This window comes from Virgibacillus subterraneus, from assembly GCF_900110695.1.
Lineage (GTDB): Bacteria > Bacillota > Bacilli > Bacillales > Amphibacillaceae > Lentibacillus > Lentibacillus subterraneus.
Genome location: NZ_FOEH01000005.1, coordinates 173,015 through 230,685 on the forward strand (window position 1 = coordinate 173,015; position 57,671 = coordinate 230,685).

The 57,671-nt window shown below is 37.9% G+C and carries 61 protein-coding genes, 1 pseudogene and 1 other annotated feature (2 of these 63 running past the window's edge); of the genes and pseudogenes, 38 read left to right on the top strand and 24 right to left on the bottom strand.

The features are described 5' to 3' along the window. The 3 genes in view from BMY13_RS14785 to BMY13_RS14795 are tightly spaced (at most 11 nt apart) and all read right to left on the bottom strand, a layout consistent with a single transcriptional unit that may run on beyond the window. A protein-coding gene (locus BMY13_RS14785) for a PTS fructose transporter subunit IIABC (protein WP_092505507.1) crosses the window boundary here: on the bottom strand, positions 1 to 1,182 show its 5' portion. 702 nt of this gene lie to the left of the window's left edge; only the first 1,182 of its 1,884 coding nucleotides appear in the window; its start codon is at positions 1,180 to 1,182; its stop codon lies beyond the left edge, outside the window. 11 nt (positions 1,183 to 1,193) lie between these two features. Beyond that, complete coding sequence (gene pfkB / locus BMY13_RS14790) at positions 1,194 to 2,111, bottom strand: 1-phosphofructokinase (RefSeq protein WP_092505509.1); 918 nt, start codon at positions 2,109 to 2,111, stop codon at positions 1,194 to 1,196. Next, the gene (locus tag BMY13_RS14795) at positions 2,108 to 2,860 is read right to left on the bottom strand and encodes a DeoR/GlpR family DNA-binding transcription regulator (RefSeq protein WP_092505511.1); all 753 of its coding nucleotides are present in this window, start codon (positions 2,858 to 2,860) and stop codon (positions 2,108 to 2,110) included. Before BMY13_RS14795 ends, pfkB begins: the two co-directional genes overlap by 4 nt. 187 nt (positions 2,861 to 3,047) lie before the next feature. On the opposite strand from BMY13_RS14795, the gene BMY13_RS14800 reads away from it, so the two are divergent. Both BMY13_RS14800 and BMY13_RS14805 read left to right on the top strand, forming a co-directional pair. Further along, positions 3,048 to 3,578, top strand: coding sequence for an HD domain-containing protein (locus BMY13_RS14800; protein WP_092505513.1), 531 nt, complete (start codon positions 3,048 to 3,050; stop codon positions 3,576 to 3,578). Between the two features lie 102 nt (positions 3,579 to 3,680). Then, the gene (locus BMY13_RS14805) at positions 3,681 to 4,139 is read left to right on the top strand and encodes an SRPBCC family protein (protein WP_092505515.1); all 459 of its coding nucleotides are present in this window, start codon (positions 3,681 to 3,683) and stop codon (positions 4,137 to 4,139) included. 239 nt (positions 4,140 to 4,378) lie between these two features. Here BMY13_RS14805 and BMY13_RS14810 read toward each other — a convergent pair whose 3' ends face one another. Next, entirely contained in the window at positions 4,379 to 5,395 is a 1,017-nt protein-coding gene (locus tag BMY13_RS14810) for a D-alanyl-D-alanine carboxypeptidase family protein (RefSeq protein WP_092505517.1), read from the bottom strand. Positions 5,396 to 5,776: 381 nt separating this feature from the next. On the opposite strand from BMY13_RS14810, the gene BMY13_RS14815 reads away from it, so the two are divergent. Beyond that, entirely contained in the window at positions 5,777 to 6,952 is a 1,176-nt protein-coding gene (locus BMY13_RS14815) for an MFS transporter (RefSeq protein ID WP_092505519.1), read from the top strand. A 79-nt stretch (positions 6,953 to 7,031) separates the two neighbouring features. Here BMY13_RS14815 and pepT read toward each other — a convergent pair whose 3' ends face one another. Next, entirely contained in the window at positions 7,032 to 8,261 is a 1,230-nt protein-coding gene (pepT, locus tag BMY13_RS14820) for a peptidase T (RefSeq protein ID WP_092505521.1), read from the bottom strand. A gap of 106 nt (positions 8,262 to 8,367) precedes the next feature. Between pepT and BMY13_RS14825 the strand changes: the two genes are divergently transcribed. From BMY13_RS14825 to BMY13_RS14840, 4 genes and pseudogenes are all read left to right on the top strand, one after another. Continuing rightward, positions 8,368 to 9,210: a sulfurtransferase gene (locus BMY13_RS14825; protein WP_092505523.1), complete on the top strand. Its 843-nt coding sequence runs from the start codon at positions 8,368 to 8,370 to the stop codon at positions 9,208 to 9,210. 3 nt (positions 9,211 to 9,213) lie between these two features. Next, entirely contained in the window at positions 9,214 to 9,786 is a 573-nt protein-coding gene (locus BMY13_RS14830; RefSeq protein WP_092494129.1) for a DNA-3-methyladenine glycosylase I, read from the top strand. 192 nt (positions 9,787 to 9,978) lie between these two features. After that, on the top strand, positions 9,979 to 10,551 hold the full coding sequence (locus BMY13_RS14835; RefSeq protein ID WP_092494130.1) for a TetR/AcrR family transcriptional regulator: 573 nt from the start codon (positions 9,979 to 9,981) through the stop codon (positions 10,549 to 10,551). Between the two features lie 65 nt (positions 10,552 to 10,616). Continuing rightward, a pseudogene (locus BMY13_RS14840) lies at positions 10,617 to 11,546 on the top strand (SDR family NAD(P)-dependent oxidoreductase). A gap of 47 nt (positions 11,547 to 11,593) precedes the next feature. On the opposite strand, the gene BMY13_RS14845 reads toward BMY13_RS14840, so the two are convergent. Then, positions 11,594 to 13,024 (bottom strand): amidase family protein, encoded by a 1,431-nt coding sequence (locus BMY13_RS14845; protein ID WP_281243722.1) that lies wholly within the window; start codon positions 13,022 to 13,024, stop codon positions 11,594 to 11,596. A gap of 783 nt (positions 13,025 to 13,807) precedes the next feature. Between BMY13_RS14845 and BMY13_RS19965 the strand changes: the two genes are divergently transcribed. The 5 genes from BMY13_RS19965 to rsgA all read left to right on the top strand — a co-directional run bounded on the left by BMY13_RS19965 (position 13,808) and on the right by rsgA (position 19,466). Continuing rightward, positions 13,808 to 13,921 (top strand): RAxF-45 family protein, encoded by a 114-nt coding sequence (locus tag BMY13_RS19965; RefSeq protein ID WP_281243723.1) that lies wholly within the window; start codon positions 13,808 to 13,810, stop codon positions 13,919 to 13,921. Between the two features lie 222 nt (positions 13,922 to 14,143). Beyond that, the gene (gene abc-f / locus BMY13_RS14850; protein ID WP_092505527.1) at positions 14,144 to 15,769 is read left to right on the top strand and encodes a ribosomal protection-like ABC-F family protein; all 1,626 of its coding nucleotides are present in this window, start codon (positions 14,144 to 14,146) and stop codon (positions 15,767 to 15,769) included. 65 nt (positions 15,770 to 15,834) lie between these two features. After that, positions 15,835 to 16,659, top strand: coding sequence for an aldo/keto reductase (locus BMY13_RS14855; protein ID WP_092505529.1), 825 nt, complete (start codon positions 15,835 to 15,837; stop codon positions 16,657 to 16,659). Positions 16,660 to 16,904: 245 nt separating this feature from the next. Beyond that, positions 16,905 to 17,801, top strand: coding sequence for an ectoine hydroxylase (gene thpD / locus BMY13_RS14860; RefSeq protein ID WP_092494135.1), 897 nt, complete (start codon positions 16,905 to 16,907; stop codon positions 17,799 to 17,801). A 600-nt stretch (positions 17,802 to 18,401) separates the two neighbouring features. Beyond that, positions 18,402 to 19,466, top strand: coding sequence for a ribosome small subunit-dependent GTPase A (gene rsgA / locus BMY13_RS14865; protein WP_092494136.1), 1,065 nt, complete (start codon positions 18,402 to 18,404; stop codon positions 19,464 to 19,466). 291 nt (positions 19,467 to 19,757) lie between these two features. Here rsgA and BMY13_RS14870 read toward each other — a convergent pair whose 3' ends face one another. Continuing rightward, the gene (locus BMY13_RS14870; protein ID WP_092494137.1) at positions 19,758 to 20,297 is read right to left on the bottom strand and encodes an HD domain-containing protein; all 540 of its coding nucleotides are present in this window, start codon (positions 20,295 to 20,297) and stop codon (positions 19,758 to 19,760) included. A 263-nt stretch (positions 20,298 to 20,560) separates the two neighbouring features. Between BMY13_RS14870 and BMY13_RS14875 the strand changes: the two genes are divergently transcribed. The 6 genes from BMY13_RS14875 (at position 20,561) to BMY13_RS14900 (ending at position 25,864) form a co-directional block, all read left to right on the top strand. Next, complete coding sequence (locus BMY13_RS14875) at positions 20,561 to 21,514, top strand: DMT family transporter (RefSeq protein WP_092505531.1); 954 nt, start codon at positions 20,561 to 20,563, stop codon at positions 21,512 to 21,514. 17 nt (positions 21,515 to 21,531) lie between these two features. Then, on the top strand, positions 21,532 to 22,581 hold the full coding sequence (gene fni, locus BMY13_RS14880) for a type 2 isopentenyl-diphosphate Delta-isomerase (protein WP_092494139.1): 1,050 nt from the start codon (positions 21,532 to 21,534) through the stop codon (positions 22,579 to 22,581). Positions 22,582 to 22,676: 95 nt separating this feature from the next. Further along, positions 22,677 to 23,126, top strand: coding sequence for a DUF2188 domain-containing protein (locus BMY13_RS14885; RefSeq protein WP_092505533.1), 450 nt, complete (start codon positions 22,677 to 22,679; stop codon positions 23,124 to 23,126). Between the two features lie 94 nt (positions 23,127 to 23,220). Continuing rightward, complete coding sequence (locus BMY13_RS14890) at positions 23,221 to 24,081, top strand: MBL fold metallo-hydrolase (protein ID WP_092505535.1); 861 nt, start codon at positions 23,221 to 23,223, stop codon at positions 24,079 to 24,081. A gap of 73 nt (positions 24,082 to 24,154) precedes the next feature. Then, positions 24,155 to 24,880: a DsbA family oxidoreductase gene (locus BMY13_RS14895; protein WP_092505537.1), complete on the top strand. Its 726-nt coding sequence runs from the start codon at positions 24,155 to 24,157 to the stop codon at positions 24,878 to 24,880. Positions 24,881 to 25,093: 213 nt separating this feature from the next. Further along, the gene (locus tag BMY13_RS14900; protein ID WP_175476825.1) at positions 25,094 to 25,864 is read left to right on the top strand and encodes a SurA N-terminal domain-containing protein; all 771 of its coding nucleotides are present in this window, start codon (positions 25,094 to 25,096) and stop codon (positions 25,862 to 25,864) included. Between the two features lie 36 nt (positions 25,865 to 25,900). Here BMY13_RS14900 and hisC read toward each other — a convergent pair whose 3' ends face one another. From hisC to hisZ, 9 genes are read right to left on the bottom strand one after another with little or no spacing between them, the layout of a single operon-like run. Continuing rightward, positions 25,901 to 26,968 carry a histidinol-phosphate transaminase gene (gene hisC, locus BMY13_RS14905; RefSeq protein ID WP_092505541.1) on the bottom strand — a complete coding sequence of 356 codons (1,068 nt, stop codon included), beginning with the start codon at positions 26,966 to 26,968 and terminating at the stop codon, positions 25,901 to 25,903. After that, the gene (gene hisIE, locus BMY13_RS14910) at positions 26,961 to 27,602 is read right to left on the bottom strand and encodes a bifunctional phosphoribosyl-AMP cyclohydrolase/phosphoribosyl-ATP diphosphatase HisIE (protein WP_092505543.1); all 642 of its coding nucleotides are present in this window, start codon (positions 27,600 to 27,602) and stop codon (positions 26,961 to 26,963) included. The genes hisC and hisIE overlap by 8 nt, the downstream gene beginning before the upstream one ends. After that, on the bottom strand, positions 27,602 to 28,366 hold the full coding sequence (gene hisF, locus BMY13_RS14915) for an imidazole glycerol phosphate synthase subunit HisF (RefSeq protein ID WP_092505545.1): 765 nt from the start codon (positions 28,364 to 28,366) through the stop codon (positions 27,602 to 27,604). The genes hisIE and hisF overlap by 1 nt, the downstream gene beginning before the upstream one ends. Further along, positions 28,356 to 29,078 carry a 1-(5-phosphoribosyl)-5-[(5-phosphoribosylamino)methylideneamino]imidazole-4-carboxamide isomerase gene (gene hisA, locus BMY13_RS14920; RefSeq protein ID WP_092494147.1) on the bottom strand — a complete coding sequence of 241 codons (723 nt, stop codon included), beginning with the start codon at positions 29,076 to 29,078 and terminating at the stop codon, positions 28,356 to 28,358. The genes hisF and hisA overlap by 11 nt, the downstream gene beginning before the upstream one ends. Further along, the gene (gene hisH, locus BMY13_RS14925; protein ID WP_092494148.1) at positions 29,075 to 29,680 is read right to left on the bottom strand and encodes an imidazole glycerol phosphate synthase subunit HisH; all 606 of its coding nucleotides are present in this window, start codon (positions 29,678 to 29,680) and stop codon (positions 29,075 to 29,077) included. The genes hisA and hisH overlap by 4 nt, the downstream gene beginning before the upstream one ends. Positions 29,681 to 29,695: 15 nt before the next feature. Continuing rightward, entirely contained in the window at positions 29,696 to 30,280 is a 585-nt protein-coding gene (gene hisB / locus BMY13_RS14930) for an imidazoleglycerol-phosphate dehydratase HisB (protein ID WP_092494149.1), read from the bottom strand. Beyond that, positions 30,273 to 31,559 carry a histidinol dehydrogenase gene (hisD, locus tag BMY13_RS14935; RefSeq protein ID WP_092505547.1) on the bottom strand — a complete coding sequence of 429 codons (1,287 nt, stop codon included), beginning with the start codon at positions 31,557 to 31,559 and terminating at the stop codon, positions 30,273 to 30,275. The genes hisB and hisD overlap by 8 nt, the downstream gene beginning before the upstream one ends. Before the next feature lie 6 nt (positions 31,560 to 31,565). Continuing rightward, complete coding sequence (gene hisG, locus BMY13_RS14940; protein ID WP_092494151.1) at positions 31,566 to 32,192, bottom strand: ATP phosphoribosyltransferase; 627 nt, start codon at positions 32,190 to 32,192, stop codon at positions 31,566 to 31,568. After that, complete coding sequence (gene hisZ / locus BMY13_RS14945; RefSeq protein WP_092505549.1) at positions 32,193 to 33,446, bottom strand: ATP phosphoribosyltransferase regulatory subunit; 1,254 nt, start codon at positions 33,444 to 33,446, stop codon at positions 32,193 to 32,195. It abuts the gene before it with no gap. A gap of 114 nt (positions 33,447 to 33,560) precedes the next feature. Between hisZ and BMY13_RS14950 the strand changes: the two genes are divergently transcribed. From BMY13_RS14950 to murB, 4 genes are all read left to right on the top strand, one after another. Then, positions 33,561 to 34,355, top strand: coding sequence for a histidinol-phosphatase HisJ family protein (locus BMY13_RS14950; RefSeq protein WP_092505551.1), 795 nt, complete (start codon positions 33,561 to 33,563; stop codon positions 34,353 to 34,355). A 112-nt stretch (positions 34,356 to 34,467) separates the two neighbouring features. Beyond that, positions 34,468 to 34,851, top strand: coding sequence for a YbaN family protein (locus tag BMY13_RS14955; protein WP_092494154.1), 384 nt, complete (start codon positions 34,468 to 34,470; stop codon positions 34,849 to 34,851). A gap of 25 nt (positions 34,852 to 34,876) precedes the next feature. Beyond that, positions 34,877 to 35,701, top strand: a complete 825-nt coding sequence (locus BMY13_RS14960) for an alpha/beta fold hydrolase (protein WP_092494155.1) — start codon at positions 34,877 to 34,879, stop codon at positions 35,699 to 35,701. A 24-nt stretch (positions 35,702 to 35,725) separates the two neighbouring features. Further along, positions 35,726 to 36,640, top strand: coding sequence for a UDP-N-acetylmuramate dehydrogenase (gene murB, locus BMY13_RS14965; protein WP_092505553.1), 915 nt, complete (start codon positions 35,726 to 35,728; stop codon positions 36,638 to 36,640). Positions 36,641 to 37,023: 383 nt separating this feature from the next. On the opposite strand, the gene ehuA is transcribed toward murB, so the two are convergent. From ehuA to ehuB, 4 genes are all read right to left on the bottom strand, one after another. Continuing rightward, entirely contained in the window at positions 37,024 to 37,794 is a 771-nt protein-coding gene (gene ehuA / locus BMY13_RS14970) for an ectoine/hydroxyectoine ABC transporter ATP-binding protein EhuA (protein ID WP_092505555.1), read from the bottom strand. 21 nt (positions 37,795 to 37,815) lie between these two features. Then, entirely contained in the window at positions 37,816 to 38,517 is a 702-nt protein-coding gene (gene ehuD / locus BMY13_RS14975) for an ectoine/hydroxyectoine ABC transporter permease subunit EhuD (protein WP_092505557.1), read from the bottom strand. Continuing rightward, positions 38,514 to 39,143 (bottom strand): amino acid ABC transporter permease, encoded by a 630-nt coding sequence (locus BMY13_RS14980; protein ID WP_092505681.1) that lies wholly within the window; start codon positions 39,141 to 39,143, stop codon positions 38,514 to 38,516. Before BMY13_RS14980 ends, ehuD begins: the two co-directional genes overlap by 4 nt. Positions 39,144 to 39,280: 137 nt before the next feature. Beyond that, positions 39,281 to 40,189: an ectoine/hydroxyectoine ABC transporter substrate-binding protein EhuB gene (ehuB, locus tag BMY13_RS14985; RefSeq protein ID WP_092505559.1), complete on the bottom strand. Its 909-nt coding sequence runs from the start codon at positions 40,187 to 40,189 to the stop codon at positions 39,281 to 39,283. A 434-nt stretch (positions 40,190 to 40,623) separates the two neighbouring features. Between ehuB and BMY13_RS14990 the strand changes: the two genes are divergently transcribed. The 3 genes from BMY13_RS14990 to ytzI are packed head-to-tail and all read left to right on the top strand — an operon-like array spanning position 40,624 to position 42,145. Continuing rightward, positions 40,624 to 41,538 carry a ketopantoate reductase family protein gene (locus BMY13_RS14990; RefSeq protein WP_092505561.1) on the top strand — a complete coding sequence of 305 codons (915 nt, stop codon included), beginning with the start codon at positions 40,624 to 40,626 and terminating at the stop codon, positions 41,536 to 41,538. 4 nt (positions 41,539 to 41,542) lie between these two features. Further along, positions 41,543 to 41,977, top strand: a complete 435-nt coding sequence (locus tag BMY13_RS14995; protein ID WP_092505563.1) for a GNAT family N-acetyltransferase — start codon at positions 41,543 to 41,545, stop codon at positions 41,975 to 41,977. A 12-nt stretch (positions 41,978 to 41,989) separates the two neighbouring features. Continuing rightward, complete coding sequence (ytzI, locus tag BMY13_RS15000) at positions 41,990 to 42,145, top strand: YtzI protein (RefSeq protein ID WP_092494162.1); 156 nt, start codon at positions 41,990 to 41,992, stop codon at positions 42,143 to 42,145. A gap of 95 nt (positions 42,146 to 42,240) precedes the next feature. Here the strand turns inward: ytzI and BMY13_RS15005 are convergent, their stop codons facing one another. Next, a complete protein-coding gene (locus BMY13_RS15005) occupies positions 42,241 to 43,206 on the bottom strand; it encodes a ring-cleaving dioxygenase (RefSeq protein WP_092505565.1) in 966 nt (321 codons plus the stop codon). Between the two features lie 92 nt (positions 43,207 to 43,298). Next, positions 43,299 to 43,868, bottom strand: coding sequence for a M15 family metallopeptidase (locus tag BMY13_RS15010; protein ID WP_092505567.1), 570 nt, complete (start codon positions 43,866 to 43,868; stop codon positions 43,299 to 43,301). Positions 43,869 to 44,009: 141 nt separating this feature from the next. On the opposite strand from BMY13_RS15010, the gene BMY13_RS15015 reads away from it, so the two are divergent. From BMY13_RS15015 to BMY13_RS15060, 9 genes are all read left to right on the top strand, one after another. Beyond that, entirely contained in the window at positions 44,010 to 44,627 is a 618-nt protein-coding gene (locus tag BMY13_RS15015; RefSeq protein ID WP_092505569.1) for a glycerol-3-phosphate acyltransferase, read from the top strand. Between the two features lie 13 nt (positions 44,628 to 44,640). Continuing rightward, complete coding sequence (locus tag BMY13_RS15020; RefSeq protein WP_092505572.1) at positions 44,641 to 45,126, top strand: DUF456 domain-containing protein; 486 nt, start codon at positions 44,641 to 44,643, stop codon at positions 45,124 to 45,126. A 20-nt stretch (positions 45,127 to 45,146) separates the two neighbouring features. After that, a complete protein-coding gene (gene thiD, locus BMY13_RS15025; protein ID WP_092505574.1) occupies positions 45,147 to 45,971 on the top strand; it encodes a bifunctional hydroxymethylpyrimidine kinase/phosphomethylpyrimidine kinase in 825 nt (274 codons plus the stop codon). 22 nt (positions 45,972 to 45,993) lie between these two features. Continuing rightward, the gene (locus tag BMY13_RS15030) at positions 45,994 to 46,545 is read left to right on the top strand and encodes a cysteine hydrolase family protein (RefSeq protein WP_092505576.1); all 552 of its coding nucleotides are present in this window, start codon (positions 45,994 to 45,996) and stop codon (positions 46,543 to 46,545) included. Between the two features lie 105 nt (positions 46,546 to 46,650). Continuing rightward, positions 46,651 to 46,871: a binding site (T-box leader), on the top strand. A gap of 147 nt (positions 46,872 to 47,018) precedes the next feature. Next, complete coding sequence (gene proS / locus BMY13_RS15040; protein WP_092505580.1) at positions 47,019 to 48,461, top strand: proline--tRNA ligase; 1,443 nt, start codon at positions 47,019 to 47,021, stop codon at positions 48,459 to 48,461. A gap of 181 nt (positions 48,462 to 48,642) precedes the next feature. Then, complete coding sequence (locus BMY13_RS15045; RefSeq protein WP_092505582.1) at positions 48,643 to 49,803, top strand: M20 family metallopeptidase; 1,161 nt, start codon at positions 48,643 to 48,645, stop codon at positions 49,801 to 49,803. Between the two features lie 52 nt (positions 49,804 to 49,855). Next, a complete protein-coding gene (locus tag BMY13_RS15050) occupies positions 49,856 to 50,632 on the top strand; it encodes a transporter substrate-binding domain-containing protein (protein WP_092505584.1) in 777 nt (258 codons plus the stop codon). 31 nt (positions 50,633 to 50,663) lie between these two features. Beyond that, positions 50,664 to 51,323, top strand: coding sequence for an amino acid ABC transporter permease (locus BMY13_RS15055; protein ID WP_092494173.1), 660 nt, complete (start codon positions 50,664 to 50,666; stop codon positions 51,321 to 51,323). After that, positions 51,316 to 52,035 carry an amino acid ABC transporter ATP-binding protein gene (locus tag BMY13_RS15060; protein WP_092505586.1) on the top strand — a complete coding sequence of 240 codons (720 nt, stop codon included), beginning with the start codon at positions 51,316 to 51,318 and terminating at the stop codon, positions 52,033 to 52,035. The genes BMY13_RS15055 and BMY13_RS15060 overlap by 8 nt, the downstream gene beginning before the upstream one ends. A 40-nt stretch (positions 52,036 to 52,075) precedes the next feature. Here BMY13_RS15060 and BMY13_RS15065 read toward each other — a convergent pair whose 3' ends face one another. Next, positions 52,076 to 52,555: a glutathione peroxidase gene (locus tag BMY13_RS15065; protein WP_092494250.1), complete on the bottom strand. Its 480-nt coding sequence runs from the start codon at positions 52,553 to 52,555 to the stop codon at positions 52,076 to 52,078. Positions 52,556 to 52,892: 337 nt separating this feature from the next. On the opposite strand from BMY13_RS15065, the gene BMY13_RS15070 reads away from it, so the two are divergent. Beyond that, entirely contained in the window at positions 52,893 to 53,891 is a 999-nt protein-coding gene (locus BMY13_RS15070) for a TAXI family TRAP transporter solute-binding subunit (RefSeq protein WP_092494175.1), read from the top strand. A 73-nt stretch (positions 53,892 to 53,964) separates the two neighbouring features. Further along, positions 53,965 to 55,914: a TRAP transporter permease gene (locus BMY13_RS15075; protein WP_092494176.1), complete on the top strand. Its 1,950-nt coding sequence runs from the start codon at positions 53,965 to 53,967 to the stop codon at positions 55,912 to 55,914. An 81-nt stretch (positions 55,915 to 55,995) separates the two neighbouring features. Here the strand turns inward: BMY13_RS15075 and trhO are convergent, their stop codons facing one another. After that, on the bottom strand, positions 55,996 to 56,967 hold the full coding sequence (trhO, locus tag BMY13_RS15080; protein WP_092505588.1) for an oxygen-dependent tRNA uridine(34) hydroxylase TrhO: 972 nt from the start codon (positions 56,965 to 56,967) through the stop codon (positions 55,996 to 55,998). Between the two features lie 306 nt (positions 56,968 to 57,273). On the opposite strand from trhO, the gene BMY13_RS15085 reads away from it, so the two are divergent. Both BMY13_RS15085 and BMY13_RS15090 read left to right on the top strand, forming a co-directional pair. Further along, positions 57,274 to 57,471, top strand: coding sequence for a cold shock domain-containing protein (locus BMY13_RS15085; RefSeq protein ID WP_090867773.1), 198 nt, complete (start codon positions 57,274 to 57,276; stop codon positions 57,469 to 57,471). Positions 57,472 to 57,555: 84 nt separating this feature from the next. Further along, positions 57,556 to 57,671, top strand: the start of a protein-coding gene (locus BMY13_RS15090; protein WP_092505590.1) for a class I SAM-dependent methyltransferase. 574 nt of this gene lie beyond the right edge of the window; 116 of the gene's 690 nt are visible here — the first part of the coding sequence; the start codon lies at positions 57,556 to 57,558; its stop codon lies beyond the right edge, outside the window.

A 57,671-nucleotide genomic window follows, 5' to 3' on the forward strand; every position in this document is an offset into this window, starting at 1 on the left:
ACCTGCTAAGAAACCTGCAATCAAACCACCAAGAAATCCAGAGCCACCACCAGCACCTTCAGCACCTGTGACAGTCATCGCTATCAGACCACCAACCATACCTGGAGCAAATCCTGGCCGGTCAGCAATGCTGGATGCAATAAAACCAGCTAACACAGGAACCATTAGGTAGAATGCTTTATCACCACCGATGGTACTTAGCATATTAGCAAACTCGTTATCCGATTCGATACCCCAGAAAAACGAAATAGCTATTAGAATACCACCACCAACAACAAATGGAAGCATGTTGGAAACACCATTCATCAAGTGTTTGTAGAAACCGCTACGTCCTTCTTTTTCACTACTGCCTGAATCTGACTTTTCAGCATGATATATAGGTGCATCGTTATTTACTGCACGCTGTAGTAGGTCAGTTGCTTCATGAATTGCCTTTCCAACACCGGTCTCAATAACTCGCTTTCCATTGAAACGCTCCATTTCAACTTTTGTGTCGGCAGCAACAATAATGGTGTCGGCTTCTTCAATTTCTTTATTTGTCAGGCGATTTTTTACGCCACCCGATCCATTTGTTTCTACTTTGATTGAAATACCCATTTCCTTGGCTGTTTCTGACAGTTTCTCAGCTGCCATATACGTGTGCGCAATACCTGTTGGACAGGCTGTTACAGCGAGAACTTTTTGTGATGCTTCTGCGTGTTTTGCTGGCTCTTCTTCAGCATCTACCTCTGCTTCTTTATCGGTTACGGCTTGTAGAACTTCTTCTTTTGTAGCTGCATCAAGAATCTTCTTCCGGAACTTTTCGTCCATTAAAAAGGTTGATAAGCGGGATAGGGCTTCCAAATGATCGTTATTCGCTCCTTCACTTGCAGCAATCATAAAAAACAAATGTGCTGGCTGGCCATCAAGTGAATCATAATCAATACCACCTGGAGATCGACCAAATGCAATTGCAGGATTTTTGACTGCACTGGATTTGGCATGTGGAATGGCAATACCTTCACCAATTCCTGTAGTGCTTTGTGATTCCCGTTCCAGAATTCCTTTTGTAAAAGCATCTTTGTCATTTAGATTACCTGCTTGATCAAGCTGCCCAATTAGTTCAGTGAGCACTTCCTGTTTTGAACTTGCCTCTAAATCAAGAATAATCGTTTCTTTTTTCAACAGTTCCGTAATTTTCATATTTTCACATCCTATTCATTGAATGAGTTGATTTTCACTTGGTTTACCAGTGATTCGACATCTTCTTTCCTGCATAAATCTGTTTTAAATGCTGTCGCACTTCCGCTTGCTACCCCATAACGAAATGCTTCTTGGGGATCGTTGGTTTCTATAAAAGATGAAATAAAACCAGATACTAATGAGTCGCCGGAACCTACCGTATTAACGATACTTCCCTTAGGGGCTATGGCTTCAAGTGCGAGTTCTTTTGTGACAAATATTGCTCCATCACCACCTAACGAGACTATGACATTTTGTACGCCTCTATCTACAAGTTTTTTTGCATAATAGAAGGCATCCTGCTTGCTTGAGATACTTGTATTAAATAGGCCTCCAAGTTCTTGCTGATTTGGTTTGATTAGAAAAGGCTTTGTCTGTATTAAATTTTTTAAAGCTGGACCAGATGTGTCGAGAACAAAACGGGCACCTTTTTCATCACATATTTTTGAGGTTACTTGGTAAAATGATTGCGGTATGGAATCAGGAAGACTCCCCGCTAATATAAACCAATCGTTTTGCCGTAACATTTGTATTTTGTTTAGTAATTCTTGCTGCTGATCCTGGTTAATGTTTGGTCCAGGTCCGTTTAACTCTGTTTCTTGCTCGGACTTCACCTTGACATTAATACGGGTAACTTCATGTGTATCGACAAACGCTGTCTCGATACCTTCCTGCTGTAAAAATTGTTTGATATAATCTCCGGTAAATCCACCTGCGAATCCCAATGCTACACTTTTCACCTGAAGTCTCTGTAAAACCCTGGATACATTAATTCCTTTTCCACCCGGATAGTAATAAACCTCGTTTGAACGATTTAATTTCCCTGGTTTAAACGCTGGGAGGTATGTTGTGTAATCTATTGATGGTGTAATTGTGCATGTGTAGATCATGTTGAAAGCCCCTTTACGGTGGTGATTTTTGACAGTTTATCTAAATCTTCTTCATTGATGTCACTTGTGATGATTTCTGCATCCTGCAGTTCGCATATTTTAGCAAAACTTACTTTGTTAAGCTTCGAGTGGTCTGCTAACACATACGCGTTTTTTGCGAGAGTAAAAGCAGTATGTTTAATACTTGCTTCTTCTGGATCAGGTGTTGTATATCCATAATCCTCGTGGAAGCCATTTACGCCTAAAAAGCATTTATCAAATCGGTAACTTTTAAGTGATTGAATAGTTTGTGGTCCAATCAATGCACTGGTTTTTACTTTTATAAATCCTCCAGTTAAATACGTTTGGATACCATGTTCAATTAATGAATCCAGGTGTGTAAGTCCATTTGTAACAACGACTACTTCTTTATCTTGTAAAAAAGGAATTAATTGCAGTGTAGTTGTCCCTGCATCAAGAAAAATACAATCTCCCTTTTTCACAATTGAAGCAGCATATTTGGCAATATTTATTTTTTCCTGAAGGTTTTTGGCTGATTTTTCCGATATACTGTATTCCTGCAATTTCCGTTCACTTAAAGTAGCTCCACCATGGATGCGTTCCAGTTTATCTAATTTTTCCAGGTCAGTTAGATCGCGGCGTATTGTCGATTGAGAAGCAGAAGTTGCGACAGAAATGTCCTGGATTGTGATTGTTTGTTTCTCTTTTAATAAATTTAAAATAATTTCATGGCGTTCGGTAGTCAGCATCTTGTCACCACCTAATATTTTGATAATCTCAGTATAAGGGAAACGTTTTCATAATTCAATCATAAAAAATCAAAAACAATCAAAAGTAATCATTTTTTTAATAGTATGCTGTCATATGTTTAAAAATGCCATAAATCGGTTATTATCATTTAAAGTATAATATTATTAAAAGAAAGGAGGACTTCAAATGCGCAATGTATCCTTAGAAGGTATTTTTGTACACCCGATTACTCAAAAAAGCCTTAAGCGTTCAGGTACTGCACATGCGATTGCTGCTGCAGAATATGCTTATATGTTTGCCAAAAGATATGATGTTAACCCAGACCATGCAACAAAGGCAGCACTCTTACATGATATTGGACATTATACGTGGTATCGCGATGGGGAATGGGATTATGAGCTATACAAGGAAAGTGATATTCATGCAATAAAAGGGGCAAGTCGTGCACATAAACTGCTCGTCCGTATTGGAGAAGATCGTCATGTGGCAAAAGAAATTGCCGTCGCTATTCTGTTGCATACAGATTCGTATTTACCCAATGGCGAACTGGAATTAAAGCCATTGCAAAAAGTTGTTGCACTTGCCGACGAGGCTGATGAAGAAATTAATGGAAATCATCATTATAAAACCATTGAAGATCATGTTGCCTTGGAACGTATTCGAGCGCTTGACACGCGAATTGACAGTGGCGAAAAATCCGCGCATGAAATAGTATAACCTCTTAGAAATCTTCTCTTTTTTTTATCCCCTAATAAATTCTTTTAAATTATTTTCAAACCGCTTTCACTGGTATAATGAAGATGAAAGGGGTTTTTTGAAATGAAAAAATGGTCAGAGGAAATTGAAATTGACGCACCTATTGAACAAGTTTGGAAACTTTTAGATGGCACGTTGGAGAATATGCAAAAAGTAATGCCAAATGTTATTGCAAATGAACCAGTCAAGGTCACGGACGAGTTAGTGGGCAGTATCCATCGTCAAAAATATAAGGAAGGTAAACGTGTAGAAGAGTACGATGTGGAGACATTACTTTACCAAAATCAGCCTGATTATAAAGAAATGAAGGTTGGTTTTACATTGGCTAATATGTTTGATATTACAGCACACTATGAACTGAACAAGTTAGATGAAAGCAAAACTTATTTCCGTTATGAAACAACAAACCAGCCACTAAAATGGTTCATGAAACTATTGATAAAGCTAGCCATTAGCAACAAAGTAGTTGTGAAGTTTGTAAACCGTGTGAAACAGGTTGCTGAAGATGAGAGTAACCGCTAATACATAAGAATGGTAAGTATCTGGGGCAAATATTAAGAATTGAATTATCAAAAGTTAATCGTTTACATTGGTGTCGGACATACGTTCCGCTATCTCTGATGAAAAGTGGCTTTTGAGGTGATATGCGGACATAGGAGCCCTTATTTAACATTTATCAGCATATAAAAAGACTGTTTCCATCAAATAAGGTCCCTGGTGTCCGCTAAAGTAACTTTGGCATTCATCGTGCTAAATTAACTCTATTTTACCCCAAGGTATTCTTCCAAGGTTAGCCCTTTTTGCATAATCTCCTTAGCGGCATCTTGTCCAACATAGCGTAAATGCCATGGTTCATACTGATATTTGGTGATTTTTTTCTTACCTTTAGGGTATCGAATGATAAATCCATACTCTGCAGCATGCTGTTGTACCCATTTTCCTTCATCAGTTTCACCAAATTCGACTGTTAGTTCATATCCAATATCAGGACTAGTTACATCCATTGTTAAACCAGATTGGTGCTCACTTTCTCCAGGCCTTGCACTAAATGTATTTGCAACTTTTTCACCGTGCTGTGCAACGTTAGAGGCAAATATAGCATCCTGTCTATCATAGGAGCGATACCCTGATTGGGCGAATAAATCAATCCCGGCATTGTCTCCTGCCTGAAACATTTCTTCTAGTGCATCTGCTGCAACTTGACGCATTTGCATTTTAGGTACCGAACCAGTAAAAGGGAATCGTACATCTGGTTTTACTAGATTACGAGGAACAAAGTCTGCTGGTAATGCATGTTCCTTATTTACTAGTGCTAAAATTTCATGTGGGTTACTGACAGTACTCTTATCATTATCCGGTTTTGCCAGTCCTGATGCTGGCTCTATCGATGATTCGTTTTCTAGTGATTTTCTGAGAGCTTCTTTTGTAGCTTTATTATATATCCCTGAGACATCCATGCCTTCCTGTTGCATTTGAAAATCTGTGATTGCCCAGGTTGTCATAGCATTGAACTCACCATCCACGGTAAGTGAATACCCTACTTTGTTAAGAATTTCCTGCAGGGACTGAACAGATTCACCCTGGTCCGTTTTATGCAAAGTTGTTTCTGGCAGTGTTACATCTTCCTCCTCTGGTTCTTCTTTCATATCCTGACCATTTTTTTCACTAGTTGGTGCTGAATTGGTATTTCTATCTTTAGGTTCTTGATTATTGCATGCGACTACTAGGAATAGTAGTGTCATCAATGCAAAAGCGACTGATAATCCTTTTTTGAGCATTCATGTTCTCTCCCTGTTATCCTCTATCTACTATTCGTATATGAAGGTAAAAAAGTGTCATTGATAGAGGGAAAATATTTTTTTATTTCAAAAATGCCACTTTTTGAGCTTCTGGTTCGATTATAGTATTAGAATCATAGTTTTCTTTTAATCCATTAAATATCATAACACTTGATGTTTTTAGTCGTCTACACGAATTGGTATTTACATCATTGCATGAATATTGCTTTATAATTAGAGTGAGTCTATTTTCTAAGGATATTGAAGCAATGTTTATTTCTGTCCGAAGCTTTAAATGCTCTGGGGGAAAAACACAATTATTTCGCCTCTCTCATAGTTATATTGAAGTGAATATGACTGGAGTGAACAGGTGTGACTGCTATGACAAGCATGCCAAAGCATGTTGAACCCAATTATAATTTGATAACATTTTTACTTTTTTGGTGTGCGTTGATTGTTGTCTCAAGTGTGTATGTAACGACTCCTCTTATTGGTGTGTTTGTAAAGGAGTTTCAAGTAACTCAAACAACCGCTGCGTGGACGGGAAGTATATTTTCTCTGTTTTATGCGGTGGGATTTTTAGTTTTGGGTCCGTTAGCTGATCGTTATGGCCGAAAACAAATGATTGTATTTGGTCTGGGTGTTCTTTCACTGGTTACCTTTGCGATTGGGTTCGTGAATCATCTCATATGGCTAATAATACTTAGAGCATTACAAGGATTTATCTCAGCAGCATTTGCTCCAGCAGCTTTAGCTTACGTGTTTGATGTTTTTCCAAAGCGTAAGCTGGTTACAACAATTGGCTTTACTAGCTTTGGATTTTTAACAGCGGGAATCTTCGGTCAGGTAGTAGCAGGATTTATTGATCAAACGTTTGATTGGCATTTTGTTTTTATATTATTTGGAGGATTATACCTAGTTAGTTTGCTTGCAGTTGCTAAAATATTGCCAACAACCAAAAGCGAAAATACTCCTATTAGTATGGCTTATCACATCAAACAAGTGAAAAAAATCTTTGCTCAAAAAAACTTCCGTTTATGCTATGTAATTACGATCATGTTACTGCTAACCTTTATTGGTATGTATACCGCGCTTGGTGATTATTTAAAAAACGCGCCTTTTTACCTTAGGGATAAGGAAATTCTCTACGTTCGGACTGCAGGATTAGCTGGAATGATTCTTTCACCATTCACCGGATTTTTGGCAAAGAAGTTAGGATTGTTAGTGGTTTTACGAGTGGGTTTAGCGGTTTCGGTAGGCGGATTAGTAATGTTAGGGGTAGATACTAATTTACCAGTAATCATTTGTATGAGTGTAGTTTATGTAGCCGGTATTTCACTAACATTTCCAGCAATTATGACGTTAATTGGTGAATGGAGTGGAAACATCAGGGCAATTGCTGCATCAATATATACGTTTATATTATTTATTGGAGCATCACTTGGGCCAATTGTTACCAGTGGTTTAATGCAAACAGGAAGTTTTTTTATAACCTTTGTCGTTTTGGCCTTATTGTTATCGGGTGGACTAGTAGCTTCGTTTTTTATTCGTAGTTAGTGTGAAATTTCTCGATAAGTAAGGTGATATAAAATAATAATGCTGGATTCATTGTGCCTGAATCCAGCATTGTTGTGTCTTATTTTGATTCGAATAATCTAGTGATTTCAACAATTACATTTGTTGCTTTCTCCATGTTATCGACTGAAATATATTCAAATTTTCCGTGGTAGTTTTCACCGCCTGTGAATATGTTCGGTGTCGGTAAACCCATATAGGAAAGCTGTGAACCGTCTGTGCCGCCGCGAGCTGGTTTTACAAGGGGGTCAATGTTCAAATTTGTCATAGCTTCATAGGCGATATCAACAATTTCTTTTACAGGCTCGATTTTCTCGCGCATGTTGTAATATTGATCAGCCATTTCCAGTTCTGCACAATTTTCGCCATAGGCTTCGTTAATGTCATTCGTAAATTTACGCATTGTTTCTTTTCTGGATTTAAAATTATCTTTATCAAAATCACGAATGATATAAGTTACAACAGTTTTCTCGACATCACCATTAACGGAAATCAAGTGGTAAAAGCCTTCGTACTTTTCTGTATGCTCAGGTGATTCGTGTTGGGGGAATTTGTTGATGAATTCCGCTGCCAATTTTCCTGCATTAATCATTTTATTCTTAGAAGTTCCAGGGTGCACACTGTTGCCTTTAAAGGTGACTCTGGCAGCTGCAGCGTTAAAGCTCTCATACTGTAATTCTCCCAATGGGCCACCGTCGACGGTATATGCAAAAGGAGCATTGAATCGTTCCACATCAAACTTTTGAGGGCCGCGGCCGATTTCTTCGTCAGGTGTAAAGGCAACACGTATGTCTCCATGTTTAATCTCAGGATGATTGATTAAATAATCCATCGCAGTCATAATCTCAGTTATTCCTGCTTTGTTATCTGCACCAAGCAAGGTTGTCCCGTCTGTAGTTATGAGGGTGTGTCCCTTGTAGCCTGGGAGCTCAGAAAAATCTTTAGCAGTTAAAGTTACTCCTAAATCTTTGTTCAATGTAAGGTCATTCCCATCAAAGTTTTCCACCACTTGCGGATTCACACCCTTTCCGGTGAAATCAGTAGCAGTATCCAGATGCGCCAGGAATCCAATTGTGGGTACTTTTCTGTCCGAATTTGATGGCAGCGTTGCCATTACATATGCGTTGTCATCGACTGTTACATCAGTCATACCAATTGTCTTCAGCTCATCTACCAATAAGTTAGCAAGTTCAAATTGACCTGGTGTAGATGGGGTACTTTCATTGCTTTCGTCAGACTGTGTATCGATTTTTACATACCTTGTTAGGCGTTCGATTAACGTTTTTTTCATATGTATTCACCTCCTTATTTAGTTAATTTTATCATAAACTTAGAAAGGAAATAGAAATTAGTTTAGAATATAAGATAGAAAGAATTATTTAGGAGGAGGGGTGATTTTGTCAAAGATAGTTAATGATACTTGGCTTAAGGAACAGTTGGAAAACAAGTTAGAGAATACTGTTGTCGTTGATGTCCGTTTTGAGTTGAATGACCCTGAGGCCGGGAGAAAAGCTTATTTGGAAAGCCATATTCCACATGCGGTTTATTTGGATTTAAACAAAGATTTATCAGGAAAAGCAGAGAAGCACGGTGGTAATCATCCATTACCAGATAAGGATATGTTTGCTGCAAAAATAGGCAATATTGGAATTGACCATGATACAGCAGTTGTAATCTATGATCAGCGAAATGATATGTTCGCCGCGCGTTTATGGTGGTTGCTTCATTACATTGGGCACGACAACGTATATCTTTTGGATGGTGGGTTCGAACGTTGGGTAGAGCAAGGACATGAAGTGTCATCGGAAATACCGACTCTATCTGCAAAAGATTTTCAGCCAAATTTTCGTAAAAACCAGGTTGCTGACATTGATGAAGTGAAGGAAAAGCTGGGTAATAAATCTGCAGTATTAATAGACTCACGTAGCAGAGATCGTTATTTAGGAAAAACAGAACCACTATATCCAAAAGCAGGGCATATTCCTGGAGCCAAAAACTACTTCTGGAAGAATGTTTTGGATGAGAATGGCAACTGGAAAAATGACACTGACCTTCAAGAGAATTTTTCCTCATTATCTAAAGAAGATGAGATAATCGTCTCTTGTGGCTCAGGGGTCTCCGCATGTCCGAATGTGCTAGCTTTGAAGAAAGCTGGCTATAAAAATGTTAAGCTTTATCCTGGTAGTTTCAGTGACTGGATTTCATATGAAAAAAATGAGATTGAAAAGAAGGATGAGTAGCAAATGGATATAAAACGAAAACGCTGTGAATGGGTAACCGATGAACAAATATATATCGACTATCATGACCATGAATGGGGAAGGCCAACACATAATGATCAGGAATTGTTTGAAATGCTTTCATTGGAAGGTGCTCAAGCAGGTTTAAGTTGGATCACGATATTAAAGCGAAGAGAAAACTACCAAAAAGCTTTCGATTACTTTGATCCCAAGATCGTTAGTAAATATGATGAAGGTAAAATTGAAAAGCTGTTAAATAACGAAGGAATCATCCGGAACAAACTCAAGGTTAATTCAGTTATTACGAATGCAAAAGCGTTCTTACAGATTCAAGAGGAATTTGGTGACTTTGACAGTTATATCTGGAATTTTGTTGGTGGTGAACCCGTTCTAAATAGCTGGGATGCGCATGCTGATGTCCCCGCCTCCACTAAAGAGTCAGAGGCAATGAGTAAAGACCTGAAGAAACGCGGGTTCAAATTTGTTGGTCCGACTATTTGCTATGCATTTATGCAAGCAACAGGGATGGTTAATGATCATACCAAAGATTGTTTCTTGGCAGTCGATAAAGCATAACTACTTTCTAACTAGATAAGCTCAACTAAGGTTTGGCAATAAGCGGAGTTTCAAATATCATAGGTAATGAAAGAACAAGCTACTTCTTAAGAAGTAGCTTGTTTTATAATTTAATTATTACGTTATTGACAATACTGCAAGATAGGATATGCTATTAATTGAACACTGGTTAAATAAATGAGGGATAATTAAATGGCAGCCAGAAAAGCAGTAGTAAAAGAACTAACTCGCGAAATGATTATGAATGCTGCACGAGATTTGTTTGTAGAAAAAGGGTACCAATCTGTTTCAATGCGGCAAATTGCAAAAGTGTTAAACTACAGTCATGGAGCAATTTATTATCATTTTAAAAACAAGGCGGAGTTGTTCTATGCTCTAGTTGAAGATCATTTTATCATGCTGGATAGTATGATTGACGAATTAGTTTTAGAAGAAATAGAAGACTATGAAAAACTAAGAAATATCTTAATGGGGTATATTGAGTTTGGCTTAACCCATCAAAGCCATTATGAAATTATGTTCTTGGTCAAGGATGAAGAAGTTCGTACTTTTATAAATGAGAGTCCAATGCAAACGTATCAAAAGTTTGCTTACTATGTATCCCAGTTAAGTGACAAGCATTTAACCGTACAGGAGATATGGTCTATATTTTTATCATTACATGGGTTTGTAACACATTATATAAGGCACGTAGCAAATTTTAAAGATGCAAAAAGTATGGCGGAAGCGCACGTTAATTTATTACTTGAATGGACAAAAAGATAGAGTTTAAACAACTTTATTTTTTTACTAATAATTAAACACTGGTCAATTAATAGGAGGGAATAAAAATGAAAGTAGCATTAGTATTGGGTGCGACAGGTGGTATGGGGTATTCAATAGTTAGGGAGCTGTCGGCGCGGAATATTAAAGTGAAGGCATTTGCACGAACTAAAGGAAAACTAGAGAACATGTTTCATACAGACCCAAATGTGACAATTCATCCCGGAGACATTTTAAATCAAACCGAATTAATCGCTGCGGCAGAGAAGGTGGATGTTATTTTTAATGCAGTAAATATTCCGTATGATGAGTGGGAGGATAAGCTGCATCTCTTAACGAATAATTTACTTGAAACTGCAAGACAAGTTAAATCCAAGCTTGCAGTTGTAGATAATATCTATGCATATGGGAAAAATACCGGTGTCAAGGTCAATGAATCTACTCCAAAATAGCCTCATACCAAAAAAGGGAAACTACGCATGGAAATGGGTGAATTGATTAAGGAGTCTGAAACCCCTTATTTAATAGTGCATTTTCCAGATTTTTATGGGCCTTACGTAGAGAATGGACAAATTAATTATACCTTGCGACAGATGGTTGCTGACAAAAAAGCAGGTTTTATCGGCAGACATAATATAGCAAGAGAGCATATTTACACTCCTGATGGTGCAAAGGCAATGGTAGAACTTAGTATGCATGAAGCTGCGTATGGACAACACTGGAATATTCCTGCTGCTGATGTGATTGCTGGTGAGGAAATCATTGATATAGCAAAATCTATAACTGGATACAGTAAACGTGTATTTACTATTACGAAAACCTTGATTAGATTTCTTGGTGTATTCAATAAACAAATGCGTGAATTTGCAGAGATGCAGTATTTGAATGAGGATCCTGTAGTTTTGGATGGGAGAAAGTATGAGGAGAATATTGGTTCGATTCCCAAAACTCCTTTTCATGAAGGATTAAAGGAATCCATTGCTTCCTATCAAAGATAACAGTAGAGCCAGTTTCATCAACTAATCGATGAAAGCTGGCTCCTTAGTTAGTCAATCATAGGTGCTTTTCTTTGTTTTGTTGCTTGTTCATAGGCATATGCTAATTCGATAAGTTTTTCTTCTGTAAAGGCTTTTCCTGTAAATGTTATGCCGACCGGTTTTCCTTCGGATGTATATCCAGCTGGAACGGTTATGGAAGGGTAGCCTGCTTTTGCGGCAATACCGGCACCATAATTATTCGCAAATATTAATGCGTCTAAATTATTCTCGTACATTGCTCCGTCGATACCTTGTTCCTGTGACATCTGAATATCATTTAATCTGGCATTGATATATTCTGCCTCAACTAGTTTTCCACTTTTCTCATCTGACTGCTCGAGAACTGTCTGTCCGTATTTCAGAGCTTCTTCTCCAAAAAATTCATTTAATTGAATGACTTCTTCTAACGAATGAACTGGGAAGTTATTGGATAAGTTTTTCAAGTATGCATTTACACCACTTTTAAACTCATGAAGGAGTACGTTAACATCGTTTAAATTGGTCGGCAAGCTAATTGGATCAATCAATTCTGCACCTGATTTTTGTAAATCTGCTAAAGCAGTGTTAATTATGGTTAGTTCTTCATCATCAAGTCCTTCCAGGTAATCACGTGAGATGCCAAGTTTGGCATTATTCAATCCGTCCATATTCAGGGCTGAGGAATAATCTTGTGTAAGACCTTTCTTGATAAGTGAAGTAGCTGCATCTTTTGCATCAGCACCTGAAAGTGCTCCTAATAAAGTGGCAGCATCTTCTACAGTTCGAGTCATGGGACCGGCAGTATCCTGGCTATTTGATATCGGGATAATTCCCGTTCTGCTTAATAATCCAACAGTAGGTTTAATGCCAACAAGTGAGTTACTGCTTGCTGGGCTAAGAATTGAACCACTAGTTTCTGTACCAATTGCACCTGCAGCAAGGTTAGCTGCTACGCCTGCTCCAGAGCCTGCACTGGATCCTCCAACATCAAACTTGCCTAGGCCATATGGATTCATAACTTGGCCACCTAATGAGCTGTATCCATTCGGCATACCGTCTGTCATAAAATTTGCCCACTCAGTCAGGTTGGTTTTTCCCAGAATTACTGCACCTGCTTCGCGCAGCTTGTTAACGATAAAGGCATCTTCTTTTGCATAATTGTTTTCCAAAGCTAGTGAACCTGCAGTGGTATGTGTTTTATCCCCTGTATCGATGTTATCTTTAACCAGGATGGGGATTCCGTGAAGCGGTCCACGTGATCCCTTTTGTTCTCTCTCAACATCCAATGCTTCAGCGATATGCAAAGCCTCAGGATTGACTTCTAATACAGCATTAACCGTTTCGTTGTATTTGGCGATATTTTCTAAGTACTTCATCGTTAGCTTCTTTGCTGATAGGTTTCCAGTTTCCATTTCGTTCTGCATCTCGGATATGGTTGCTTCGTTAAGTGTGAATGACAATATATTCTCCCCTTTGTTAAAAATTTTTATCGTATGTTATTCGATTTTCTGATTCCACTGTACTGTAAAAATGAAAAATCACATAATTATAAGTTCATATTAACATTTTTACTGATTCATTATCCTACTAATTTTAAATTTATCTAAAATTGCATCATTTATGTGGCGGGAGTATACTTATATCAAAAAGTAATGAATTACAATAAGGTAGCTTGAATTGAAATAATTCATCGGAAGAATTGTACAGGGAACTTGTGAAATGAATGAACAAAAATCAGTTTCGCAGTTTTTGGAACCGGGCAAGGATAAATTTACACTATAACATCGCACAAAGATTAGGATTTATGTTCGACAAGGGAACAGAGATAGAATTTATTGAATTTAATGGTTCTTGATCATTCAATTGACGGTAACGCATCTCTGAGTAAACTAGTGGTAGACCGAAGTTAGGGCATACTGTACTAAACCGAAAGGAGTTGAGCGTTATGGCGGATAAGGAACAAGATAAGAAGGAGCAAGAACGATTCACGCAAACCTTTGAACAAATTGAAATAATACACAATCCAAATACTAAGAAATCCAGCAATAAAGAATAGATGATACTGAACGGGAAACATATAATGAACAGTCTATCATGATTGATTCGAGTGTCGCAGCAGTTTATATCAACTACGTTATGATTTCATTGCTTTGATGAAGCAACAATCTTTTAGAAAACAGCCTAGGCATTATTGACTCAAAGCAGTTTTTCGAATAAACTAAATTTAAAAGGAGGTGGGTTAGATGAATTTTACTGGTAGTGGCATAGTAAAATTCAAAGAATATCTTTGGATGCGTTATGCGATTTTTTCCGATGTTTCTTTACAAGGGATACGTATGTCCTTTTTTAGCAGTTAAGAAAGTATAAATACTTTCTTACTGCATAAGGGCAACTAAGGCTTTCGCCATTAAAGCTTGGCGATAAGCCAAGTTTTCTAAAGAAAAATTTAGCGGAAAACTATCAGTAGGAGACATCTACCCACAAACGGAATTATCATCAAAAAGGCGGTGGAGAATGACTCTCTAGCGTCTTTTTTATTTCCCATAGTAGTTGTCTCTTCTAAATGGAGGAAGAGAATAATGATTATATGCAGTATACAAAATGTCACACAAACAATTGCCGCGAACACAATCTTTGAAGAGATTTCATGTGAAATCAAGCAGGGTGACCGATTAGGTTTGATTGGAAGAAATGGTGAAGGGAAGACAACTCTATTAGATTTAATAGCTAAAAAAACGCAGCCTGTTGAAGGCACGATTACCTGGAAAAAAGATTCGACAGTGGGTTTATTGCAACAAGTACCGCAAATTGCTGAAGATAGAAAAGTTGAAGCAATACTCTATGATGTTTTTACGGCTATGGAAGAATTAAAAATGCAAATGTCAAAATTGGAACGTGCCATGTCAGAGGAAACGGACGCTGATGAGCTAACACGTCATATTGAGAAATATGGATCCTTACAAGAAAAATTTCAGCAGGATGGCGGTTATGAAATTGATTCACAAATAAGAAGAATCATGAGCGGACTTAAAATAGATGATCTGGCTGAAAAAGAATGGCAGCAGCTTAGTGGCGGTGAGCGGACAAAGGTTGGTTTAGCGCAGTTGTTATTAAAGTCACCTGACCTGCTGCTATTGGATGAGCCAACGAACCACTTGGACCTCTCAGCGATTGAATGGCTTACTAACTTCATCAATAACTACAGTGGGACAATTATTATTGTTTCACATGATCGCTACTTTTTGGATGAAACGGTAACATCCATTTTGGAGATGGATCAAGGTGAACTGATTAAATATCTTACCAATTATTCAAATTACGTAAAAGAACGGGAAGAGCGCTTACTTCAGGAATTTCAGCAATATGAGGATCAGCAAAAGAGAGTTAAAAAGATGAAAGAGACAATAAAAAGATTGAAAGAATGGGCTAATCAGGCTAACCCGCCTAATGCCGGATTACATCGCCGGGCAAAAAGTATGGAAAAAGCTTTAGCCCGAATCGAACTGATGAAACGGCCTATTCTTGACCATAAAAAGATTGACCTTGATTTTCAATCGAATAAACGAAGTGGAAATGATGTTGTGTTCGTGGAAAGGGCTCGAAAAGCTTACGGTGAAAAGCAGTTATTTTCAAACATTAATATGCATGTCCGCTTTCAGGAACGAGTCGCAATTATTGGTGAAAATGGTAGTGGAAAATCAACAATGCTGAAAATGATTTTAGGTACTGAAAGATTGGATGAGGGTGTGATGAAATTAGGCAGTAATTTGTCAGTAGGGTTCTTATCGCAGCATATGTTTGAGATAGATGGTGATCAGTCCATACTTGATGAATTCCGTGATCAGGTTCATGTTACAGAAGGTGATGCGCGAGGAATATTGGCGAAATACCTTTTTTATGGGAAAACAGTCTTTCAAAAAGTGAAAAGCTTAAGTGGCGGAGAAAAGATGCGACTTCGGTTGGCACAATTAGTTCACCAGAACCACAACCTGCTAATTCTGGATGAACCAACGAACCATTTAGATATCGAGTCAAAGGAAGTATTGGAGGAAGCTTTAGATCAATTTGATGGAACCATAATCGCTGTCTCTCATGATCGTTATTTTCTTGATAAGATTTTTTCAAAGACGTACTGGCTGGCTGAAGAAAGCCTCATGAAATACGAAGGGAATTATACCTTTGCGAGGGCAAAACGACAAGCATAGCATTTTTTCCTGCGTATACCATGTGATAAACTATACTTCACTACAGCATGAAAGGGAGTATATAAATGCAATATATTACATTAAACAATGGTAATCGCATGCCCCAACTTGGGTTTGGCGTGTGGCAGGTACCCGATGAAGAAGCAACTCCAGCTGTATCGAAAGCACTTGAAGTCGGGTATCGATCCATTGATACGGCAAAGGTATATGAAAACGAAAGTGGAGTAGGTAAAGCACTAGCAACTAGTTCTGTGTCGCGTGAAGATTTATTTATTACGACAAAGGTTTGGAATAGCGACCAGGGATACGACAATACTTTAAAGGCATTTGACAAAAGTCTGGAAAAACTGGGAATTGATTATGTTGATTTATATCTGATTCATTGGCCAACCCCGGAATTTGATGACTATGTCGAGACGTATAAAGCGATGGAAAAGCTTTATAATGATGGCCGAGCTAAAGCAATCGGTGTTTGTAATTTTAACATTGAACATCTCCAGCGTTTGTTGGATGAATGTGATGTAGTGCCGGCTGTGAATCAAGTGGAATGCCACCCATATTTACAGCAAAATGAGCTAAAAGACTTCTGTGAAAAGCATAATATTTACTTAGAAGCTTGGAGCCCATTAATGAATGGCGGCGAAGTTTTAAATAATGATGCAGTTAAGCAAATTGCGAATAAATATGGCAAAACTTCAGCACAGGTAATTATTCGCTGGCACCTTCAATCTGATGCAATCGTAATTCCAAAATCAGTTACGCCATCACGAATAGAAGAAAACTTTAATGTGTTTGATTTTGAATTAAGTGCAGATGATATGAATGAGATTTCTAAACTGGATCGTAATCAGCGAAAAGGCCCTGAACCAAGTGAAATGAATAAGCGGTGAGAAAGGAACAGACGCGGATTTAATCTGCGTCTGTTTTTAGTTTACTATCTAAAAATAGCGGGTAATTTGCAATTATAGAATAGTAATTATATAATAATTCCAAACAATTTTTATATTAGGATTTTAACTCCTAAATAATACTGACAAATATTCGTTATATAGTTGCAGGGAAGTTTCCCGGTGATGTCGGGAACTTAACAATATAGAAAACTTTTATGAAAAATACTTAATAGGGAGTGTTTAGAATGAAAGATCTATATCCTTCAAGAAAAAAGGACCAGCCGGAAATTTTGGAACGGAAGGACCCTGTGATTCACACAGATCGATCTCTTGATCATCATGCTCCTATTTCCAAACAACAACTTGATTCTTATAAAAAAAATGGGTTTTTGCAAATTGAGAATTTCTTCTCGGATGAAGAAGTTAAAGATATGCAGAAAGCCATTTTTGAATTACAAGATTCTACTAAGCATGTCACGTCTGATAAAGTAATTCGAGAGCCGGAAAGTGATGATATTCGTTCCATTTTTCACGTTCATAAAGATGATAATTACTTTAAAGATGTCGCAAATGATCAGCGAATACTGGATATCGTCAACCATCTGTTGGGGAGTGATGTCTATATTCATCAATCCCGCATTAATTACAAGCCAGGGTTTAAGGGGAAAGAATTTGACTGGCATTCTGACTTTGAAACATGGCACGCAGAAGATGGTATGCCACGGATGAGAGCTGTTAGCTTATCGATAGCATTATCCGACAATTATACGTTTAACGGGCCTTTGATGCTTATACCAGGGTCCCAAAACTACTATGTTAGTTGTGTAGGGGAAACGCCCGATAATAATTATAAAGAATCATTGAAGAAACAAAAAGTTGGTGTACCTGATGAGGATAGCCTGCGCTGGCTTGCTGAAAAAGGCGGTGGGATATCTGTTCCAACAGGAAAAGCAGGCTCAATCACGCTTTTTGAGAGCAATACCATGCACGGTTCAACAAGTAATATTACACCTTATCCGCGTAACAATTTATTCATGGTGTACAACAGTGTGGAAAACCGCTTAGTTGAGCCGTTCTCAGGAAATAAGAAACGTCCTGAGTATATAGCTGTACGGGATAGTGGTATCCCAGCAATGAGCTAACTTAAAATAAAGTCTAGCCGGGAAACTTCCTGAGTATCTTAGCTAGAAGGAAAGCAGATGTCGCTTATAGTTGACATCTGCTTTTTTAACTGCTTAGGAAACTATAAATCTTGAGCACTGTGGAAAACTAACTAAGCTATCTAGCGGCGTCCAGCTCCGACGTACAGGACGTACTAGTGCCGGTGACGCCACAGGACGTGGCGTTCTCACCAGCCAGCGCCCAGCGACTAGCGCAACTTCCTTCACCTTCGTACGATAAGTCAACATCGGCTCACTTTGGTCGCCGTGTTTCCTTTATCTCAAAGAGTTGTCGGAAGTTCAACTAAGGTCGCCACTTTGCGCGGCAACGTTAAACCACCCGCGATGCGCGGGCGCAGTTCGTACGTCGCTAAACAGGCGCTTACGCTTTTGTTCCTTGACTTTTTTAAAAAAATGTATAATTATTAAATTATAGAATTTTGTTCATCCATTTTGAAAGGAGTGGTGTTTTATGGCAATTGTAAATCAAATTTCAGTAAACCAGCACACACGTAGTAAAATGGAGGGACAGTCCGTGTAAAGTACGACTTTTCCTCCAACATTAAGGAGGAAATTTTAAAATTGGAGAAGTTGAAACAAATTGGATGGGACGATACCATTCTGGATATTGAAAAAGATAATATTGCCCGTGTTATTACGGTGCAGAAAAATAGTTACAGGGTAACCGATGGTGACATGGATTACTTGGCGCATTTAAGTGGTAGATTTTTAAATCAGGCGTCTTCGCCACTTGATTTCCCAGCAGTGGGTGATTGGGTAGATGTACAAAAACTATCAGATGAACGTAAAGCAGTGGTTAATCGTGTTCTCACACGGAAAAGCCAGTTTATCAGACAGGCTGCTGGTACAAAGACTGAGGCGCAAATTGTTGCTGCCAATATGGATACTGTTTTTATTGTTAATTCACTTAATCATGACTTGAATCTTCGACGCATTGAACGCTATATTTTATCAACATATGAAAGTGGTGCGTCTCCTGTTGTTGTATTAACGAAGAAGGATGAATGCACTCCAGATGAAGTTCAGGATGTTATGATTCAAGTGGAAGAGATTGCGATTGGCGTGCCAATTGTAGCTATTAGTAACGTGACACGAGAAGGTATTGATGAATTGATGGAGTATTTAGCACCGCAACGAACTGCTGCATTGCTCGGTTCATCAGGTGTGGGTAAGTCCACATTGGTAAATACATTGTTGGGACAGGATATACAGGATACAAAAGGTGTCCGTGAAGCCGATAGCAAAGGCCGTCATACTACTACTCACCGGGAAATGTTCAGGCTGCCAAATGATGCTCAGCTAATTGATACACCGGGGATGCGTGAACTGCAACTATGGGAAGGCGAATCAGTAATTGAAGCAACTTTTCAGGATGTTGAAGCATTTGAAAAAGAATGCAAATTCAATGATTGCCAGCATGATACAGAACCAGGGTGCCGCATTCAGGAAGCACTGAACAATGGTGAGTTGGATGAGGATCGCTATCAAAGCTATCTCAAACTTCAACGAGAACTCGCATATGAAAAAAGAAAACAGAATCAAAAAGCAATGCTGGAAGAGAAAAATAAATGGAAAAAAGTATCGAAACAGCAGCGGGAAAATTATAATTTCCGTAAAATGCGATAATAAAGAGCGTTCTTCCTTGTTCTAAAAAGGAAGGCGCTCTTTTTTAGCAGTTTAAAAATCAACAGGTCTGTCGGGTGCGCAGCTATCATCTACTATGAAAAAGGCAAACTTGAATCTTAATAATTAATTTTACATACAAATACAAAGTATAAAGGAGTTCTAAGAAAGCAAAATACGCTCTCATAAGAATTCCTTTAACGAATGTCAAATTTTTAATGGTTGACTTGATAATGAAGTCGAGAAGCTTCAACCAGATACGTAAAACTCTAACTCAGCAAGATATTAGGAACTTCAACCAAATACACGCTTGACCGCGTCCGTGAACTCTTGAAAGTAAGCTGGCACCTCACTATCTTCTAATCCTACACTCATGTTTTGAGCAATTGATTCGTTATACCATTTCTGCTGATTGTAACCGGCATTAAAATTCTCCCACAATAATTCACCTTGGCGTGCATATTCTTTTTCCATAGAAAGCAAGTTATCTAATTTGTCGGCAACAATTAGATACTTCACTTCTTTTTCGGCATATTTTACTGTGTCAATTGTATGCTGTTTACGCTCCTGCCATGATCTCGATTTATCCTCAGTATGAGCAGATACGAGATGTGCGACCCTAGGACCGAAAACTGATTCAATATCCTCGATTTCATAAGGGGTATCTTCGACGACATCATGTAAATATCCAGCACAAACTACTTCATCACTAAAACCGGAATCTTCCAATATCTTTGCGACACGAATTGGATGTGTAATATATAGTGCATCTGAACTTTTTCGTTTCTGCCCCTCATGTGCTTTTTCAGCAAAGGCCTTAGCCTGTTGTATCATGTGTTTTCCTCCTTGTCACTTTTGCAGAGTAATTGTAAATGCTATTGTTATATAACTGTACTATCAAATTCGTTATTTTACTATGCTTTGGTAAGAATTTTGGTAGTTTCTATTATAAGCTTCTTCCAATCTAATAACTAAGCAAGTATACTTAATAACAGACTATATAGATGCACATGATAGAAAATTATTAGATTATAAGAAGTGAACTAGCCAATCGATTAGTCGTTTTAATTAGTATGAATTTAGAAAGAAGGATATAGATGAAAAATGACCAATCAATCGCAATATATTTTTGGTTGCTTCTTGTCCCTTTATTTTGGGGAGGTGCTTTTGTAGCAGCTGAGCATATTATTACAGAAATACCTCCTGTTACGGCAGCAGCCTTTCGGTTTGGATCAGCCGGTATTTTATTACTAGTATTTGTTTTAGCACGAAAAAAACTGGATTTCACAACCATTAAAAAGCAATGGCTCTCCATTTTGTTAATGGCTATAACAGGTATTTTTGGCTATAATTTTTTCTTTTTCACAGCGTTAGATATTACTTCTGCAATCAATGGGTCACTAATCGTAGCAACAACGCCTGTTCTTCTAACCTTTGGTGCTGTTCTTTTTTTGGGTGAAGTTTGGAATAAACAACTTGGATTTGGCCTAATATTATCACTATTAGGAGTTGTTGTTGTAATCTCAAAAGGATCAATAGAGACACTGCTGAATCTAGAGTTTAATTCAGGCGATCTTTTATTTATTGGCGGGTTAATTTGCTGGGTTAGTCATGGACTGTTAGGTAAAGTTGCAATGCGTGATGTTTCCCCTGTTGTAACGACGACTTTAACTACATTAATTGGTTCTATATTTCTTGCAATCTTTTCTATTCCAGAAAAGGGATGGGACAATATCTTTTCCATGTCTACTCAAGGCTGGGGAGAAATGTTGTTTATGATTATTTGCTCTTCTGTCGTAGGTTTCTTATTATGGAATCATGGGATTAAGCAGATTGGAGCAAGCAAAGCGAGTATTTATATGAATTTAGTGCCAATTAATACTGCTTTGCTAGCAGTATGGCTTTATGCTTCTCAAATTACATGGCCGCAAATTATTGGTATGATAATGGTAATAACAGGTGTTTATTTTGTAACATTTCATCAATATTTGAAGAATAAACGTGTTCGCCAAAAAATGGCTCGTTTTGAAAATAAATCAGTAAATAATTAGAGTTGGGATGTGTAATGATGGAGGAAGGAATTAACAAGCGTAAAACAGAACATATTCGCCATTGCTTAACAGGTAATGTAGAAGGGGTGAACAAATCAACTGGATTGGAAGGGATATCTTTTATACATAATGCATTACCTGAAATAAACTTTGATGATATAAACCTGTCTGCCACCTTCTTGGATAAGCAATTAAAGGCACCTTTTCTTGTAAGTTCAATGACTGGCGGGTCAGAACTTGCAACTAAGATTAATCAAAATCTAGCTGTAGCGGCAGAAGAAAAAGGGTGGGCAGTTGGGCTCGGTTCAACCCGTGCCTTTTTGGAAAGTGATGCACATAAGGATTCTTTTTTGATTCGTAAACAAGCACCTACTGTACCATTGATAGCAAATATTGGTGCAGTACAGTTGAATTATGGATATGGTGCCGAAGATTGTCAGCGAATTGTTGATTTGACAGGTGCGGATTCTATCTACTTACATCTTAATCCGTTACAGGAAGCAGTTCAGGATGAAGGGGATTTGGATTTCGAAAACTTGCTGTCCAAAATAGAGAAAGTATGTACAGCCTTGGATGTTCCTGTAGGTGTAAAAGAGGTCGGCTTTGGAATTGATGGAACGGTAGCAAAAAAGTTGTATGACGCAGGGATTTCATATATTGATGTTGCCGGTGCAGGCGGTACTTCTTGGAGTCAGGTTGAAAAACTACGTTCGAAAGATCCGTTGAAAAAAGCGGCAGCCGAGGCTTTTAATAATTGGGGAATACCAACGAAGGATTGTATTGTTTCCGTAAGGGATGTCTTACCTGATGCTCCAATTGTGTCAAGTGGAGGTATGAAGACTGGTGTGGATGCAGCCAAGGCACTGACGATCGGAGCGGATATAGTAGGGTTTGCCCGTAAATTACTACAGGCTGCGACAGAGTCAGCCGAAGCTGTTATTCAGACAATGGATCAGATTGAGCTTGAACTGAAAATGACGATGCTTGGTGTTGGAGCAAAGACGATTACTGACTTAAAAAATACGAAACGAGTCACGATTATGGGACAATCGTTGCTCGAAGATTAATAAATCAGCTGTTTGCCATCGTGGTGAACAGTTTTTTTATGTTTAAGACAAATCACACAGGGTAGACTATTTAAAAAATTGAGGGAGGACTGTCAATGCCTTGGACATTAAACAACTATCCGTCGTCGATGAAGAATTTAAATCATGTAACAAAAAAGAAGGCGATTGATATTGCTAATTCAATGATTGATGAAGGCTATGAAGAGGGACAGGCAATTCCTATTGCAATGGAACAAGCAAAAGAATGGCGGCAAAATGCAGACGAGGACGAAGTTGATTCATATGAGAAAAATGGCAAGACAATAGAACGCTCAGAAGAGGGTAAAAAGTACGAAAGCAACCCTGAACGGTTAGAAGAAGCGGAGCATGTTATAGCACATAATGATGGTTGGGCCGTGAAATCAAGTAATGCCCAACGAGCAAGTGATGTTTTTGATAATAAAAATGATGCTGTCGAACGTGCTCGTGAAATCGCCAATAATAAAGGAACATCTTTAAAAATATATAAACAGGATGGTTCTATTCAGGAAAACCATTCATATTAGGATACTGAGAACTGCTCACATGGTGTGGGCAGTTTTTTATTAATAAATTAATAATTACATTCTAATACTAAGGAAAAAAGGAGGACGTTATCAAATGGATAAAGAATTACACGAGAGTACAGATAATAAAACAATACCAATGACTTCTATTACAAGTGGGTCGGGGCAAGAGGTATTAAACGGTGTGTATTATTATACAGACCAGATTGTGAATATAAGCTTTATTGGCTTTCCTGGCGAAGGGGATTGGGTGCTTGTTGATGCTGGGCTTCCAAAAGCAGCGGCAGAGATACGCTCCGTTGTCGTGGATCGTTTTGGAAGAGATAGTCAACCATCTGCAGTCATTTTAACTCATGGACACTTTGATCATGTAGGCGGGTTACTTGAATTAGTTGAAGAATGGGATGTTCCTGTTTACGCACATGAGCTTGAACTTCCTTATTTAACTGGAGAAAAAAGCTATCCAAAGCCAGATTCAACAGTTGAAGGTGGGTTTTTGGCTAAAATTTCGGGGATCTATCCCAATGAACCGATTAATATTGGAAATGCAGTTCAAGCCTTGCCCCAAGATAATAGTGTACCAGGACTGGATGACTGGAAATGGATACATACACCTGGTCACTCACCGGGACATGTATCATTTTACCGAGAAAACGATTCATTACTTCTTTCAGGTGATGCTTTTATAACCGTTAGACAGGATTCATTTTATAATGTCTTGATGCAAACTGTAGAAGTGAATGGGCCGCCTAGGTATCTAACAACCGACTGGCAGGCGGCAAAAGAGTCGGTAGAAAAGCTTGAAGCATTGCAGCCAGAAATCGTAGTACCTGGTCATGGATCAGTTATGAAAGGCGAGGAACTAAAGCAAGGGTTAAAAAAACTTGTTCAAACGTTTGATCAATCAGCAATACCGGACTATGGACGGTTTGTAGATGACGATAAAAAGCATTAAATAAATATAAGCACAACATTTACTGTAAAGGATTAAGCTATGCTACAATAATTACAGAAATGAGGTGTTTCCCATGAAGATAGAAGTATGGTCAGATTTTGTATGCCCATTTTGCTATATTGGTAAACGTAGGTTGGAAATGGCATTGGAGAAGTTTTCACATAATGATAAGGTAACTTTAGAATATAAAAGCTATGAATTGGATCCTAATGCAGAAAAGAACCCTGGAAAAAATATTCATGAATTATTAGCTGGGAAGTATGGAATGAGTGTAGAGAAAGCAAAAAACTCAAATGAAGAGCTGGGCAAACAAGCAGCTGAAATAGGGTTAACGTATAATTTTGATACGATGCAACATACAAACACATTTGACGCGCACCGTGTTGCGAAGTATGCTGATGAAAATGGTAAAGGAAAAGAAATGACGGAACGACTGTTAAATGCATACTTTACTGAATCTAAACTTATTAGTGATCATGCTACATTAATTGAACTTGCGAGTGAAGTTGGATTAAGTAAGGATGAAGTCACAAAGTTGTTAAAAGTCGATGACTATGCAATTCATGTTCGTGCAGACGAAGAACAGGCAAGACAGATAGGCGTTCAAGGTGTTCCGTTTTTTGTATTTAACGATAAATATTCTGTGTCTGGTGCACAGCCATCAGAAGTGTTCTCAGAAGTCCTCGAAAAAATCTGGGAGGAAGAAAACGACAAACCAGTGTTACAAACATTAAATCCTAAGAAATCAAAGACTACTTACTGTACAGACGAAGGTTGCGAAGTAGAGGATGAAGACTAGGGAATACTGAAGTCAGTTCTTAAGCTTTTCTAAAATTAATTACGGCAGAATTATGTAAAAAATATAAGCTAACGTAACTGAAATGTTAATTAAGGGCGTAAAGGCTTATGCGGCAAGCCGAGAGGATGCTTAACCATATTTTTAGGTATTTGCTTTTACCCTTCCAAATATGTTTGAATGTAGGAACAATGAAATGAAATGAGGGAACTATCAATGAAAAAATTTATAATGTTTATAATGGCATTGAGTTTAGCCACTATTTTAGCAGCATGTGGCGGTGAGGGCTCTGAGGAAAGTAAAGATAGCAATGATAAAGAAGGAAATGAAAAACAAACAGAAGAACAAGCAGGAAAGGCAGGACAAGCTTCAAGCAAGCCAGTTGAAATAACCGATGAAGAAAAAGTCAAGAAGGATAAAGTTGTAACAAAAATAAATGGCGAAGAAATTAAAGGTCAAACATACAATGCCACGTACGCTCAAACGAAAGTAATGATGCAACAGTATGGACAAGATGTTAGTGATAAGAAAAAATTAAAAGAACAAACTCTAAATGCTATTGTACAACAAGAATTATTGAAACAAGATGCAGAAAAGAATGGAATTGAAGTATCAGATAAAGAAGTACAGTCTCAATTTGAGAAGGCTAAATCAAGTAATAAAGAACAATTTGAGTCTGTATTAAAACAGTATCATTTAACAGAAGAAACCTATAAAGACCAATTAGATTTTGAACTTACAGTACAGAAATATAAAGAACAACAACTAGAAGATACAAAAGTAACTGATAAAGAAGTACAAGATTACTACGATAAATTAAAAGAGCAACAAAAGAATGCTTCTAAGGAACAACAACAAGAATTGCCTAAGTTGAAAGACTTAGAAAAACAAATTAAACAACAACTGAAACAGCAAAAAGAACAGCAAAAGCTGCAAGCTAAAGTACAAGAGCTACAGAAACAAGCAGAAATTAAGCATATGATCTAAAAAGAGAAAAGCATCGTTCCCAATGGAACGATGCTTTTACTTATTTTTCAGCATTATTGAATCAAGCGTTTGTAATAAAGAGTGCATACTTTCATCTGTACCAATTGTTATTCGCAGGTAGTTTTCAATTCCTGCTTTATTAAAATGTCTTACCAGAATGTTTTGGTTTTTCAGTTCTGTATACAATATTTCTGCACGGTAATTATAGTGACTTACAAAAATAAAGTTTGTACTTGATGGAAGTACATAGAATCCTCGTTTTTTCATCTCTGTAGTGATCCATTCCCTTGTTTTGATAATTTTCTGGGTTGTATCTTTAAAATGTTCAATATCCCTAATAGCTGTTTCTGCGCCTGCAATAGCAAGACGATCTATTGTATATGAATTAAAGGAGTCTTTGATACGTGTTAATGCTTGGATCAAATTTGGATTCCCTAATGCAAATCCAACACGTAAGCCTGCAAGTGAACGTGATTTAGACATTGTTTGAACAACCAGTAAGTTATCATATGTGTTGATTAGAGAAACTGCAGAACCTGGAGCAAAGTCTATATATGCTTCATCAACAATTACGACCTGATCTGGATTATTATCCAGAATATCTTTTATCGTTTCCAATTCCATGTATAAACTTGTTGGGGCATTTGGGTTGGGAAAAATAACTCCGCCTTCTGACTGGAAAAATGCCTCGGATGGAATACTGAAATCACGATTAAGCGGTATTTCTTCATATGGAACGTTAAAAAGCTTAGCATACACCGGATAAAAACTATACGTGACAGCAGGAAAACGGATCTTTTGCCCACTTTCGAAAAAAGCCATAAACGAAAAGGCTAATACTTCATCTGATCCGTTTCCAATAAAAACATTGCTTGCTTCAAGATTATAATATGCACCGATTAACTCACGCAGTTGATCTGCACTCGGTGATGGGTATAAGTGTAATTTGCGTTCCAATTCTGTTTTAATGGCATCCACTACGTTTGGGGATGGAGGATAGGGATTTTCATTTGTATTTAACTTCAGTAAATTGGGAATATCAAGCTGCTCGCCGGGTACATATGGCTCTGTGCGCTTAACTGTTTCACTCCAGAATTTACTCATTTTTATTACCCTCTTTTGCAATATGCCGTCCATACAATTCTTTTTTTATATCTTCGACTGTTACTTCTAACAGTTCCATTAAAACGAGTGTGTGATAGGTTAAATCAGCAATTTCCCAGGTTACTTCCTGCTTATCATGATTCTTCGCCCCAATTATTACTTCACTTGCTTCTTCACCTACCTTTTTGAGAACTTTATCTATCCCTTCTGTGAATAAGTAAGTTGTATAGGAACCATCCACAGGCTGCTGTTTTCGTTCATTTACTTTTTTTGTTAACTGGTGTATTACGTTTCGTGTTTGTACTTCGTCAGAGAAGAGAGTTTGGAAAAAGCAAGTATCATTGCCTGTATGACATGAAGGCCCCATAGGGTTAACTTGTATTAATAGGCTGTCTGCATCACAATCATAGCTGATACTTTTGACGATTTGTTTGTTTCCGGATGTTTCTCCCTTATTCCAAAGCTGCTGCCGTTTACGGCTGAAGAACCATGTTTCACCGGTTTGCAGTGTTTTATTTAGTGAGTTTTCATTCATATACGCAAGTGTCAGCACTTCTCCTGTTTTAAAATTTTGTATTATTGCTGGGATAAGACCATTTTCGTCAAAAGAAAGCTGGTTTATATTCGTTTCCATTAGATTTCCCTCCTTACAATGATATTGCTGGCTGCAAGATATTCTTTCAAATCTGGTATTTGTATTTCACTATAATGGAATACCGATGCTGCTAGGGCAGCGTCTGCACCACCTTTTTGAAGTACATTAGCAAAATGCTCTTTAGTACCTGCGCCGCCGCTTGCAATAATTGGGATATTTACCTTGTCTGCGATTGCTCTAGTTAGCTCCAGATTATATCCGTTCTTTTCTCCATCAACATCAATTGCGTTAATGACGATCTCTCCGGCTCCAAGCTGTTCGCCTTTAATTGCCCATCCGATTGCGTCTATCTCGGTATTTGTACGTCCGCCGTTGATATAAACCTGCCACGTATTTTCACTTACCGCCTTGGCATCAATGGAAAGCACGACACATTGACTGCCAAATTTTAAAGCGGCGTCTTTTATTAATTGAGGGTTTTTAATTGCTGCACTGTTTATCGATACTTTATCCGCCCCGGCTCTTAGTGTTTGGTGAATATCAGTTATAGTCCGGATTCCTCCACCAACAGAAAAAGGTATAGCTATTTCTGCTGCAACATTTTCAACTACATCGAGAAAGATATTGCGGTTTTCATTGGACGCTGTTATATCGTAAAAGACAAGTTCATCAGCTCCAGCTTGGTTATACTTTTTAGCTAAGTCTACCGGATCATCAACATCCTGGATATTTTGAAATTTACGCCCTTTAACAACGCGACCTTTATCGACATCCAGGCAAGGAACAATTCGTTTAGCCAGCATTATTTACACCATCCAATAGTGATTCAAATGTTATTGTTCCGTCATATAATGCTTTTCCAATAATAGCACCATACAGGTTCATTGATTTTAGCCGATTGATGTCGGCCTTTGTAGATACTCCGCCGGAAGCGATCAGGTTAATTGAAGTAGTATCTTTTATTTCCTGCAATTCATTAAAGTTTGGCCCTTTTAACATGCCATCCTTTAAAATGTCGGTATATATTATTGTTTTAACACCTAGTCGTTCTAGTTCTTTAACAAGTTCAGTTGCTTTCACACTGCTTGTTTCCGTCCAGCCATCAGTGGCTACATATCCATTTCTTGCATCAATCGATACGGCAATTTGTTCTCCGTATTCACGAATAGACCGTTGCAGGAATTCTTTATCATTAATTGCTGCTGTGCCAACAATAACTCGATCAACTCCTGCTTCTAAATAGTCTTTAATTTTATGTGAAGAACGAATTCCGCCACCAACTTGAATCGGGATTGTTGTTTGTTGAGCAATGGCCTTGATGGAATCTATATTGCTCGATTCACCTGTTTTAGCTCCATCAAGGTCCACGATATGAAGGTAGGTTGCTTGTTTGTCCTGCCATTGCTTTGCTGCCTCAACTGGAGAATCATGATATATCTTTTCTTGTTTATAGTCTCCTTGAATTAGGCGAACACATTTACCATTTCTAATATCGATAGCTGGAAATAGAATCATGAAATCATCTCCCCGAAGTTTTGTAATAGCTGTAATCCAACTTCACCACTCTTTTCGGGGTGAAATTGCATTCCAATAATATTTTCTTTTTGTACCACTGCAGGAACCATACCACCATAATCAGCACTACTTACAAGGTCTTCCTTCTGATAGGAGCTAACTGCATAGGAGTGAACAAAGTATACATAGGCATTTTCCTTAATGTTACTTAAAAGTGGGTTTTTTTGGCGATGTGATAGGGTATTCCAGCCCATATGTGGAACCTTTACCGATTCAGCAATTCGTTTAACATCGCCTTGAATGAGTCCAAGTCCTTGCCAATCTCCATCTTCATAGCTTCGCTCATAGAACAGTTGCATACCTAAACAGATTCCAAGCAATGGTTTACCAGAAGATGCTTCTTGTTGAATAGTACGTATTAAATCTAATTCACCAAGCGCTTCGATTGCATCTTTAAACGCACCAACACCAGGAAGTATGATTGCTGTGGCATTTTCAATTGTTTGTTTATCAGTCGTTAAGCAGGAGTCCAATTCTAGCTTAGTTAACGCAAATTGCAGGCTTTTAATATTACCAGCCCCATAGTCGATTATTGCAATCATAAGATTATATCTCCTTTATAAGGTCCCTTTTGTCGATGGGATGCCTTTTATACGAGGATTCTGCTGGCTCGCTTGGTCTAATGCACGCCCAAATCCTTTGAAAATAGATTCGATAATATGATGCGTGTTATTACCGTATTCTAGGTTTATGTGAAGGGTAAGTTTGGCATTGCTTGCAAACGCCTGAAAGAATTCTTCAACAAGCTCTGTATCAAAGCTGCCAACTTTATCCTTCAAACCATCAACATTATAGACGAAGTAGGGGCGTCCGCTAATATCCAACGAAATTGTAGAAAGAGCTTCGTCCATCGGAATCGTTTTAGTAGCATAACGAGTTATTCCTTCTTTATTGCCAAGTCCTTCGTTAAACGCCTGCCCTAGAGCAATTCCAATATCCTCTACAGTGTGATGCTGATCAACATTTAAATCACCCTCACACGTCAGTTCAAGATCAAATAATCCATGCTTTGTCAATAGAACTAACATGTGGTCTAGAAATCCAACTCCGGAATCGATTGAGGATTTACCAGTACCATCTATTGAGAAATCCAGGGCAATCGATGTTTCTGAGGTTGCTCGTTTAATAGAATGTCTACGCATTATGATTATCCTTTCTGATTTGAATTGAATTAGCATGTGCTGATAATCCTTCAGCTTTAGCCAGGGTTATTATATTTTCTGAAGCATCTAGTAACGAATCCCTTGAGTAACGGATAATACTCGATTTTTTCATAAAATCGTACACGCCAAGCGGAGAAGAAAAAGCAGCTGTTCCACTTGTTGGCAGGGTGTGATTTGGTCCGGCAAAATAATCTCCTAACGGTTCAGGAGAGAAGTTTCCTAGAAAAACAGCTCCTGCATTCTGGATATCTCCTACTTTCTCGGTCGCATTTTCTATCATCAGCTGTAGATGCTCAGGCGCAATTTCATTAACTAGGTTGAATGCTTCCTGTATATTCTTCACAACTATAATTCTGCCATTTTGTGTGAGTGCTTTTTCAATAATATCTTTACGGTCAAGTGTAGTTGTTTGCTGATCAATTGCTCGCTGCACCTCAGTGGCTAATGATTCACTAGTTGTAATACAGATTGAAGTGGACTGCTCATCATGCTCCGCTTGTGAGAGTAAATCTGCAGCAATATAATCAGCTGGTGCTGATTCATCTGCAACAACACATATTTCACTTGGCCCGGCTATCATATCGATAGCAACATCACCATATACCCATTTCTTCGCTCGTGCCACAAAAGCATTACCTGGGCCAACTATTTTTGTAACCTTTTCTATACTTGAAGTTCCGTATGCCAGTGCAGCTATTGCTTGCGCACCACCTAATTTATAAACTTCGTCAACACCGACTACCTCTGCAGCTGCAAGCACCTCTGGACTAATTTTTCCATTTGCATCTGGTGGTGTAGTGATAACGATTTTTTTCACACCGGCGAGCTTAGCTGGAATAACGTTCATTAAAACTGTAGAAGGATAGGAAGCCTTACCACCCGGGACGTAAACGCCAACTTTTTCTAATGGAGTGACTTTCTGTCCGAGCATTATACCTTCCGTATTATCAGTAAACCAGGAATATTCTTTTTGTACTTCATGAAAAGCTGTGATGTTAGCTTTCGCTTCTTCTAGTGCCGATTTAAATTCGTCACTAATCATCCCTTTTGCCTCAATGAATTCATCCTTCGTGACGGCTAACTGCTTTAGTTTTATACCATCGAATTGCTCGGTAAAACGATACAATGCTTCATTACCATCTTTTTTAACCTGTTTAATAATTTCTAGGACAGTTTCATCAATGTTATTTTCATCTGCTTGGGAATAAGTATCATTATTTTTCTCTTGACTAAATTGCTCGGGTGTTATCCGTTTCATCAAATATCACTCCATGACCGATTTTAATTTATTAATAAGCTCGTGTATTAAAGCAGACTTTGTAGTGAAACTTGCTTTATTGACGATTAACCTTGTGCTGATGTCCTCAATCTCATCGATAATTTTCAATCCATTTTCATTGATGGTGGTTCCAGTTTCCACGATATCAACAATAATATCAGCTAAACCGATAAGTGGAGCTAGTTCAACTGATCCATTTAACTTAATTGTTTCAATTGGGATCCCCTTTTGCTGGAAGTGACTCTTAGCCACTGTTGGGTATTTAGATGCGATAGTTAGTTTCTGAGTGCTTTCCAAGGTTGTTTCAGGCTTTCCGGCAACTACAAATTGACATCTGCCTAATTTTAAATCCAGTATTTCATATATGTCTGCTTGTGATTCCAATATATTGTCTTTTCCGACAACCCCAATATCAGCAGCCCCTTTTTCTACGTATGTTGGGACATCAACTGCTTTAACAAAAATTAACTTAACTGTTTGATCGGTATTGTAAAAAACCAGCTTTCGGCTTTTTGTATGAAAGTCAGGGAAATCGATACCGGCATTATTAAGTAGTTCAATCGTACTTTCCGCTGTTCTGCCTTTTGCTAATGCTAATGTTACATAATCCATTTAATTATCCCTCATTCCTTCTTGAAGCAGCAGTTCTAACTCATTATAGTTCGTAAATGGAGTTTTTCGCTTTTTGTCGATTACTAGATTTTCTTCAGTTTGAAAATAAGCAATACATTTAGAACTGAAATCATCAATATTACGGTTATCATCCATTGTATAAGTGATAATGCGATAGCCTGCCTCACGTAGTGTATTAGCAGCAATTAACGCATCTTTCTGCTTGGAGTTTTCGTAATATATAATCACATCTATAGATGTTGTGTCATTTGCTATCAGATTTTTCCGTGTCATAGAATGTAAAAGGTTATCAACTTCACAGGCGAATCCAATCGCAGGTATGGAAGTATCAAATTGTTCGGCCAAATGATCATATCTTCCACCCATTAATACTGGTTTGCCGAAGCTTGCCACAAATCCTTGGAAAATAACCCCTGAATAGTAGTTCATATTGTTGATTAATCCAAGGTCAAATATGACTGAATCCTCTACACCATATGCTTTGAGTACATCGTAAATATCACTGAGGTTTTTAATCTTCTGTTGCATTTTTTCATTTAATGCAATTTTACTAGCACGTTTAATTACATCCTCTGGATCACCATATAGAAGGGGTATTGCTTGAACAGCGTCACAAAGTTCTTTATCAACGGATAATCTTTCAAGGAATGGCCCAATTTCAGTAAGGTTCTTTGATTGAATTAATCCCTTCAACTGATCTAATTCATTTTGAGATAATGCTAGTTGATTTACGAGTTCCTTGAAATATCCTGCATGCCCAACTTCAAGTTTAAATGACTCAAATCCTAAGTCTTTTAATGTATGGATTGCTAAAGCAATAACTTCTGCGTCATTTTCGGGTGTACTTTCACCAAAACTTTCAATACCTGCTTGTGTTGTTTCCTTGTTATCTGCCTGCTCAAATGACTGACGAAAAACATCCAGCACATAGAAAAATCTCGATCCTTGTGAGAGTCGTTGTTTATTGGATGCTATCATTCTCGTAATTGGAATTGTCACATCGGGACGTAAAACTAATACTTTTCCATAAGAATCAATTACTTTTAGCATTTCATCTTTATTTATGGTACCGGACATCGTCGAATATAAATCGTAAAATTCAAACGTAGTCGTCCGTACTTGTTTATATCCATAAGTGCTAAAGCGATTTTTTAATATTGATATCAGATTATCTCGCACCTGGAAATCTCCAACACTAGTATCTTTTGTACTGTCAAACAAATATTGATCCATTAAAAATAGTCACCATCCATTCACTTTATCACTTTATCGCTTTACTTAATTAAAGTTATATATTATTCTAATTAGTAATAGATAAAATGTCAACAGTAAGGGGAGTAATTGAGTATGTTTGATTATCATGTTCACAGTGATTTTTCGGCTGATAGCACGACACCAATGGAAAAAACTATTGAAAAGGCGATCGAATTAGGGCTAGAGGAAGTTTGTTTTACGGACCATATTGACTATGACTATCCAGATGAGTCGATTGTATTTGTTTTTGACTTGGAGCGATATGATGAAAAAATAAAAGAATTGAAAGCTGTTTATGCAGATTCTATTTCTATTAAAAAGGGAGTTGAAATTGGAATACAGCCACATCTTGTAAAAAGGTACAATGATTTACTTGACGATAGAGTGTTTGATTTTATTATTTGCTCAATGCATACATCCGAGCAAAAGGACCTGCATTCAGGCAGATTTTTTAATAATAGATCAGTAGATCAATCATACCTTGCCTATTATGAGGAACTGTTGTATTGTGTTAAGAACTTTAAACAATATAACGTATTAGGACATATTGACTTAGTGAAGCGATATGCTAAACAAAACAGTACAAATGATTTTCATGACATATTGCGTCAAATTTTTAAGGAGATAATACCAGAGGGCAAAGGTATTGAATTGAATACATCAGGGATTCGATATGGTTTAAAAAATGGAATGCCTAGCTCCGATATCCTGAGGCTGTATAGGGAGTGCGGTGGTGAAATCCTGACATTAGGATCGGACTCACATGTGGAAACCACACTGGCATATGACTTTAAGGAATCACTTGATATGCTTAAGGGTCATGGATTCAATTATATTGCAACATTTAATAACGGTGTGCCAGTATTTCATAATATTACGAAGCTTTAATATCATGAGAATAGAAATTGTCATAGTTTTTATAAAAGGTAGGAGGTATAATAGTATTTTGGATGCTATAATGGTTATGTAAAAAAATATCACTTTAGCTGGTGTAAAAAATATGAAACAACTTACTAAACTTCTTTTAATTATTGCGGGGTCAATTTCGTTGGCTTTAGGACTATTGGGAATAATTCTTCCCTTACTGCCTACCACACCATTATTACTTTTGGCTGCTGCATGTTATGTGAGAAGCTCCAACCGATTATATGAATGGTTAATTACCAATAGATATTTTGGTTCATATATTGAGAATTACCGATTAGGAAAAGGGATTCCGTTAAAGGCGAAAGTAATAGGTGTTTCTGTTCTATGGTTATCGATGGGATATACTATCTTGTTTGTTATTCCATTAATTATAGTTAAATTACTATTAGCTTGTATCGCCATGTTTTTTTCGTGGTTTATTTTAAAGCAGAAAACATTGCATAAGACACAAAGATAATTAGTACGTTAGTGGGGTCAGTTTTTTGGATAAGAAACATATTATAAATGTAGTGTCACTATTCGCGGTATTAATAAGTATAATACTCGTGATTTATATACCAAAAGAGACAAAGTCAGAACAAAATATAGGTAATCCAACTGTGTTTATTCATGGTTACAAAGGTACATTTAATTCATTTGGCAATTTACTGAACAGGTTTGAGAATAGATATGATTGGGGTAATAAAGCACTGGTATACCGTGTTTCACCTCAAGGTAAAATAAATGTTAAAAATCTTAGTAAAGGAAAGTCAGAGCCTGCTTTTGTGCAAGTAATCTTTGAAAATAACCGCGCAAGCTTCTTGAACACCTCAAGTTGGCTTTCATCTGTACTTTCACATATGAAGGAAACATATCATATTGATACTGTTAATCTGGTTGGACATTCTATGGGTGGACTTGTTGCATTGAAGTTTATTGAAGAATATCAGGACCAGAAGATTTATCCGCGTGTTGCAAAATTAGTCACGATTGGAAGTCCCTTTGATGGCATATATAATAAGCAATACTTTCAGATCCATCGTGATGCAGCAGCAGCTGATTTAAAACCTGATTCTGTTGCAATGCAAACGATACGCAAGAAAAAGCATACTATACCAGGAGGACTTAATGTCTTAAACATTGGAAGTACCGGGGATCTTGTTGCAATGCCAGAAAGTGTGCAATCATTACGAAGTATTGTAAGGAAAGATCAATTGCAGGAAAAAATGATTGAGGATGATATGCTTGGGCATAGCGAGATGCATGAAGACATTCGCGTTGATAATCTAATTCATTCATTTCTTCAGTCTAAGGTTGCAACACAATAATTTATTATTAAAGGAATGGTTTTAGTGGTAAATGATCATCATACGTACGAAAAGTTAACAACAATTACATCAGAGAAAAATGTGATGGTTAATGAACACTTGAAAAATCATACGTATACCCGCCTTGGCGGGATGGCTGATTTTTTTGTGACACCAGAAACATATGAACAAGTGAAGCAAATTGTGAAGTTATCCATAAAGGATGATATTCCTTTTACACTACTTGGCAACGGATCAAACCTAATTGTAAAAGACGGTGGAATTCGTGGTATTGTATTGAACTTAAAGCAATTAACATCGATAGAAACAACAGGGACAACAATTGTTGCACAAAGTGGCGCTAGGATAATTGATGTATCCAGAGAAGCATTATCAAAAAGGTTAACAGGACTGGAGTTTGCATGTGGAATTCCAGGTTCGGTTGGTGGTGCGTTATTCATGAATGCGGGTGCATATGGTGGAGAGATTAAAGATGTATTGGAAAGTGCCATAGTAGTTGATCGGAATGGTGATTTATATACGTTGTCTGCACATGACCTGGACCTAGAATATCGCTCAAGTAATATTCCGGAAAAAGGATATATTGTATTAGAGGCAACTTTTTCTATGGAGGCCGGTAATTATGAGGAAATTAAGGCTGTAATGGATGACCTTACCTTCAAACGTGAATCCAAACAGCCTTTAGAGTACCCATCATGTGGTAGTGTGTTTAAGCGCCCACCTGGGTATTTCGCAGGGAAGCTGATTCAGGATAGCGGCCTTCAAGGAAAGGAAATTGGTGGAGCTCAAGTTTCATTGAAGCATGCAGGGTTTATTGTAAATAAAGATGGTGCTTCGGCTGAAGAATATATTGGCTTAATACACTTTGTACAGGATACAGTAAAAGATAAGTTCGGTGTCAATCTTGAGCGTGAAGTTAAAATAATCGGTGAGGATTAAATTGAGTTAAAGAGAGTGCTGTGGCTGCTATTAAGTGGTCACAGTTTTTTATTTTGAAATGCTTTGTTCGTATGTTGATATAAACCGAGACGTAACATGAAAAAGTAGTTGAGTGCTATGACACCACTTTGGAAATACATGCCGCTTTACGCGGGCAACGCTTCAGCTTCCTCGGAAGCAAAGAACGCTCCCTGTGGGGTCTCTTAGGCTCGCTGTCCCACAGGGGTCTCGCATATTCCAACTGCGTGGCCAGAGAACCATACTAAATACTACGTATTTGTTCCCTTTAGTCAATGTTGTAATAGATACCAGTAATAATAATTTTTAGAAATTAGCGATTATAAAAAAGCTGACTCAATTATATGAGTCAGCTTTATATTTATTCACGTTCTGAATCTGTGTAAGAAACTTTGCAGTCGCTCGTTAGTTGAGTTTTCCAAGACATCCATCGGTGGACCTTCTTCAGCAATTACGCCATTATCAAGAAATAGAATACGATCAGCAATGTCACGAGCAAATTCCATCTCGTGCGTAACTAATACCATTGCCATTTCACCTTCATTAGCTATGTCACGGATAACTTCTAATACTTCACCGACCAGCTCAGGATCCAAAGCTGATGTCACTTCGTCAAAAAGCATTATTTTTGGATGCATAACGAGTGCACGAGCCATTGCAACACGCTGCTTTTGTCCGCCCGACAGCATAGCAGGATAGTCATCCAACTTATCCCCTAGACCAACTTTTTCCAGCATTTCAATCGAGTCTTTCTTGGCAGATTCTTTATCCTTTTTTTGTACATGAATTGGTGCTGTCATGCAATTTTCTAAAATTGTCATGTGTGGGAAAAGGTTGAAGTGCTGGAATACCATGCCTATATCCCCGCGGACTTGTCTTAAGTGTTTCTCATTGGCTGGGACAAGGTCACCATCCTTCTCCATATGCCATAAATTTTTACCATCGACAATAATACTGCCTGATGTTGGCTGTTCTAAAGTCATTAGCATACGTATAATTGTTGTTTTACCGGAACCACTTGGGCCAATCACTGCAACCTTCTCAGCTGGTTGAATATCCAGGTCAATGCCTTTTAATACTTGTACATCGCCAAATGACTTATGCACATCTTTATAACTTACAATAGGTTCAGACATATTATCACTGCTCCTTTTCTCTTAAACTGCTTTACTTCCTGTTGGTTCTTTTTTATCAAACCGTTTGTTCAGTTTGCGCTCAAGCTTATTAATTAAGATTGCTGAAGGATAGCTTAACACGAGGAATAATATTGCCACGATTGTAAGCGGCTCTAAGTATCTCCAATGTTGTGCGCCATAATCATTTGCCATTGCCAAAATACCCAAAACCCCAATTGTTGAAGCTAAAGGAACTTCCTTAAACATGATAATTAAATAGTTTCCTAGCATCGGAATGGTTGGGGGCAGTGCTTGTGGCAAAATTATTTTAGTCCACTTTTTACTTGTTCCATAATTTAACGCTCGGGCAGCTTCCCATTGGCCATTATCTACTGCATCAATTCCTGAACGATATACTTCACCAATGTATGTACTATAGTGAATTCCGAGTCCTATGACTGCAGAAACGAAGGGATCTAACGCCATGCCGACAACAGGAACCATTGGCCATGCATAGAAGATGAAGAATAACTGTACTAGTGGTGGTGTGGAACGTATAAATTCCATTACCCACAACAGTGGCAGTCTTATTACTTTTATTGGCATACGTCTTATTAATGTCCATATAAATCCGAAGATCAATGCAAATAAATAACACGCAATAGTTAATCCTAATGTTATGCCCAGACCTTCTAATACTATAGGGAAGGCATCAAGGAATGTACTCCAACTCCAATTATTCATTGACTTGCCACCCCTTTCTTAGAAGCACTTTCCATTTTCTTGGTAAGCCAAATTAATGGAAGAGCAAGAATAAAGTAGAATAATAGTACTAAAAAGTATACTGTTGGTGCTTGGGATAGATTGGAGCTTCGCAGAATATCTCCATAGTATAAAATATCCGTCATACCAATTAATGATACAAGTGATGTTGATTTCAACATCAGAATGAGGTAATTACCAAATTCCGGAAGCATCATCCGAACTGCTTGAGGGAAAATTACGAGTCTCATGCGTTGAAAACGTGACATGTTTAGAGCTGTTGATGCTTCTGATTGTCCTTTTGCTACAGCCAGTATTGAACTGCGAACAATTTCAGACATGTATGCTCCATAGTTTAGGGAAATAGCAAGTACACCAGCCCAAAAGTTACTTCCTACCTCTATCCCAAATAATATTGGAAATGCATAGTAAAGCCAAAACAATTGTACGATAAGTGATGTTCCGCGGAATACTTCTACATAAAAGCCTGTAAATTTGCGGAGTAAAATATTATTTGAGAGCCGGCAGAACCCTGCAATAAACGCCATAAAATAGCCCAAAACTATTGAGGCAAGCAGTACAGTAACTGTAATCTCTACACCCTTCATCAGAACTGGGAAAATATCGGCTATCGCATTAATGCTAATCACTCCTTCTCTGTAATATTTGCAAAAGCATAGGGTCTGACTTCCCTAGGTAAGGGAGCCGACCCTATGGAGTCTTGTTAATTATTTAAGAGTAAATCTTAATACTGTTCACCGCTACAAACACCTTCTGTTGTAATGTCTGATGGAACTGAATTAGTTTCACCACTAAAGCCATTTGCTTCTAAAAGTTCCTTAACTGTTCCATCTTCTTTTAGTTTAGCTAATGCTTCATTGTACGCTTCACGTAATGCATCACTATCTTTGTGGAATGCAGCAGCACCGTAACTTGGAATTCCTTCAATGTCTGGCTGTTCAAAGTCACTGACGAATTCAAGTTTATCATTTCCTGAGGATTCCAGTGCGCGTTTTACTGTCATTTCTGTACCAGTTGTTGCATCAGCGCGACCTGAAGCTACAGCAGAGAATGTTCCAGGAATATCTGAAGCACTTTGAATTTGGTCTTCACTTACACCCTCACTCTTTACATATTCATGTTCTGTTGCACCGGCCATAATTGATACGGTTGCGCCAGTTTCTGCGATATCTTCGTAACTGTGTAAGTCCATTGGGTTACCCTTCTGAACGACAAGTCCTTCCCCATATTGCATTTCTGGCTCACCGAAATCAGCATTTTCACAACGATCAGGGTTAATTGCCATACCCGCTGTAATAACATCGAACTTACCAGCGTTTAAGCCGGGAATAAGTTGACTGAAATCTGCCAATTGAGCTTCCATCTCGTCAACACCAAGTTCTGCGAAAACAGCTTGAGCAATGTCAACAGCAGCCCCTTTTAATTCCCCGTCTTCCTGATATCCGTATGGTGCTTCGTTAGCAAAGCCAATTGTTACTTTGCCTTCATCTTGAAGCTTTGTTAACAAATTGCTTTCACCTTCAGTTTCGCCTGCGCTTTCTTCGCCGCCGTTACCACTTGTATCATCAGATCCGCAAGCAGCCAGCAACATAATTGAAATAATGAAGATTGAAGCTAATAATAGTTTTTTCATCTCTTAAATGACCTCCCTTTATAATTCTAAAATAACTAATAAATAAAGTAAAAAATGCATTTTTGGAAAATGCTAAGTCAATTTCTCTTTATTCTTATGACTTTTTTACTAGAAATAGAGCAGCGGTAAACTGTTAAAATTGCATGAAAAGCTTGGGGGATTTCTTTTCAAAATAGTGATACTATAATATTATAGGGTATTATCCAATGGTTCAAACCTAGTATTTTTTGATAATTTGGAATAAACCTTCAAATAATACTGTTAATTACATGATGCTCGTATATACCAAAATATGCTTTCGTATAGATAATAATACTTTTATATACTCAATATTTGCTATATTTTCAGTAAATTACCGTTTTATTTAAGGATTTACAAACTGGTAGAAAACAAGATACGATTAATAGTAATAATACTGTTATGGAGGCGATAAGGTGCATATTGTTGTATTGGGTGCAGGTGCTTTAGGTAGTTATTTTGGTTCTCGATGGGAAGAAGCTGGTGCAGATGTAACCTATTTGGTAAGGGAAAAAAGAGCAAAGCAGCTTCATGAGCAAGGGATGAAGGTTAATAGTACACAAGGTAATTATTCGGTTAGTGATCCCCGAGTCGTTACTGATGTACATAATATTGAAAATCCAGGCTTGGTCTTTGTAAGTGTAAAAGGTTATCATTTAACAGGAACTTTAGAAGACTTAAAAGTACTAGTAGATAAAGGTGCGTTCGTCTTACCCGTTTTAAACGGAATAGAACATATAAGTGTTTTGCAGGATTACCTTGGTGAGGAGTCGGTTATTGGTGGTCTTTCCTTTATCGTTGCTACATTGAATGACGATGGGCATGTAGAGCACTCAAGCGAATTTCACAAGCTGGTCTTTGGCCCATTGAATCCTAAGCAATCAGATATTTGTCAGCAATTACGGGAGCTTTCAAGTAAAGCGAAACTAGAGACAATTTACAGTGACTCTATTTTACAAGAGCTATGGAAAAAGTACCTATTTATCAATGCTTTTTCTGGTATTACGACTGCAACAGACCTGCCCATTGGACCAGTTCGCGATAATAAGGATACACTTAAGGTAGCTGAGTTAATTTTAAACGAGATGCAGCAGTTGGCAAATAGCTACAATATTGAAATTACAGATGAAGACGTCGCTGGGGCAAAAAGCAATTTACAGAACTTTGGATATGATGCCACATCGTCTATGCATCAGGATCGCCGCAAAGGGCAAACCCTTGAATTGGATCACCTGCATGGTGGGGCACTGCGGTTAGCGGAAGCGAAAGGACTGAAATTGCCTTTTACTGAAGCTGTTCACGGTATCATCAAGCCATTTGAAGGGGCATAAGTTTATGTATAAGCTAAGAGAGGTTAAGTATGAAGATTATGAAGCTATTAACTTGTTAACTAATAATAAGGAAAATACGCATTTACATGACGATGTATCTTATATGGAGCAAGCTTTTTTTGACCGTATGTTAGTAGATGAATCTATTAGATGGTATGCCGTGGAAAAAGATGCGCATATCCGTGCCTTTGTATTATTTCAACTGGATGTATCTACTAAGGAAATTCACATTGATAGATTTACAATTGATGCAGCATATAAAAACAAAGGCCTTAATGAACACTTATACAGCAAAGTTGAACGATTGGCAGAACGAAAGTCCTTTACAAAAATGAGAACAGAAATTTCCACAACTGAGTTGGATGTGTATGATTTTTTTGAAAGTAAAGGCTGGTTAAAGGCTGAAAATGGAAGTTATGTATTAACAATGAAAAAGTAGAAGGTGTATTTAATGACGGTGTATATAATTATAGCAATTGCCATTATGTTGGCTGTTCTGGCTTTAACATTAATGGCTATATCGAAAGGTTATGATTACAAACATTCGATTGACCCATTGCCCGATGATAAAAGTAAGTCAGAGGATGAAAAAGACCACAGGGGTTAGTGTGGTCTTTTTGGCAGTAAGAAAGTATAAATACTTTCTTACTGCATAAGCGCAACTAAGGCTTTCGCCATAAGGCTTGGCGATAAGCCAAGTTTTCAAATATCCAATGGTTTTAAGTTTGCCTCGATTTCTTCACGACGATGTTCAAACAATGGTGGCAGTGCTAATGATTCTCCAAGATGATTCATATCTTCATCAGTAGCAAACCCGGGTCCATCAGTTGCTAATTCAAATAGAATACCATTTGGTTCTCTGAAGTAAAGTGATTTGAAATAAAACCGATCCACTAAACCTGAGTTAGGCACGCGTGCTGCCTGTAAACGATCTCTCCATTGTGCTAATTCTTCTTCATTATCTACACGAAATGCTACATGATGAACACTTCCTCGCCCAGGTCTTTCCTTAGGAAGGTCATTACGCACTTCTAAATGAACCTCAGCACCTGTTCCGCCTTTACCAGTTTCAAATACAATAATGTCTTCATTACCTTTAAACGATGATGGGTAGCTTCCAGTTTGCTTAAAGGTTAATAATTCCGTCAGTACTTTAACAGTAGGTGCTGGGTCCTGGACGGTTAGTTTTGCAGGGCCAAGTCCAATAATACCTTTTTCAGCTGGCACGCTGCTATGGTCCCATACTCTACCACCTTTTACTCCTTGGTTTGTTTCATCAGAGATAAGCGTCAATCGTTGTCCTTCTGGGTCTCGGAAATTAATAACATTCCGTTCCCCTTGTCTGGCAATTCCGTCATGATCAACATTGTAATCGGACAGACGCTTTTGCCAAAATTCCAATGCGCTGTCGCTCGGGATGCGTAGTGCCGTTCCCGTAATGCTTCCTTTTCCCTGATAAGTTGTACCCGCATTGGGTATTTCAAAGAAGGTAAGGTCAGTGCCAGGATTACCTGCTTCATCTGCATAAAATAAATGATAGACAGACGGATCATCCTGGTTAATAGTCTTTTTAACCAGTCTCATCCCTAGAACTTCTGTGTAAAAATGATAATTTTCCTTTGCCTTTGCTGTAATAGCTGATACATGGTGAATACCTTTTAATTCCATTTTAAAGTCACTCCTCGTAAATCAGTATTTATTTTGAATTCAAGATATTTCTAGTATAATAAATTTTCTGTTCAGGTGTCCAGTTTATTGCCTCAGTTCTCACTTTGGTCATGTGATGGGCGAAGACCTTTTTTAAGTTGCCGAATGCTTAATCCGAAATCCATTTGCAGATGTGGATAATCTTTAAACTTGCTCCAATCACCGCCCCATTCAAATCCTAATTGCTTAGCAATATCAGCGACCTCGAACCAGTCTGCTTTCCCATTTTTATTTCCATCGTAATTTATATCCCAAATAATTACGCCATCATTATTCCGTAATGCAAAATCAACAGCTAGGCCATAATTATGGTATGATTCGCCACCCTTCGCATATGTGACGACATTTTCATCAGATGATCGACCCTGTTCATAAAGTTTATTCTGCCGTTTAATGGATCGTACTTTCTCTGTGATGACAACATTTATATCCTGCTGGGCAGATTTTTTAAGAAGTTGGCTGGTTTTTGTCGCGACAACCGGGTCCAGTTCTTCGGGTGGAGGTGTGTCTTCGTCAATTTCAATGTATCTGTTATTTTTTTGTTCATTATATATAATGATAAGTATCGTTAAAAATAAAATAATAAGTATCCATGTTGTTATATCTTTGCGATAGTGTTTCAATTTGTCGGTCTCCTCAAAAGAAATAATACTTTTGGACAATTATAACATTTAAGGTAAGACATCAGCTGTCATCAGTATTAATAGTAACTATCTTGCAGTGTTGAAATTATCCCTTTAAAATAAGACGATAGGAGGGTTGCTATGTATGTGCTGGTTAGCTTAATTGGTTACTTAATCGGATGTGTTCATGGTTCACAGGTAGTTAGTATATATAAAAAAGTGGATATCAAGAATAAAGGAGTAAAGAATTCCGGTGCCTCCAACACAACGATATTGCTGGGATGGAAATACGGGACATTAGTGGCACTTATTGATGTATTTAAGGCTACATTATCGATATTATTAGTATTATATATTTTAAATGACCAAGGAATTACTGGAGAAACACAGACTTTACTTGTGTATATTAATGCTTTATTTATCATTTTAGGTCATAATTATCCGATTACAATGAAGTTCAGTGGCGGGAAAGGAACAGCCTCATTAGTTGGGGTGCTGCTGGCAATTGACTGGAAGGTGGCTGTTATTGGTATAGGCATCCTACTTTTATTTACACTGACTACAGATTATTTAGTTGTTGGTGTTCTGTTTATGTATTTCTCATTTTTGGTGACGACCTATTTCTTCTTTGGAATCGAACCAACCATGGTAGTTGTACTATTATCTATTATAAGTATTATGAAACATATGGAAAATTATAAGCGTATATTATATAAAGAAGAAACTAAACTATCAAGTATGTTTAAAAAAGAATCATAGACGGAGGAATTAAATGCTGGATATCATAATATGGATTGTCATTGCAGCTTTATTCATCTTAAGTTTTGCAGGAATTATTTTTCCAATCATTCCATCACCATTAGTCTTGTGGGTTGGTTTTTTACTATATCATTTTGTGATAAGTGCGGGTGAATTAACTTTAACATTTTGGATAGCGATGGTTATTTTAACGGTACTATTGATTGTATCGGATATTGTCGCAAATAGTTATTTTGTAAAAAAATTCGGCGGCAGCAAGTGGGGAGAACGTGGTGCAGCAGTAGCTGTTATTGTAGGCTCGTTTATTATCCCTCCATTCGGCATACTGATTGTACCATTTATAGTTGTTCTGTTGATTGAAATGGTACAGAAAAAATCATCACAGGAAGCACTGTATGCATCAATTGGCTCGTTAATCGGATTTCTTGGAGGAGCTGTAGCGAAAGTAGTCATTCAAGTTATCATGATCGTTTGGTTCATAGTCGTCGTCGTAATATAATGCAGAAGGGATTTTTAACAATGAGCAAACCACCACGAGTTATAACAATCGCAGGATCTGCAGCTGGAGGAAGTGCTGGAATTCAGGCTGATTTAAAGACATTTCAGGAATTGGATGTATATGGGATGAGTGTCGTCACAGCGATTGTTGCAAGGCACCCTGAAACGAATAAGAATGTGCATCCGCAATCACTTGAGGCAATTGAAGCGCAATTTGCAACAGCAGTTAAGCAAGTTGGCCTGGATGCAATAAAGACCGGGATGTTATTTTCAAAAGAGGTAATAGATAACGTTGCTGGACTTATCGATGGAGCAAGTATAAATACGTTGGTGATTGATCCGGTAATGGTCGGAAAGCTTGATTCGAAACTGCTGGAAGACGATGCAATCGATTCATTAAAGACAAAGCTATTACCGAATGCTACTATTATTACGCCAAACATGCCGGAAGCTTCTTACCTATTGGATGGACGCGAGATTAAGCATGTTGCAGATTTAAAACAGGCGGCCATCGATTTGCATGAATTGGGTCCACGATATGTATTGGTTAAAGGTGGAAGGTTGGAAGGTCCAGCGGTTGATGTGCTGTACGACGGTGAAACACTTGCGACCTTTGAGGCCCCGCGAATCGATACAGTAAACACAAGTGGGGCAGGATGTACATACTCTGCAGCAATTACTGCATATATTGCCAACGGATATTCAGTATTAGAGGCAGTTCGTTCCGCAAAAAGTTTCGTAACAAATGCAATAGAATATGGATTTTCATATACAGAATTGGTTGGCCCTACTTATCACGCGGCAACTCGTGAACATGGTGAAGCTCACAAAATTAAAGTAAATTAAATTAATGGGAGGAGAATAATTAATGGGGAAGCGAGCATTAATTAACATTGATTACACGGTCGATTTTGTTGCAGATGATGGCATGTTAACTTGTGGTGAACCAGGGCAAGCCATTGAAGGGGAAATTGTTTCGTTAACAGAAGAGTTCATTAGTGCAGGGGAATATGTGGTGTTTGCAGTTGATGCACACGAGGAAGGCGATACGAATCACCCGGAATCGCAATTATTTCCACCGCACAATATTATGGGGACTGAAGGTAGACAGCTTTTTGGGGAATTAGCTTCTGTATATGAAGCCAATAAGCTGGCTGGAAATGTTTATTATTATGATAAAACGCGGTACAGTGCGTTTGTGGGAACGGATTTGGAATTGAGATTACGTGAACGTGAAATTGACGAACTTCACCTTGTTGGTGTTTGTACCGATATTTGTGTGTTGCATACCGCTGTTGATGCGTATAATAAAGGATTTAAAATTGTCGTACATAAAGATGCTGTAGCGAGCTTTAACGTTGCCGGCCATGAATGGGCACTAGGACACTTCACAAACACATTAGGTGCAAAAGTAATATAGTATTGAGGAGAAGCTAAGGGGAGCCAAGCCTTAATGGCGGTAACTTAACTGCAATGGTAAGGCTTGACTTTGCCTTAACATCCCTATATATTTGAAAATATAATAGAGGAAACGTTGATGAGGATTAGTACAATTTGAATGTCTTTCACAGAGAGGGAATGGTAGCTGGGAATTTCCAAAGACACAAATTGGAACCTGCCTTTGAGTTCGCTATTCATACGGCTTGTGCTGTAGAATACGCGCGGTCCATGACCGTTATCATGCCAAGTGTGCAAGATTTTATATCTTGTGAACAAGGGTGGTACCACCAAACCTCGGTCCCTTTTATAGGACGGAGGATTTTTTTAGCAGTTAAGAAACTATAATTACTTTCTTGCTGCATAAGTGCGCAACTAAGGCTCTCGCCATTAAGGCTTGGCGATAAGCCAAGTTTTCTAATATACAAAAAAATTTAAAAGAAAAGGGTGTTAAAGTTGGGTAAAAACAAAAACAAACAATTCGTTGAAAAAGTTACCGCAATGGAAGATGACTTTGCGCAATGGTATACCGATGTAGTGAAGCAGGCAGAACTTGTTGATTATGGAACTGTCCGTGGAACAATGATAATTAAACCGTATGGGTTTTCGATTTGGGAAAATATCCGTGATGAACTTGATCGAAAGTTTAAGGAAACAGGGCATTCCAATGTTTATTTTCCATTATTTATTCCTGAAAGCATGCTGCAAAAAGAAAAGGATCATATAGAAGGATTCGCACCAGAAGTAGCCTGGGTTACACACGGTGGAGATGAAGAACTGAGTGAACGTCTCTGTGTACGCCCAACTTCAGAAGTTCTTTTTGGTGAATATTATTCGAAAAATATACATTCCTATCGTGACTTGCCAATGCTATACAATCAATGGAGTAACGTGGTTCGCTGGGAAAAAACGACTCGTCCATTTTTACGTTCACTAGAATTTTTATGGCAAGAAGGGCATACATGTCATGCGACACGTGAAGATGCACAAGAGGAAACAGCTAGAATGCTTGAAATTTATGCAGATATTCTTGAATATTACCTGGCTATACCAGTGTATCGAGGCAAAAAAACAGAAAAAGAAAAATTCGCTGGAGCTGACTATACATTAACAATTGAAGCTCTTATGCATGATGGCAAGGCACTGCAGTCAGGTACATCACATTATCTAGGAACAGGCTTCGCTGAAGCATTCGATATTCGTTACTTGGATAAAGGTGGTGACCAGCAACCAGTTCACCAGACGTCATGGGGTATGTCTACTCGGGTTATGGGCGGATTGATTATGGTACATGGGGATAATCGTGGGTTAATTGTTCCACCACGTATTGCGCCCACACAAGCAATGATTGTTCCAATCGCACAACATAAAGAAGGTGTATTGGATAAAGCATACGATCTTCGCGACAAACTAAGAGGTGTTGCACGAGTTGGCATTGATTCAAGTGATAAAATGCCGGGCTGGAAATTTAATGAGTATGAAATGAAGGGTATACCTGTTCGAGTTGAAATGGGACCTAAGGATATAGAGAAAGAGCAGGTTGTTCTCGTACGACGTGATACAGGTGAAAAAGAATTTGTTCCACTTAATGAAGTGGAAGCACGATTGCCAGTGTTGCTAGATGAGGTGCAGCAGGGACTATTTGATAAAGCGTTGAATCACCGTAATGAAAAAACAACCACTGCAACGAATATGGAGGAATTCAAAAAAACATTGGAAGAAACCTCTGGATTCATCAAGGCAATGTGGTGCGGTGACATGGAATGTGAGGAAAAAATCAAGGATGAAACATCAGCAACATCACGCTGTATTCCATTTGAACAAGAAGATGTTTCTGACTCCTGTGTATGTTGCGGAAAAGAAGCAAAAGAACTAGTATACTGGGCAAAAGCATATTAATGATAAAAATCGAGCGCCATAGATGCGCTCGATTTTTTTAGTGTATGCGCCTTTGTTCTATCAACCGGAGAATGAAAACTTCATCCCGACGAAAAACTTTCAAGATTTAGTTGCATTTTTCGTATGAAATATGTTATAAATATACATAATAATTAATAAATATACAAAAAGGTGAATAATTATGAAGCATTTACTTAGTGAAGAAATAAATAAGGTTGAAGAACAATTATGGAATATGAGTGACCATATTTATTCTAATCCGGAATTGGGTGATGAGGAATTTCAATCTATGAAGCTGCTTACAGATTTTCTTAAAGAGAATGGATTTGAATTGGAGACTGGCATTGTGAATCGGCCGACAGCTTTTAAAGCTGAATTTAAAAGCCAAAAACAGGGTCCAACTATTGCATATCTGGCTGAATATGATGCGTTACCGGGTGTTGGTCACGGGTGTGGACACAACATGATCGGAACAATGGGAGTCGGTGCTGGTGTAATTCTTAGTAAACTGGTAAATCAAATTGGTGGGTCAATAGTAGTATTTGGCACTCCGGCTGAGGAAACAAACGGAGCTAAAGTACCGATGAGTGAGGAAGGTGTATTCGACAATATAGATGCAGCAATGATTTTGCATCCTGCTGACCAATCATATGAAAGTGGTGAATCACTTGCAATGGATGCTCTTCAGTTTGCTTTTTCCGGGAAATCTTCACATGCTGCGGCATCACCGGAGAAAGGAATTAATGCATTGGATGCAGTGATTCAACTATTCAATGGTATCAATGCACTTCGTGAACACCTTCTTTCTGATATACGGATTCATGGCATCATATCTGAGGGCGGTCAAGCGGCAAATGTAGTACCTGATAAGGCTGTAGCGCAGTTTTATATTCGTGCAAAAGAGCGATCAACGTTAAATGGTGTGGTGGATAAAGTTAAGAATATAGCACGTGGTGCAGAACTTATGACTGGAGCGACGCTAACTATTTCAAATTATGAATTAAGTTATGATGAAATGATTACGAATAATGCACTTTCCAAAGCTTTTAATAAAAATCTCCAACTAGTAGATTCTCAGAATTTGAACCCAGCGAAACAAGGATACGGTTCAATTGATATGGGAAATGTGAGTCAGGTTGTTCCAGCAATTCACCCATACATTGGTTTACATGAACCTGAACTAATAGCACATACGAAGGAATTCGCGGACAAAACCATTACCAAAACAGGTCACCAAATTATTTCGAACGGGGCATTATCATTAGCGCAGACTGGCTACGATGTTTTAACAGATAAAGAATTATTAAAAGAGATTCAAACTGACTTTTTGCAAAGTAAGTAGTGTTTATGCACGAAATATATAAGGATTAAATTATAAATTAAGGGGAGATATCATGAAATATTCATTCGGTAAATTTATTGCTCTATTATTAATTATTAGTATGCTCGCGGCTTGCGGAACTAGTGAAGGGAACGCAGATGCTTCATCAGGTAATTCAGAAGGTAAGGAAGTATTAAAAATGGCTACATCAGCTGATTTTCCACCATTTGAATCTCGTGATAAAGAGGGGAACTTTGAAGGCTTTGACATTGATTTAGCACACTTGATTGCAGACAAACTAGGATATGAACTGGAAATAGAAGATATGAAATTTGATGGATTGATTGGTGCTTTACAGTCTAGTCGTGTCGATATGGTTATGGCAGGGATGAGTACGACTGAGAAGCGTAAAAAAAATGTCGATTTTTCCACGGAATACAACCATTCAGGTGAGATGTTTATCAGTCAAAAAGATTCAGAGATTAAAGGATTAGAAGACTTGGAAGGAAAAACAGTCGGTGTTCAGCTTGGAACCATCCAGGAAGAGGGTGCAGAAAAGCTTAGTAAGGAATACGGATTTGCTGTTAAAAAAGTGGATAATTCAAGCATCCTAATTCAGGAATTAAAATCAAATCGGGTTGATGTTGCCTATATGGATAAGACAGTGGCAGTGGGTTATATAGAGGAACAAGGATTTTCAGGATTTGATGACCCTACAACAAGCTCACCAGGCATGGGAATTGCTTTTCCAAAAGATAGTGATTTAGTTGATGATGTAAATAAGGTGCTTAAAGAACTTGAAAAGAACGGAAAACTTCAGGAATTAAAGGATAAATGGCTATCAGAGTAAAAATAACAGCTAGAAAGATGAGGTGGCAGGCATGAATTTGGACTTCTCCCAAATCGTGCCTTATATTCCTTTTATACTTGAAGGAATATGGGTTACATTAAAATTTGTAAGTATGTCTATTATTGTTGGCTTTATTTTAGGTATACTTTTAGCATTATGTAAAATTACAAAAGTACCTTTCCTAAAGAAATTTGCTGATGTGTATACATCAATTTTCCGTGGTACACCACTTATCTTGCAATTGATGATTATTTATTTTGCAGTACCGCAGTTAACTGGTTACGATATACCAGAATTCTTGACGGCGGTATTGGCATTTGGGCTAAATTCAGCTGCCTATGTATCTGAAATTATTCGTGCAGGTATTATGGCGGTAGACAAGGGACAAACTGAAGCTGCAGAAGCACTTGGTGTCCCATATAAACCGATGATGTTAAACATCATATTACCGCAAGCAATTAAAAATATATTACCAGCTCTAATGAATGAATTTATAACTCTTACGAAGGAATCTGCTATTGTGTCTACAATTGGTTATTTGGATCTGATGCGGCGAGCACAGATTGTTGGTGCAGATATATATCGTAACTTTGAGCCATTATTACTGGCAGGTTTTATATACTGGGTAATGGTGTACTTAATGACACAAATAGGAAAAGTAGTAGAAAGGAAGCTGAGATACAGTGATTAGGGTTGAAGGAGTGACGAAAACGTTTGACAGTAATACAGTACTGGAAGATATATCAACTACGATTAATCAGGGAGAAGTAGTTGCTGTAATTGGTCCATCCGGATCTGGAAAATCAACCTTTCTTCGGTGTTTAAACTTATTGGAAAAACCATCATCGGGCTCAATTTGGCTTAATAATAGTGAGATAACCAACCTTACTAATAAACTGGAAGTCCGTGAGCAGGTCGGTATGGTTTTTCAGCACTTTCACTTGTTTCCTCATAAGACAGTATTGGATAATGTTTCTTATGCACCACAGAAAGTAAAAAAGTTGAAGACTAATGAAGCGGAAGAAACAGCAACCCAGTTAATTAACAAGGTAGGACTGGGTGACAAACTTGATGCCTATCCGAACAGGTTATCTGGTGGCCAAAAACAGCGCGTAGCAATTGCTAGAGCTTTAGCGATGGAACCTGCTGTCATGTTGTTTGATGAGCCGACCTCTGCACTTGATCCTGAAATGGTCAAAGAAGTGCTTGATGTAATGAAAGATTTAGCGCAAACGGGGATGACAATGGTTGTGGTCACACATGAAATGAATTTTGCACGGGAAGTAGCTGATCGTGTTTTATTTTTAGATGAAGGAAAATTAATGGAAGAAGGTCCACCAACTACTTTTTTCAATTCACCAACAACTGATAGGGCAAAAGGGTTCCTGGATAAAATATTATAAAACATTACCCGATGAGACTACCACTCATCGGGTAATATTTTTAAGCGTGAATTGCATTTTCTATATCTTTCTTAAAGCTTCCAGGCTTTGTCTGGGGAGCAAATCGGTCAATTACTTCTCCTTGTTTATTGACTAGGAACTTAGTGAAGTTCCACTTTATCTGTTTGGTTAGCATACCTTTTACTTGTCGTGTTAAATAAACAAATAAAGGATGGCAATTTTCGCCCTTAACGTCTACTTTACTAAACATTTGAAAGGTTACACCGTAATTGCGCTCGCAGAAATTGGCAATCTCTTCATTTGAACCTGGATCCTGATTATTAAATTGGTTACATGGAAATCCGAGCACTTCAAAACCTTTATCCTTATTAGCTTCATATAACTTTTGGAGTCCATCGAGTTGGGGGGTAAAACCGCATTCACTTGCAGTGTTCACTATTAGAAGAACTTTTCCTTTATAATCTGCCAGTGATTTTTCCTCGCCTGACATCATCTTTGCAGAAAAATCATATACACTGATGCAAATCAGCCTCCTTTTTAGTAGAAAGTAAATATTTTTCCTTTCTTTATGCATAAGTGCAGTTTAGGGTTTGCCATTATGGGTTTTGCGATAAATCAACATTATAATAAAAGGATAGCAATAAATATGCATAATTGTCAAAAAACTTGTGTATTTATTATTAGACAACATACGAAACCATTTTGTAACTTGAACTATACTTAAATAAAAGGTAAAATAATATGGCAAAGCGTTTTCATTTACTTCTCTAGTAGAGAAGGTCGTTTATTCTGGTTTGAAACATATTGGTTTTGCTAATATGGTTTAAATAAAAAATAATTTAAAAGGGGGAGTTACTTTGAGAAAAAGAACTCTATTCTCGTTAATTTTAATTCTTGCCATAAGCATGGTAATAAGTGCGTGTGGCGACAGTGGTGAAGGTTCAGGCGGAGGAGACTCTGATGGAACTATGACCAACCTAACCATGGGAACTGGCAGTGTTGGTGGTGTTTACTATCCACTTGGCGGTGAAATGGCAAATCTATTTAAGGACAATATTGATGTAGATGGCTTCGATGTTAGTTCAGTGGAATCAGGTGCTTCAGTTGAAAATATCGCAAAGATACAATCAGGTGATTTTCAACTAGGTATAGCACAAAATACCACAATGATTAACGCCAACAATCAAACAGGAGAGTTTGAAGGGAAGACTACTGATAAAGTAGGTGTAATCGCTTCTTTATATCCAGAGGGGTTACAAGTAGTAACACTTGATTCAACAGGAATCGAATCAATAGAAGAATTAAAAGGTAAAAAAGTTGCAATCGGGCCTCCAGGCGGAGCAACTCGTGAAGCAGCAGAGATGGTCTTAAGTGCATACGGCATTGAAGAAGGCGATTACGAAGCTTATGAAGAAGGATTTGGAGATGCCAAAAGTAAATTACAAAATGGTACAATCGACGCATCCTTTGCAGTTGTAGGTGTTCCATCATCAACAACGGACGAGCTTGCTAACGCTACAAAAGAAGTTAAATTCCTTGATATTGAGGGAGACGCTTTGCAAGAAGTAGTAGATAACAGTCAATATGAAGCATATACAGTTGAAGCAGGAACATATGAATGGCAGGAAGAACCAGTTCAAACAGTAACTGCTATGGCGTTACTACTAGGTTCTACAGAACAGGTAAGTGAAGACCTTGCTTACCAAATAACAAAAACATTATTTGAAGAAACAGATGCTATGACTATCGAACAGGCAAAATTAATAACAGAAGATAGCGCACTAACTGGTGCTAGTGATTTACCACTTCACCCAGGTGCAGAAAAGTACTTTAAAGAAGTCGGTATTACGGAGTAATAGAAAAAACCGGACAATTTAGTCCGGTTTTTTCTCCTCAATACATAGACAGGAAGAAATGGAGGGGGAAGCGATGGCTGATCAGAATACAGAAGAAATCGACAAGCATGAACTGATGGCTAAATACGACAAAGAAAGTGCTTTCCGTACTAATCTCGGACCTTGGGGATGGATTACCCTTATAATTGGTGCTGCTTTAACCATTTTCCAGCTTTACACTGCATTTTATGGTTCCAAGGTCTCCTTAATTCAAGGGGCAATACATCTTGGTGCAGGCTTGAGTCTGGTATATCTGTTATACCCAATAAAACCATCTATGACTAAGCGTAGAGGGGTTCCATGGTATGATGCCCTATTAGCTATAGCTGCACTTCTATCAAATTACTATATTATTTACAATTATGATCATCTGATTAATGAAGCGATTATATTTGGTTTCACAGCGCTGGATCAAATTGTAGCAACAGCTGGAATAATTTTATTGCTTGAAGCAACTAGACGTGTTGTTGGACTACCTATAGTTATAATTGCAATACTTGCCTTGCTTTATGGTTTATTTGGTCAGTACATTCCAATTATCGGACACGCTGGTTATGATTGGCCGTCTCTTGCAACTGAAATGTTCTTTAGTTCAAGCTCCATTTTTGGTATCCCTATACAAATTTCATCCACATACATTTATTTATTCCTCTTCTTTGGAGTAATCTTGGTAAAAACAAACATCGGCCAATTTTTTAATGATATTGCGTTGCGTTTAACAGGTAAATACACTGGTGGAACTGCAAAAGCTGCTGTTGCAGCAAGTGGACTTCAAGGTATGGTAAGTGGTAGTTCGGTAGCTAATACGGTTGGATCAGGCTCATTTACCATTCCTATGATGAAAAATGCAGGTTTTAAACCGCACTTTGCTGCTGCGACAGAGGCAGCGGCTTCTACTGGTGGACAAATTATGCCACCGATCATGGGTGCTGCTGCATTTATAATGGCATCTTATACTGGGGTTCCGTATAATGAAATAATTTTAATTGCTATTATTCCGGCAGTACTTTATTTCTCTGGTTTATTCATGGGTACACACTTTGAGGCTAGAAAGCAGGGCATATTAGGTCTTGCTAAGGAACAATTACCTAATACGAAAAATCTTATTAAGAGGCTAGATTTATTTGCACCACTAGTCATAATTGTTGGATTCTTGCTTGCTGGATATACACCAACTTTCGCGGCTTTATTTGCAATATTTGTTGCATTTATCATTAGTTTCTTTAGAAAAGATACTAGAATGTCGTTTAAAGGTATTGTTAATTTGCTAGAAGAAGGTGCCAGGACAGCTTTGCCAGTAATTGCAGCTTGTGCTACTGCGGGTATTATTGCTGGGACTGTAACAACAACAGGATTAGGTCCAAAAATTGCTGGTGGAATAATCGATCTTGCACAAGGCCAATTCTTCCTTGTAATGGTATTTACCATGGTAGCATGTATTATTCTAGGCATGGGACTGCCGACCACTGCAAACTATGTAGTAACAGCAACAATGGCAGCACCTGCACTACTGGCATTTGATGTACCGGTAATTGCTGTTCATATGTTTGTATTTTACTTTGGAATCGTGGCTGATATTACACCGCCTGTTTGTTTAGCTGCATATGCAGGGGCAGGTATAGCAAAAGCGAATCCAATGAAAGCTGGTGTAACTGCTGTTAAGTTAGCGATTGCAGCATTTATTATTCCATATATGTTTGTTTCGCAGCCGATCCTGTTATTGCAAGCAGATGCGAATGTAACAAATGTATCGATAGCTGTTATTACAGCAATGCTTGGAATGGCTGCAATTAGTTCAAGTTTGATAGGTTATTATGTAAACACATTAAATCGGATTGAACGAATTGTTTTAATAATTGGAGGATTACTTCTTGTATATCCAGATATCAAATTTTCATTAGTAGGTTTAGTGGTATTTGGAGTAATTACAACAATTCAATTCCTTCAAAGTAAATCAGATAAAAAGAAACAGCAAACATCTTAGTAAATTTAACATTAAAAAAAGGTAGGTGAGATTATCTCGCCTACCTTTTCATTATTAAGAAAACTAATTACACTTTTGTGCTTAAACTTCTTGCTTTATATCCTTTTCAAGTGCTGCGAGTCGTTCCTGGACTTCTTCTTCAGATAAATCATGTTCTTTTACGTACATGTTTCGAGGGCTTATACGGCATTCGTGCGTACAGCCACGCATATATTTATGCTCACTTTCTTCTGAGCAAAGAATTTGTTTATTGCATTCAGGATTAGCACAGTTAACATAACGTTCACATGGCTGACCATCAAAGTAATCCACGCCGACTACAACGTGGTCTTTTTTATTAATAGGCACGGAAATTCGTTCGTCAAAAACGTAACATTGACCATCCCAAAGCTCTCCTTGTACATTAGGGTCTTTTCCATATGATACGATTCCGCCATGCAGCTGCGCAACGTCTTCAAATCCTTCTTTAACTAACCAGCCAGAGAATTTTTCACAACGAATTCCGCCAGTGCAATAGGTCAATATACGTTTCCCTTCAATAAGGTGTTTATTGTTTTCCACCCACTCAGGTAATTCACGGAATGCTTCAATGTCTGGGCGGATAGCTCCACGGAAATGCCCAAGATCATATTCGTAATCGTTACGTGCATCCAGGACGACAGTGTTCTCATCCTGCATAGCTTCAAAGAATTCCTCGGGTTCGAAATATTTGCCTGTCGTTTGTTTAGGATTAATGTCATCCTCCAAACGAAGTGATACTATTTCATTTCGTGGGCGTACATGCATTTTTTTGAATGCATGTCCTTCATGTTCATCAATTTTGAATGTCATATCAGCAAAACGCGGATCGTTGTGCATTGCTTCCATGTATTTCTCTGTTTGTTCTATCGTTCCAGATACTGTTCCATTGATGCCTTCATCAGCAACCAGAATACGTCCTCTTAAGTCAAGGTCCTTACAGAATTGCAGATGCTCCATAGCATACTCTTCAGGATCTTCAATTTGGACATACTTGTAGTACAGTAATACCTGGTATTCCTTACTGTTTATCATTTTTAATTACCACCTGTCATTCATATTTGCAAGATATAAATGTTTGGTAGTCGGTATTTTTTTATATTCTTGCAAGATAATATTTTACCAATTTATTTAGACATTTTCAACTATGGCTTTTGCAGAAAAATCTTGCAGAAAATAATTTATCAAATTACTTGCTTTTTATTTCTGAAAAGGGTAAAGTAATAAGTGCAATAGGAAATTGAAGTTTGTAATACTTTACGATCTCTTTATCAAAGTGGTGTAAAAGTATTTATGATTCAATTACTTTGCACGATATTTGTATATAGGGAGGTCATTTTAATGACTGGTAAAGTAAAATGGTTTAACGCTGAAAAAGGATTCGGTTTCATCGAACGCGAAGACGGAGACGATGTATTCGTACATTTCTCAGCAATCAATGCAGAAGGTTTCAAAACTCTTGAAGAAGGTCAAGACGTTGAGTTTGAAATCGTTGAAGGCAACCGCGGACCACAAGCAGCTAACGTAACACGTCTATAATAGATGATACAAAAAGGTTTATCTCTTCGTGAGGTAAACCTTTTTTTAGTTTAAACTGAAAATATTCTTAATTGGAGGGATTTCGTGGCATATTCATTTAATTGGCAAAAAGAAGCTGAAGTTCAGTGGGATAACCGTGCAGCTTTTTGGAATGAACGTAGTACAAATATGTGGGATAATGGCAGCAGAAAAGACATCGT

Coding starts and splice junctions, on each gene's coding strand:
- hisA (WP_092494147.1), bottom strand. CDS start 29,078: ATGATTCTATTTCCAGCTATCGATATTAGAAATGGTAAATGTGTTCGC.
- BMY13_RS14830 (WP_092494129.1), top strand. CDS start 9,214: ATGGATATAAAACGAAAACGCTGTGAATGGGTAACCGATGAACAAATA.
- BMY13_RS14810 (WP_092505517.1), bottom strand. CDS start 5,395: ATGCTCAAAAAAGGATTATCAGTCGCTTTTGCATTGATGACACTACTA.
- trhO (WP_092505588.1), bottom strand. CDS start 56,967: ATGATAAACAGTAAGGAATACCAGGTATTACTGTACTACAAGTATGTC.
- hisH (WP_092494148.1), bottom strand. CDS start 29,680: ATGATTGCAATAATCGACTATGGGGCTGGTAATATTAAAAGCCTGCAA.
- BMY13_RS14875 (WP_092505531.1), top strand. CDS start 20,561: ATGAAAAATGACCAATCAATCGCAATATATTTTTGGTTGCTTCTTGTC.
- thiD (WP_092505574.1), top strand. CDS start 45,147: ATGAGCAAACCACCACGAGTTATAACAATCGCAGGATCTGCAGCTGGA.
- hisF (WP_092505545.1), bottom strand. CDS start 28,366: ATGCTGGCTAAACGAATTGTTCCTTGCCTGGATGTCGATAAAGGTCGC.
- pepT (WP_092505521.1), bottom strand. CDS start 8,261: ATGAAAAAAACGTTAATCGAACGCCTAACAAGGTATGTAAAAATCGAT.
- BMY13_RS15020 (WP_092505572.1), top strand. CDS start 44,641: ATGCTGGATATCATAATATGGATTGTCATTGCAGCTTTATTCATCTTA.
- ehuD (WP_092505557.1), bottom strand. CDS start 38,517: ATGAATAATTGGAGTTGGAGTACATTCCTTGATGCCTTCCCTATAGTA.
- ehuA (WP_092505555.1), bottom strand. CDS start 37,794: ATGTCTGAACCTATTGTAAGTTATAAAGATGTGCATAAGTCATTTGGC.
- hisIE (WP_092505543.1), bottom strand. CDS start 27,602: ATGGAAACGAATATAAACCAGCTTTCTTTTGACGAAAATGGTCTTATC.
- fni (WP_092494139.1), top strand. CDS start 21,532: ATGGAGGAAGGAATTAACAAGCGTAAAACAGAACATATTCGCCATTGC.
- BMY13_RS14870 (WP_092494137.1), bottom strand. CDS start 20,297: ATGATACAACAGGCTAAGGCCTTTGCTGAAAAAGCACATGAGGGGCAG.
- hisB (WP_092494149.1), bottom strand. CDS start 30,280: ATGCGTAGACATTCTATTAAACGAGCAACCTCAGAAACATCGATTGCC.
- pfkB (WP_092505509.1), bottom strand. CDS start 2,111: ATGATCTACACATGCACAATTACACCATCAATAGATTACACAACATAC.
- BMY13_RS14980 (WP_092505681.1), bottom strand. CDS start 39,143: ATGAAGGGTGTAGAGATTACAGTTACTGTACTGCTTGCCTCAATAGTT.
- abc-f (WP_092505527.1), top strand. CDS start 14,144: ATGATTATATGCAGTATACAAAATGTCACACAAACAATTGCCGCGAAC.
- BMY13_RS14835 (WP_092494130.1), top strand. CDS start 9,979: ATGGCAGCCAGAAAAGCAGTAGTAAAAGAACTAACTCGCGAAATGATT.
- ehuB (WP_092505559.1), bottom strand. CDS start 40,189: ATGAAAAAACTATTATTAGCTTCAATCTTCATTATTTCAATTATGTTG.
- BMY13_RS14950 (WP_092505551.1), top strand. CDS start 33,561: ATGTTTGATTATCATGTTCACAGTGATTTTTCGGCTGATAGCACGACA.
- BMY13_RS14890 (WP_092505535.1), top strand. CDS start 23,221: ATGGATAAAGAATTACACGAGAGTACAGATAATAAAACAATACCAATG.
- BMY13_RS14855 (WP_092505529.1), top strand. CDS start 15,835: ATGCAATATATTACATTAAACAATGGTAATCGCATGCCCCAACTTGGG.
- BMY13_RS19965 (WP_281243723.1), top strand. CDS start 13,808: ATGAATTTTACTGGTAGTGGCATAGTAAAATTCAAAGAATATCTTTGG.
- BMY13_RS15055 (WP_092494173.1), top strand. CDS start 50,664: ATGAATTTGGACTTCTCCCAAATCGTGCCTTATATTCCTTTTATACTT.
- BMY13_RS15015 (WP_092505569.1), top strand. CDS start 44,010: ATGTATGTGCTGGTTAGCTTAATTGGTTACTTAATCGGATGTGTTCAT.
- BMY13_RS14800 (WP_092505513.1), top strand. CDS start 3,048: ATGCGCAATGTATCCTTAGAAGGTATTTTTGTACACCCGATTACTCAA.
- BMY13_RS14815 (WP_092505519.1), top strand. CDS start 5,777: ATGACAAGCATGCCAAAGCATGTTGAACCCAATTATAATTTGATAACA.
- hisD (WP_092505547.1), bottom strand. CDS start 31,559: ATGAAACGGATAACACCCGAGCAATTTAGTCAAGAGAAAAATAATGAT.
- thpD (WP_092494135.1), top strand. CDS start 16,905: ATGAAAGATCTATATCCTTCAAGAAAAAAGGACCAGCCGGAAATTTTG.
- BMY13_RS15085 (WP_090867773.1), top strand. CDS start 57,274: ATGACTGGTAAAGTAAAATGGTTTAACGCTGAAAAAGGATTCGGTTTC.
- BMY13_RS14955 (WP_092494154.1), top strand. CDS start 34,468: ATGAAACAACTTACTAAACTTCTTTTAATTATTGCGGGGTCAATTTCG.
- BMY13_RS14995 (WP_092505563.1), top strand. CDS start 41,543: ATGTATAAGCTAAGAGAGGTTAAGTATGAAGATTATGAAGCTATTAAC.
- ytzI (WP_092494162.1), top strand. CDS start 41,990: ATGACGGTGTATATAATTATAGCAATTGCCATTATGTTGGCTGTTCTG.
- BMY13_RS15005 (WP_092505565.1), bottom strand. CDS start 43,206: ATGGAATTAAAAGGTATTCACCATGTATCAGCTATTACAGCAAAGGCA.
- BMY13_RS14805 (WP_092505515.1), top strand. CDS start 3,681: ATGAAAAAATGGTCAGAGGAAATTGAAATTGACGCACCTATTGAACAA.
- BMY13_RS14885 (WP_092505533.1), top strand. CDS start 22,677: ATGCCTTGGACATTAAACAACTATCCGTCGTCGATGAAGAATTTAAAT.
- hisG (WP_092494151.1), bottom strand. CDS start 32,192: ATGGATTATGTAACATTAGCATTAGCAAAAGGCAGAACAGCGGAAAGT.
- BMY13_RS15030 (WP_092505576.1), top strand. CDS start 45,994: ATGGGGAAGCGAGCATTAATTAACATTGATTACACGGTCGATTTTGTT.
- hisC (WP_092505541.1), bottom strand. CDS start 26,968: ATGAGTAAATTCTGGAGTGAAACAGTTAAGCGCACAGAGCCATATGTA.
- BMY13_RS14795 (WP_092505511.1), bottom strand. CDS start 2,860: ATGCTGACTACCGAACGCCATGAAATTATTTTAAATTTATTAAAAGAG.
- BMY13_RS15050 (WP_092505584.1), top strand. CDS start 49,856: ATGAAATATTCATTCGGTAAATTTATTGCTCTATTATTAATTATTAGT.
- BMY13_RS15075 (WP_092494176.1), top strand. CDS start 53,965: ATGGCTGATCAGAATACAGAAGAAATCGACAAGCATGAACTGATGGCT.
- BMY13_RS15045 (WP_092505582.1), top strand. CDS start 48,643: ATGAAGCATTTACTTAGTGAAGAAATAAATAAGGTTGAAGAACAATTA.
- BMY13_RS14895 (WP_092505537.1), top strand. CDS start 24,155: ATGAAGATAGAAGTATGGTCAGATTTTGTATGCCCATTTTGCTATATT.
- hisZ (WP_092505549.1), bottom strand. CDS start 33,446: ATGGATCAATATTTGTTTGACAGTACAAAAGATACTAGTGTTGGAGAT.
- BMY13_RS14900 (WP_175476825.1), top strand. CDS start 25,094: ATGAAAAAATTTATAATGTTTATAATGGCATTGAGTTTAGCCACTATT.